Origin of the sequence: Streptomyces sp. NPDC047017, assembly GCF_040644175.1 — a bacterium.
Taxonomy (GTDB): Bacteria; Actinomycetota; Actinomycetes; order Streptomycetales; family Streptomycetaceae; genus Streptomyces.
Window position 1 is genome coordinate 8891 of record NZ_JBEYVW010000010.1, and the last position, 57671, is coordinate 66561.

Sequence of the window (57671 nt, forward strand, 5' to 3'; positions counted from 1 at the left end):
GTACTCAGCCGGAGCCGGGCAGTAGAGGCCGGCCCAGGCCGGGCAGCGGGATTCAGCCGGGACCGGGCGGCGGGTTCAGCCGGAGCCGGGCGGCAGGGGCCGGCCCGGGCCGGGCAGCGGGATTCAGCCGGAGCCGGGCAGTAGAGGCCGGCCCAGGCCGGGCAGCGGGATTCAGCCGGGACCGGGCGGCGGGTTCAGCCGGAGCCGGGCGGCAGGGGTCGGCCCGGGCCGGGCAGCGGGATTCAGCCGGAGCCGGGCAGCAGGGGTCGGCCCGGGCCGGGCAGCGGGATTCAGCCGGAGCCGGGCAGCAGGGGTCGGCCCAGGCCGGGCAGCGGGATTCAGCCGGGACCGGGCGGCGGGGTCAGCCGGAGCCGGGCAGTAGAGGTCGGCCCGGGCCGGGCAGCGGGATTCAGCCGGGACCGGGCAGTAGAGGTCGGCCCGGACCGGGCAGCGGGATTCAGCCGGGACCGGGCGGCGGGGTCAGGGGGTCTGGCAGGTGGGGCACCAGAAGAGGTTGCGGGCGGCCAGGTCGGCGGTGCGGACGCCGGTGCCGCAGATGTGGCAGGGCAGCGCCGCCCGGCGGTAGACGTAGACCTCGCCGCCGTGGTCGTCGACGCGCGGCGGGCGGCCCATCGCCTCGGGCGTGTGCTCGGGGCGGACGGTGTCGATGCGGTTGTCGCGGACGCCGTCGCGCATCAGGGCGACCAGATCGGCCCAGATCGCGTCCCACTCGGCTGCGGTGATGTCCCGGCCCGGGCGGTACGGGTCGACGCGGTGCCGGAAGAGGACCTCGGCGCGGTAGACGTTGCCGACGCCGGCGATGACCTTCTGGTCCATCAGCAGGGCGGCGATCGTGGTGCGGCTGCGGCGGACACGGGCGTAGGCGGCGGCCGGGTCGGCGTCCGGGCGCAGCGGGTCGGGGCCGAGGCGGTCGTGTATCGCCTGCTTCTCGGCGTCGGTGATCAGCGCGCAGGTGGTGGGGCCGCGCAGGTCGACGTACGAGGTGGCGTTCGCGAGGCGGAGGCGGACGGTGTCCGTGGGCGGCGGGGCGGGGGCGTCGCCGAAGGTGACCTTGCCGAAGAGGCCGAGGTGGATGTGGACCCAGTCGCCGGCGCGGAAGCCGAGGAAGAGGTGCTTGCCGTGGGCCTCGGTTCGGGTGAGGGAGGCTCCGCCGAGGACGGTGGCGGCGTCGGAGAACTTGCCCTGGGGGCTGGAGAGGCGGAGGTCTTCCCTGCCCTGGAAGCGGGCGGCGTAGTCCTGGGCGAGTCGGTGGATGGTGTGCCCTTCTGGCACGGTGCGGTGTCCTTTCCTGCCGTGGTCTTCGCCCGCCCGCCCGTCTCGGTAAGGAACAGGGGGGCGCCCGCCCGGGCTTCGCCTCGGACCCCCGGCGGGGACTCCGCCTCCTGCACCCCTGGGGGTGGGTGGGGGTGGACGCCCTGGCATCCGGGAGAAACACCCTGGCCCGGGGGGGGGATGGGTGCCCCGACCTCGGCGGGTGGGCGCCCCAGCCCCCGAAGGGGTGGGTGCCCGGACCTCGGGGGTGGGCGGCAAGCCTGGCTTCGGGGGCGTGAGCCCAGAGTCTGGAGGGACAGGGGCCTGACCCTCCAGGGTGGGTGGGGGGCTGCCCCCCCCACAGTGCGCGGGAGCCCTGGCCCTCGGAGTGCGCGGGAACCCTCACCCCCGGAGTGGCTGGGAGCCCCCGCGCTGAGAAGCGCGAATCCCGGGCCAGGAAGCCGGGGCCCTGGTCTCCGGGAGTGCTACGCGCAGGAGAAGCCCTTGCGCCCCCCTCGTTCCCTGAGCGGGCCCATCGGTCGTTTCCTGCGCGGGGCCACCGGGTTCCGGTGCATCCGTTGTGTCCCCGAGGCATGCCTGCCCGGAGGTGACAGGGGTCCGCCCCGGTCTCTAGTCCTGCTGCTGCGGGTGGTGCGGCGGGATGGGCGGGAGGTCCCCTGTCGTTTCGTAGGCGGACAGCATGTCGATGCGGCGGATGTGGCGTTCGTCGCCGGAGAAGGGGGTGTTGAGGAAGGTCTCGACGAACTTCGTCGCCTCCTCCTCGGAGTGCATGCGCGCGCCCACCGCGACGACGTTGGCGTTGTTGTGCTGCCGGCCGAGGGAGGCGGTCTCCTCGCTCCAGGCGAGGGCGGCCCGTACGCCCTTGACCTTGTTCGCCGCGATCTGCTCGCCGTTGCCGGAGCCGCCGATCACGATGCCGAGGGAGCCGGGGTCGCCCGCCGTGCGCTCGGCGGCGCGCAGGCAGAAGGGCGGGTAGTCGTCCTGGGCGTCGTAGATGTGGGGTCCGCAGTCGACGGGCTCGTGGCCCGCCGCCTTGAGCCATTCGACGAGGTGGTTCTTGAGTTCGAAGCCCGCATGGTCCGAGCCGAGATACACGCGCATGGTCCGAGTGTGACACGGCGGAGCGCGGCCGGGCCGGTCGGGGCCGGGCCCCGCGGGCGGCCGGAACGGGGGGGAAGGAGGAGCGGGAGAAGGAGTGCGAGAAGGAGTGGAAGGAATTGTGCGACACCGGTGAGGAACTCTGGAAACCTCAACGAAACCTCAAGTAACGATTACATTTCGAAGGTTCACGAATTCCTTTGCCTCGGATTCACTGGACCGGCTCGTACACCGCTCGTACGGGGAACCGCTCACCCGGCGTAAAGGAAAACCCTCCATGACCTCGCAGCCGACCCTGCCGAAGGATGGAAACGGCCGGACGGGCCCGGACGGACACAGTTCCGGGCTCCAGGCCGGTCTCAAGAACCGCCACCTCACCATGATCGCCATCGGCGGTGTCATCGGCGCCGGACTCTTCGTCGGCTCCAGTTCCGGTATCGCCACCGCCGGTCCCGGCATCCTCCTGTCCTATGCCCTCGTCGGCACGCTCGTCGTCCTCGTGATGCGCATGCTCGGCGAGATGTCCGCCGCCAACCCGACCTCCGGGTCCTTCTCCGCGCACGCCGACCGCGCGCTCGGCAGCTGGGCCGGGTTCTCCATCGGCTGGCTCTACTGGTTCTTCTGGGTCGTGGTGCTCGCGGTGGAGGCCACCGCAGGCGCCAAGATCCTCTCCGGCTGGGTCCCGGCCGTGCCCCAGTGGGGCTGGGCCCTGATCGTCATGGTGGTGCTGACCGCCACCAACCTGATCTCCGTGGGCTCCTACGGCGAGTTCGAGTTCTGGTTCGCCGGCATCAAGGTCGTGGCGATCGGCGCGTTCATCGTGGTGGGCCTGCTGGCCATCTTCGGCGTGCTGCCCGGCGTCCACGCCGACCAGGCGTCCTTCGGCAACCTCACCGGCCACGGCGGTTTCCTGCCGCACGGACCGGGCTCGATCCTCACCGGTGTGCTGCTCGTCGTCTTCTCGTTCATGGGCAGTGAGATCGCGACGCTGGCGGCCGGCGAGTCCGAGAATCCGCAGCGGGCGGTCACCAAGTCCACCAACAGCATCATCTGGCGCATCGCCGTCTTCTACCTCGGCTCGATCCTGGTCGTCATCTCGCTGATCCCCTGGGACGACAAGGCGATCAGCGACAAGGGCTCCTACGTCGCCGCGCTGGACTCCCTCGGCATCGCGCACGCCGGTCAGATCATGAACTTCATCGTGCTGACCTCGGTGCTGTCCTGCCTCAACTCCGGTCTCTACACCGCCTCCCGGATGGCCTTCTCGCTCGGCGATCGCGGCGACGCGCCCAAGGCGTTCGCGCGGACCACCGGGCGCGGCGTGCCGCGGACCGCGATCGTCGTCTCCGTCGCCTTCGGTTTCGTGGCGGTGTTCTTCAACTACAAGTTCCCGGACTCCGTCTTCCTCTTCCTCGTCAACTCCTCGGGCGCGGTCGCCCTGTTCGTCTGGCTGGTGATCTGCTTCTCGCAGCTGCGCATGCGGAAGATCATCATGCGCGAGGCGCCGGAGAAGCTGGTCGTGCGGATGTGGCTGTACCCCTACCTGACCTGGGCTGCGGCCGCGCTGATCGTCTTCGTCCTCGGCTACATGCTGACCGACACCGAGCACGACGGCCGCGAGACCGTGCTGCTGTCGCTGCTGGTCGCGGCCGTGGTGCTGGTGATCTCCGTGGTCAAGCAGCGGCTCGGCAACGGCCATCGGCCGGTGGACGCCGCCGAGCAGTCAGGACCCGCGGAGAAGGTCTCGGCCGGCTGAGTCCGGACGGATAGCGATAGACAGAGGGATACACGTACGGACGGACGTACGGACGGACGGACGCACATACGTACGGAAGAGGCCCGCGGGGCCGGTCGTCGTCACGACCGGCCCCGCGGGCCTCTTCAACGCCGTGGGCGCGCGCCCGGCGGTCAGCGCCTTCCGGCCAGCTTCCAGGCGGTGGGCAGCGCGCCCATCGCCAGGGCGGCCTTGAGGGCGTCACCGATCAGGAACGGGGTGAGCCCTGCGGCGATCGCGGCGGACGCGCTCATGCCGGTGGCCAGGGCCAGGTAGGGGACGCCGACGGCGTAGACGACCGCCTCGCCCAGGAGCATCGTGCCGGCCGTCCGCCAGGCGTTCCGGTCGGCGCCGCGGCGGGCCAGCGCGCCGACGACGGCGGAGGCGAGCAGCATGCCGAGGACATAGCCGAAGGAGGGGGCGCCGGCGCCCGAGCCGCCCTGCGCGAACCACGGCAGGCCGGCGACGCCCGCGAGCGCGTACAGCGCGAGGGAGAGCAGGCCGCGGCGGGCGCCGAGGGTGGTGCCGACCAGCAGCGCGGCGAAGGTCTGGCCGGTCACCGGCACCGGGGAGCCCGGCACGGGGACGGCGATCTGGGCGGCGAGGCCGGTCAGCGCGGCGCCGCCGAGCACGAGCGCGGCGTCCCGGACACGGGAGGAGGGGATCAGGTCGGCGAGGACCTGGCCGGTGCGGACGGGGGCGGCGGCGGTGCTCATGGGGACTCCGCGGGGTGAGGACGGTGGGAACAGCGTGACGCTATCCCAGCGCGTCACGGCTGATCACCGTCCGCGTTCGACAAAGGCGGGAACGCGCGCTTGGTCGGCTCCGGACAAAGGACACCGGTCACACCCGGCCCGGGGTGACACCGGTCACTGCGGGACAGTGGTGTGGGTGACATGGAGGGGGCGCGTCTGCTCTGTGGCGTCCCGCCGAACGGCCGTTCCCGGAGTTCCGCGCGCCCGCCGCCCGCCGCCCGCCGCTCGCCGCTCGCCACCAAGTGACACCGCGTTCACGTTCGGTGAGTCGGCTGTTCACGTTCGGTGAGTCAGCCGTCCGGATAGTGGGCATCCTCTTCGTGTGAGCGGACGGGCTGCTCACACTGTGGGCATTTCGCCCCTCCCCCCACTGGACGAGCGTGCCCATGCCACACAGCAGTACCACCTCCCCCGCGGCCGCCCCCGAGCAGGCGGGCGAGGCCCCCCTGTCGCACGGCCTGAAGCAGCGGCATCTGTCGATGATCGCCCTCGGCGGGGTGATCGGCGCCGGGCTGTTCGTCGGTTCCGGGGCGGGCATCGCCGCCGCCGGGCCCTCGATCGTCATCGCCTACGCCGTCTCCGGTGTCCTCGTGATGCTGGTGATGCGGATGCTCGGGGAGATGTCGGCCGCGCGTCCCTCGTCGGGTTCGTTCTCGGCGCACGCCGAGCGGGCGTTCGGGCCGTGGGCCGGTTTCACGGCCGGCTGGTCGTTCTGGGTGCTGCTGTGCACGGCGGTGGGCCTGGAGGGCATGGGCGCCGCGAAGATCGTCACGGGCTGGCTGCCGGGGACCCCGGAGTGGCTGTGGGTGGCCCTGTTCATGGTGGTGTTCTGCGGGGCGAACCTGGCCGCGGTGAAGAACTTCGGCGAGTTCGAGTTCTGGTTCGCGGCCCTGAAGGTCGGCGCCATCGGCCTGTTCCTGGTGCTGGGCGTGCTGGCCATCGCGGGAGTGCTGCCCGGCACCGACGCGCCCGGCACCTCGCACCTCGGCGACTTCCTGCCGCACGGCGGCCAGGGCCTGATCATCGGACTGCTCGCCTCCGTCTTCGCCTACGGCGGCCTGGAGACGGTCACCATCGCGGCGGCGGAGTCGCAGGACCCGGTGCGCGGGGTGGCCACCGCGGTGCGCACGGCGATGTGGCGGATCGCGCTGTTCTACATCGGCTCGATGGCGGTCATCGTCACCCTCGTCCCGTGGGACTCGGCGGAGGTCGTCGACAAGGGCCCCTACGTCGCCACGCTGGACCACCTGGGCATCCCGGGAGCCGGCCAGCTGATGAACGTGGTCGTCCTGGTGGCGCTGCTGAGCGCGATGAACGCCAACATCTACGGCTCCTCGCGCATCGCCTACTCACTGGTGGAGCGCGGCCAGGGTCCCAAGGTGCTGGCGAAGGTCTCCGGCGGGGTGCCGCGGATCGCCGTCGCGGTGTCGAGCGTGTTCGGGTTCGGCTGCGTGCTGCTCAGCTACTGGCGGCCCGACGACGTCTTCCCCTGGCTGCTGAACATGATCGGCGCGGTGATCCTGGTGGTCTGGATCTTCATCGCCGCCTCGCAGCTGCGGCTGCGGCGCCGGCTGGAGCGCGAGGCACCGGACCGGCTGGTCGTGCGGATGTGGGCGTTCCCCTGGCTCACCTGGATCGCGCTGGCGGGCATGGCGGCGATCTTCGTACTGATGGCCCGGCAGCCCGACACGCGGGTGCAGCTGTACTCGACGGGCGCCATGGCGCTGGTCCTGGCGGCGGCCGGATACGCCTGGCAGCGCGGACGCGCCCGGAGCTGACGTACGGCAGCCGTCCGGCGATCCGGCACACCGAAGGCCCCCACCTCACCCGTGGGGGCCTTCCTGTTGCCCGCGCCCGGCTTCTTGTTGATAGCTTGTAGTTGCAAGGCTATTGCAATAAGAGGTCGGAGGGGACCTGCATGCCCGTCTACACGCTGCCTGAACTGCCCTACGACTACGCGGCGCTCGCGCCCGTGATCAGCCCCGAGATCATCGAGCTGCACCACGACAAGCACCACGCGGCGTACGTGAAGGGCGCGAACGACACGCTGGAGCAGCTGGCGGAGGCCCGCGACAAGGAGTCGTGGGGCTCGGTCAACGGCCTGGAGAAGAACCTGGCCTTCCATCTCTCCGGGCACATCCTGCACTCGATCTACTGGCAGAACATGACCGGTGACGGCGGCGGCGAGCCGCTGGAGCGCGACGGCGTGGGCGAGCTGGCCGACGCGATCGCCGAGTCCTTCGGCTCCTTCGCCGGCTTCAAGGCCCAGCTGTCCAAGGCCGCGGCCACCACCCAGGGCTCCGGCTGGGGCGTCCTCGCCCACGAACCGCTCAGCGGCCGCCTGGTCGTCGAGCAGGTCTACGACCACCAGGGCAACGTCGGCCAGGGTTCCACCCCGATCCTGGTCTTCGACGCCTGGGAGCACGCCTTCTACCTCCAGTACAAGAACCAGAAGGTCGACTTCATCGACGCCATGTGGCAGGTCGTCAACTGGCAGGACGTCGCCCGGCGCTACGCCGCCGCCAAGGAGCGCGCGAACGTGCTGCTGCTCGCGCCCTGACGGCGCGCGCCCCTGATCGTCCCGCCTCGTGATCGTCTTCTCACCCTTCACGCGGGCGGGCGGAAAGAAGAAGGACCCCCGCGAGGACAGGACTCGCGGGGGTCTTTCCGTGCCGGGCGGGCCGTACTGACGTTCTGCCGTATCGACTTCCTGCCGTCCTACAGGTTGCTGAAGTCCGGGCCGGCCGTGCGGGTCCGCTTGATCTCGTAGAAGCCGGGGACCGAGGCGACGGCGACGGTGCCGTCCCACAGGCGGGCCGCGTCCTCGCCCCGCGGGGCGGGGGTGACGACCGGGCCGAAGAAGGCGATCTGTTCGCCGTCGGCGCCGGGCAGCGCGATGACCGGGGTGCCGACCTCCTGGCCGACCTTGTCGATGCCCTCCTTGTGGGAGGCGCGCAGCTCCGTGTCGTAGGTGTCCTTGTCGATGAACTCGATCAGGCCGGCGGGCAGGCCGGCGTCGTCGAGGGCGGCGGCGATGCTGTCGCGGTTCACCCCGAGGCCCTCGTTGTGGAAGCGGGTGCCGAGCGCGGTGTAGAGCCGGCCGACCACCTCGTCGCCGTGCAGCTGCCGGGCGGCGATCGCCACCCGGACCGGCCCCCAGGTGCGGCCGCCGGGCCGCATGTTCTCGGCGTACTCCGCCGGGAGTTCCTCCAGCCTGTCCTCGTTGAGGACGGCCAGGCTCATCACGTGCCAGCGGACCTCGATGTCACGGACCTTCTCCACTTCCAGGACCCAGCGCGAGGTCATCCAGGCCCAGGGGCACACCGGGTCGAACCAGAAGTCGACGGGGGTCTTGCCGGACGAGGTGGTGCTCTCGGACATGGCGCTCCTCTGCGAAACGTTCTTTCGCGCGTCAACGAGCCGGTCGCCGGTGGCATTCCCCGCTGTCCGCCGTCAGGAGCGCATGGCAGGATCGGTCCTGTTCAGCCGCCATCCACGCGATCACGAGGGAGTGCCGTCCGTGCCCGGTGAGAATCTGTCCCGCGACGAGGCCCGGGAGCGGGCCGCCCTGCTGTCCGTAGACGGGTACGACGTGTTCCTGGACCTCCGGTCCGCCGTCGGCGACGGGAACGGCGAACCGCGCACGTTCCGCTCGGTGACCACCGTCCGCTTCCGCTGCAACGAGCCGGGCGCCACCAGCTTCGCCGACCTGATCGCACCGGGCGTCACCGCCGTCTCCCTCAACGGCAAGGACCTCGACCCCAGCGAGGTCTTCGACGGCTCCCGGGTCCTGCTCGAAGACCTGGCCGCCGACAACGAGCTGGTGGTGGACGCCCAGTGCGCCTACTCGCGCACCGGCGAGGGCCTGCACCGCTTCGTCGACCCGGAGGACGGCGAGGTCTACCTCTACACCCAGTACGAGCCCGCCGACTCTCGCCGTGTGTTCGCCAACTTCGAGCAGCCCGACCTCAAGGCGCCGTTCCGCTTCGAGGTGCGGGCGCCGGAGGGCTGGACGGTGTGGAGCAACGGGACCGGCGAGCGGCAGGACGGGGTGTGGCGGTTCGCGGAGACGAAGCCGATCTCGACGTACATCACCTGTGTGGTGGCCGGGCCGTACCACTACGTCACCGACTCCTACGAGCGCGTGTTCGAGGACGGGACGCGGCTGGAGATCCCGCTGGGCGCCATGTGCCGCAAGGGCCTGGCCCGGCACTTCGACGCCGACGACGTCTTCCTGGTCACCAAGCAGGGCCTGGACTTCTTCCACGACCACTTCGACTACCCGTACCCGTTCGGCAAGTACGACCAGGCGTTCGTGCCCGAGTACAACCTCGGCGCGATGGAGAACCCGGGGCTGGTCACCTTCCGGGAGGAGTACATCTTCCGCGGCAAGGTCACGCAGGCGTCCTACGAGGCGCGGGCCAATGTGATCCTGCACGAGATGGCGCACATGTGGTTCGGCGACCTGGTCACCATGGAGTGGTGGGACGACCTGTGGCTCAAGGAGTCCTTCGCGGACTTCATGGGGGCGTTCTCGCTGGTCGGCGCGACCCGCTTCACGGACGGCTGGATCACCTTCGCCAACCGCCGCAAGGCCTGGGCGTACCGCGCGGACCAGCTGCCCTCCACGCACCCGATCACCGCGGACATCCGCGACCTGCAGGACGCCAAGCTGAACTTCGACGGCATCACCTACGCCAAGGGCGCCAGCGTCCTCAAGCAGCTGGTGGCGTACGTGGGGCGGGACGCCTTCCTGGAGGGCGCCCGCCGCTACTTCAAGCGGCACGCCTACGGCAACACGCGCCTGGGCGACCTGCTGGCGGTCCTGGAGGAGACCGGCGGCCGCGACATGGGCGCCTGGGCGCGGTCCTGGCTGCAGACGGCCGGCGTCAACGCGCTGACCCCGCAGGTGCTGCTGGACGCCGAGGGCCGGATCGCGGAGCTGGCGGTGGTGCAGGAGGCCGCCGAGGACTACCCCGAGCTGCGGCCGCACCGGGTGGCGGTGGGCCTGTACCAGCGCTCGGAGGTCGGGGCGCTGGAGCGGTACGCGCGCGCCGAGGCGGACGTGGACGGCGCGCGGACCGTGGTGGCGGAGCTGGCCGGGCAGGACGCGCCGGAGCTGGTGCTGGTCAACGACGACGACCTGACCTACTGCAAGATCCGCTTCGACGACACGTCGCTGGCCACGCTGCGCGCGCAGCTGGGTGCGCTGACCGACCCGCTGGCCCGCGCGCTGTGCTGGTCGGCGCTGTGGAACCTGACCCGGGACGCGCTGCTGCCGGCCCGCGACTTCATCGATCTGGTGCTGCGGTTCGCGGGCCGGGAGACCGACATCGGCGTGCTCCAGATGCTGCACGCCTGGGCGCGGTCGGCGCTGGCGCACTACGTGGCGCCCGAGCGGCGCCGGACGGCCGGGCGGGTCCTGGCCGAGGGCGCGCTCACCGAGCTGCGGCAGGCCGCGCCGGGCAGCGAGCACCAGCTCGCGTGGGCGCGGTTCTTCGCCGCCGTGGCCGCCGCCCCGGCCGATCTCGACCTGCTGTCGGGGCTGCTCGACGGCACCGAGGAGATCACCGGCCTGGAGGTGGACCAGGAGCTGCGCTGGGCGTTCCTGGAGCCGCTGGCCACGCACGGCATCGCCGACGAGCGGGCGCTGGGCGCCGAACTCGCCCGGGACGACACCGCCTCCGGCAAGCGGCACCAGGTGCGCTGCCTGGCCGCGCGGCCCTCGGCCGAGGTGAAGGCCCGGGCGTGGGCGCAGGTCGTCGAGTCGGACGCGCTGTCCAACGCGCTGGTGGAGGCGACGATCGCGGGCTTCGCCCGGCCCTCGCAGCGGGAGCTGCTCGCGCCGTACGCCGAGCGGTACTTCGCGGCGATCGAGCGGGTGTGGAGCGAGCGGTCCATCCAGATCGGGATGGACGTGGTCCGCGGGCTGTTCCCCTCGCTCCAGGACTCGCCCGGGACGCTGGCCGCGGCGGACGCCTGGCTCGCCGCGCACGAGCAGGCCGCGCCCGCGCTGCGCCGGCTGGTGCTGGAGGAGCGGGACGACCTGGCGCGGGCGCTGCGCGGACAGGCGTGCGACGCGGCGGCCGGCTGAGCCCTGGCTCCGGGCGGATCATCCGACTCCGGCCGCCCCGGTGCTTTGGCCCAGAGCCCTAGCCTTTGACCAGAGCCCTGGCTTTGACCAAAGCTCAGGCGTGGAGTAACCGTTACAGAGTCGCCCGTAACCCCTGGTCCGTGCCCGGCGGACCAGGGGTTTTCGGCATCCGAACACCCGTCCTTTAGGGCGGTCTTGTCCGGATTGTGCGACGCCCTTGTAACAGCGGTTAGCGGGTGGCCCGGGTGCGGGAACCTCCCGGGCATGAACCACGACACCCCGCTCTCCCCCCGCCCCCTGAGCCACCTCGCCGAGACGCACCGCCGGGTCCTGACCGCCGCCGAGCTGCGCGCCCACGGCGTGTCGGCGGCCGAGACGCACGAACAGTGCCGGGCCGGCGGCCCCTGGCAGCAGTTCCTGCCGGGCGTGTACCTGCTGCACCCGGGGCCGCCGACCGGCGAGGAACGGCTGCGGGCGGTCCTCCTGTACGCGGCACGCGGGCCGGCGCCCGAGGCGGTGCCCGGGGTGCCGGCGCAGCCGACCGCGCAGGAGCCGCACCGCCCGGCCGCCGCGGAGGTGATGCTCACCGGCCTGGCCGCGCTCGCCCTGCACGGCTTCGCCGCGGCGCCCGCCCCGCTCGCGCTGGAAAAGATCGACGTGCTGGTGCCGCGGCCGCGCCGGCCGCGCTCGGCGGGCTGCGCGCGGATCGTCCGGGCGGCCGAGCCGCCCGCCCCGGAGACGGTCACCGGCCTGCCGGTGGCCCCGGTGCCGCGCGCCCTGGCGGACGCGGTGGCCCGGCTCACGGACGCGGTCGTGGTGCGGCGGCTGCTGACGGAGGCGGTGCGCGGCGGCCACTGCGAACCGGCCGCGGTCGTCCGCGAGCTGGCCGCCGCCAGGCTGCTGACCCGGCCGCACGTGGTGGACGCGGTGGACTCGCTGCTCGCCGAGGGCCGGGCCGTCGCCGAGGACCGGCTGTACCGGATGGTCCAGGAGTACGGCCTGCCCGACCCGGTGTGGAACGTGGACCTGCGGCTGCCCGGCGGCCCGCACCTGGGCGGCCTGGACGCGTACTGGCCGGACCAGGCGGTCGCCCTGGAGCTGGACACCCGCACCCCGCGCCAGGACCGGCGCGCCGGCCGGGAGGGCGACGACGACGCCCTGCGGGCGCGCTACGCCCACAAGCGCGAGCACCTGGAGCGCCTGGGCATCACCGTCGTCCACCTCACCCCCCGCAAGCTGCGCGAGGCGCTGGAGCAGCAGGCCGCGGTGGTCCGCACCGCCCTGATGGCCGCCACCGACCGCGACCCGGCCGCGTACGTGGTGGTCCTGCCCCGGTAGCGGCGTGCGGTGCCTGTCGAGCCGGCACGGAACCCGGCGCCGGTGCCGCCACCGGTCCCTTCTTCCTCCGTGCCGCTCGCCGGTCCCGGCGTGCCCGACCCCGAGTCGGCCCTCGTCCGCTGAACTGGATCTGCTCACGGTGCCCCAGGTCATGGCCCGCCTCCAACTCGGCCACTCCGCCATCTACGACCTGCTCTGCACCGGCCAGCACGCCCCGATCACCCTCGGCCGCGCCCGCCGCATCCTCGCCCGCGCGCTCCCCGACTTCCTCCGTGTCCGCCTCGAGCAGGAAACCGCTGCCTGATAACCACGACCCCAAGACACCCCCCCCGCCTCCCACCGCACCCGCGCCAACGGCGACGGAACCGTCTACCGGCGCAAGGACAGCCGCTGGGAAGCCGCCGGACACGTCCTCGCCCCCGGCAACACCCGCCGCCGCGTCCGCGTCTACGGCACCACCCGCAAGGAAGCCCTGGCCAAGCTCACCGAGAAGATCGCCGCCAGCAACCGCGGCCTCCCCGCCCCCTCCGCGCTGGGCAGTCTCAGCGCGTACCTGACGTACTGGCTCGATGCCGTCGCCGTTCACCATCTTCGCGAGACCACCCACACCCGCTACATCGCCTGCGTCCACCGCTACCTCATCCCCGGCCTCGGCAAGAAGAAGCTGGCCAAGCTCACGGCCAAGGACGTCCGCACCTGGCTCAACCAGCTCCGCACCACATGCCAGTGCTGTGCGCGCGGCATCGATACGGCCCGTGATGAGCCCCGCTGCTGCGCCGCCGGGCAGTGCTGCCGCAAGCTGCTCTCTCCGCTGACGCTCACCTACATCCATTCCGTACTCAAGTCCGCCCTGGAGCACGCCGTCCGCGAGGAGGAGATCCCTCGCAACGTGGCCCGCAACGTCCGCACCGGCACCCCACGGCCGCGGCGCTTCGAACCCCTCACCGCCGACGAAGCCCGCCAGCTCCTCACCACCGCACACGGTCACCGGTTGCACGCGCTGTTCGAACTCGCCTTCCACACCGGACTCCGCAAGGGCGAACTCCTCGGCCTGCGCTGGAGAGACCTCGACCCCGGCGCAGGCACCGCCGCCATCCGCCGAACCTTGCAGCGCACCAGCACCGGCGGACTCACCACGCTGCCCACCAAGACACGGGCCTCCGAGCGCCGCATCGCCCTCCCCACTCGCTGCCTCCACTCACTGAAGCGCCATCACGAACAGCAGCAGCGCGAGCGCGAGGCCGCAGGCACGGCGTGGCAGGGACAGCAGCCACGTGTTCACCACTGTGCAGGGCCGCCCCATCGACCCGACCAACCTCACCCGGGCCTTCACCACGCTCCTCCGCAAGGCCGGCCTCCGCCGCATCCGCTTCCACGACCTCAGGCACTCCACCGCGACCCTGCTCCTGGAACAGGGCGTCGAACTCGTCGTCATCAAGGAACTCCTCGGCCACGCCCACATCGGCGTCACCGCCACCGTCTACGCCCACGTCCGACTCCGCCTCCAGCGAGACGCCATAGACACCCTCAGCACCGCCCTTGACGGTCCTGTCAGCGACGAGTCGACCCGCCACGACGGCGACGACCCGCCGCTGTGCGGAGCCACCGTCCGCTGACGTTGCCGTCAACTACTGCCGTCACCCACCGCAGAAGCCCCGCCAGGACTCACCTGACGGGGCTTCAACTTTGCTGCTGCTATCCAGCGCGAGGGTTACGGGATCGGGCAGCGAGGCTACACCTCACCCTCCAGCCAACGTTCGAATGGCGCGACCTCCGACAGTTCGGAATTGATTGCCTTCAACCCTCTGGCGAAGTCTTCGGCCAATTTCGAAAGCATCGCGACTAGCTCACTCCGTGCAATGCTCTCGCGCTCTGGGTTTGGAACCCAATTGGTCCGCGAATCGCAGTGAATCGTCACGAGATCCCCGCTTGGGCGGAACGTCAAAGTCCTCTCGATACCTTGCGAGTAGAGGTCCACCTCGACCTCGCGACGGTCGCGCACACCCGCCAGAAGCGACGGGAGCTGCTCCATGAAGGCAGACAAGTCATACGCGACATCGAGCGGCCACTCGTCACTCCCGAAGCCGTCAATGTGAAACCTGCCGCCCCCAGCATCAGAGAGGGCGCTGCACGCCTCCATGACGAGGGTTTCGTAATCGTCACCTGGCTCCAGACTCACTGAAGCAGGAGCCACAGCGCCAGACGGCACGGCCGGATTGAACGACGCAGAGAAGCTCATCTCTCCAGCCTCCTAGTTCGGGCCAATGATCGGGAATCCCGTTTTGTACAGCCCATTCGGACTCGGGACGATGGTAGCTGCCCGCGCTTGGACGATACTCCCATCCGGCATAATCACCTGCCCCAACCCGTCCGGAATGCGCACCGACCTGGGCCCGGCTCCTTCGACATGGAGTCCCTTCAAGAACTCCGCAGCGGCGTCATTGTCCAGCCACTGGCCTTGCTGATTCCCGGTGCTACGAGCGCGATCGGTCAGAGCCTTCGTGTTCTTCGCTCCGGCACCATGAGTCTTAAATGTATGACCCCACGTTTTAACGCTGTTGGAGGCCCAGTTCACGCATCCGTTGCTGTTGTGAACCAGGACCGGTGTCTGCCCCGCCAGCACATAGTACGTGTGCAGGTCGGTGACAGTCAGGTTGTACATATCGGCGCTGCCGACTTGGTGCTTGGCGGCGATGACCCGTGCGTGGGTGTTCGTCGCGGTGTTGAGGATGTGGCCGGGTGTGAGCTGCCCGGCGGGGATCCAGGTGTGGAGGGTGTCGTCCCAGAAGGGGTGGCGGGAGGTGGTGTGGAGGGTCGAGGTGCGGCCGTCAGCGCTGCGGACGGTCAGGTCCACGAGATCGTCGTCGTGGTGCACCAAGTGGGCGGTAACGGTTCTCGAACCCTCGCGCTTCCCGGTTCCGGGGTCGGCGGCCGCCACTTCGTCGCCAGGCTGTACCGAACCGATGGGCTTCGTCTTGCCGTCCTTGAGCAGGACGGGGGTGGCGGGCGAGAAGCTGCAGGCGGCTCCTGCCGCGCCCGTGCCCTCGCCGAAGAACTCCCTGGCCGCCATACCCACCGAAGCGGCGACTCCCAGGGACCCGCCGGCGGCGACTTCGGCCTCGCCGGCGGCCGCGTCCAACACCGCAGGTCCGCAGTACTCGATGGTCACCAGGCAGAGACCGATCCCGAGGATGCCGCCGATGACCTTGTCCGCCGTGGGGTGCTCGGATTCCAGCAGCCCGAGCCCGTCAGCCTCCGCGCAGAAGTCACTGGACGGTCCGAGGGACCCGCACTTGGTTGTGGCCCACATGTGGAGCTGATGGTCGGGGCTGTTGCCGACCATGGGGCCTGCTTCGAATTCGGCGTGGGTGGGGACCCTGACCCCCGCGATCGTCCGCGGATAGGCCCGAGCCGTCTTCACCGGGCGGTAGGAAGCCGCGGGGCCGGAGGTCGCGACATACTTGCCGTGGCTCTTCTCGTAGCAGCCCTCCGTGGTGCAACCGGGGCCGTTGTGCTTGTCCGGGGCCCAGACGCTGTCAGGATTGTGGAAGCTGCAGCCGTCGCAGTACAGCCCTGTGGGGTCGCTGTAGGTGACCGGGTTGTTGCCGGCGTAGCTGTAGCCGTTGAGGCTTTGGGGATCGCTGGGGTTCATCAGCGGGTCGACGCTGATGAACCGGCCCGCGGCGGGGTCGTATTCGCGGGCACCGAGGTGGGTGAGGCCGGTTGCCTTGGTGTCGTCGGTGCCGCCGACGAAGCCCTTGGTCCCGGGCCAGGTGCCCGGCTCGGTGCCGCGGGTGCCGCCGAAGGGCAGGGCACGGCGTTGGGTGAGTTTCTGGGTGCCGGCCTCGACGGCGAGTTGGGCGGTGCTGTGGTGGTCGGCGAGAGTGAAGGAGATGCCGCCGTCATCGCTCTTGACCGCTTGGTTTCCGCCACCGAGGTCGCAGTAGCGGGTGGCCTTCGGAGTGGTGGAGCCCGTGGCCAGGGTTATCTGGGTGGCGCCGAGGTAGAGGGTGGTCTCGGTCGATGTGCGGCCGATGAGGCGGCTGCCGTCGGCGTCGTAAAGGTATTCGGTGGTCTTGCCGGTGCCGCCTTCGGCTGGTTCGGTCACCTTGGCCAGGTGGCCCTCCGCGTCCCATGTGAGGGCCTGGGTGGTGCCACTGAGGGTCCGGGCAGTGGTGTTCCCGGTCTCGTCGTAGCCGTAGGAGTCCTTCGCGGTGCCGGTCGGGCCCGTGGTCGTGACAGAGGACAAGGCGTGCGGACGGGCGCTGCCTGCCGCTGGGTAGGTGTAGGTGCTCTTGGTGTCCTTGGAAACGTCGCCGGTGGTGTCGTGGCGTGTTTCCGTGGCCCGGTTGCCGACCGGATCGTAGGTGTAGGAGTGCCAGTACGGGGCCGGGCCGCCGAGCGCGCTGCCGCTGGGCGTGGTGGCGCAGGTGGCGGCGTTCTGGGTCCAGGCTTCGGTCAGGCGGCGCAGGTGGTCGTAGCGGAAGCACTGGTTGTCGGTGCCGGAGCGGGAGACGTCCGAGACGGACAGGACGTTGCCCGCCTCGTCGTAGCGGTAGGTGCTGCTCTGGTCGACACCGGCGGTGTCCTGGCGGTCCACGCGGGAGTTGGCCAGGCGCTGCGTGCCCCACTCGTAGGTCTGGGTGACCTGGACCTGCTTGGCGCCGGCGGCTGTGCCGTACATCGTGTACTGGAACGGCTTGCCGGTCTTGTAGTAGCTGGTCTCGGCCTTGAAGCCGTCCCCCAGCAGGGAGACGGGCCGCAGCGTCTCCGGGTCGTACGTGAACGACTGGCTGCCGCCCGGCAGCGAACCGGCCGCGGAGTAGCTCACTCCTCCGACCAGCCCGGAGGGCAGGTAGGAGGCGCCGGTCTGATAGGTGCCCTTCAGGGCGCCTTCCCGCTCAGGGACGACCACGGCGGTTCTCACCGGCCGGTAGAGGCGATCGTACTGAGTGACCTTGCTGGTGTAGGCGTTGCCGTTGTCGTAGCGGGTGGACTCGGCCAGTTGGCCCTTGGCCCCGCTGACGGTGTCGTAGGTCCATGAGGCGCGCAGGGTGCCGCCGGCCGAGCCTTCACGCAGTTCGGTCTGGCGGCCGAGGTTGTCGTAGCCGTGCCACAGGGTCGGGGATCCGGGCCTGGCGTCCTTGGTGGTGGCCAGCAGGCCGCGGTCGTCGTAGGTGCTGGTGGTGGTGCCCTTGTCAGGGTCGGTGGACTTCAGCTGGTGGCCCAGCAGGTCGTAGGCGTACGACCAGGTGTTGCCCGCCGGATCGGTGAGCCGGAGCAGTTCACCGCGGGGTGTGTAGGCGTACTTGGTGGTGTCGTAGGCCGCCTCCGGGATGCGGGCGCGGAGCTGGCGCAGTTCCGTGGTCCGGCCGCGGGCGTCGGTGAAGGTGGTGGTGGCGGTGGAGCCGACCGGGGGGATCACCGTGGTCCGGTCGCCACCGTAGATCGTCCGTGTGGTGGCCAGTACCGCTCCGCCGTCGCCGTTGCCGGCGATCTGCCGGGCCTCGGTCCGGCGGCCCGTCCCGTCGTAGGTGTAGCGGTTCTGGGTCTCCACGCTCAGCGCGTCTTCGGGTTTGCTCAGGGTCGTGGAGGGTGCTCCGCTGGTGTAATAGGTCGCGTATTCCGACGCCGTCAGGCCGCGTTCGTCGTAGAGGGTGTCAGCCAGCAGTCGTCCGCCGTCAGGCCCGGGATCCTGAGTCTGGCGAGGGCGCAGGAAGCCGTCGTAGAGGGTGTAGGAAGTGCGTTGGGCGGCGTTGTTGCCCAACGTCCTGGTACCCACCGCGACCGGCTGGTTGCCGGTGACGGTGTAGGTGAACTCGTAGGTCGGGGTCTGACTCGTGGGACGGTCGGCCAGCCAGACCTTGGTGGAGCGGCCGAGGGCGTCGTAGGCGAAGTCGGTGGCGTTGTTGTTGGTGTCGGTCTGCTTCAGCGGCAGGCCTCGCAAGGTGCCCAGGCTGGTGGTCGAGGTCTGGGCCGTGGTCGCGCTGCCCGCCTTGGCCGGGGGTGTGGTCACCGCCATGGTCGTGGCGAAACCCGTGGCCGGGGTGTACACGGTCGTGGTAGTGCGGCCGTCGCCCCGCGGGGTGCGGGTGAGCGCGCCGGTGCCGGTGACGCTCACGTCGGCGGTCAGGTCGGTGCTGGTCAGAGCACGGCCGTAAGCGTCGTAGATGGTACCGGATTCCAGGTAGACCGCGGTGGTGCCGCTGTACTGCTTCAGGACCGCACTGGCTGTCGCGTCGCCCTTGGTGGGGGTCGCGTCATAGGCACCGCCGTCGTAGGCGGTACGAACATCGGACATCACGTCCGCTGGGCGGGCGGCACTCGTGTCGCAGGCCTTGGACACCGTCTCCACCCGCGTGGGCAGAGTCAGGATGTTCACGGTGGTGTTCGCGGCGTAAGAAGTACGGGTGCACGTGTCGTCGGTGGCGGTCCCGGTGTCGCCCCGGTCGTCGACCTGGGTGACGCGCCCGGCCACCGTGTCGAACTCGCTGCTGGTCCGGGTGGTGCGCCACTTCGCACCGGCCCCGTCGTCCAGGGAGGTCCATGACGTGGCGGTCTGCGTCCCGGTGAAGTTGGCGGTGACAGTGCCCCAGCTGCGGGTCTTCTGCGCGGTCTGATGGTGCCAGGGCCGGCTGACCGTCTTGGCCAGGACCTTGCCGCCTGGGCCGGCGTAGCTGACGGTCTTGTAGGCGAAGCCGGCCACCGACTCATGGTCGGTGATCGGATCGCCCTCACCGGAGCCCGGGGTGACGTTCACCGCCTTGGTGCCGCCGTCGGTGTCCTTGCGGTCGCCGTCCATGCCCCGCAGGAAGTAGGTGTCCTGCTGCGACTTCATCGCCGACGCGCCGCCCTGCCCTCCGGTCTGTACGCGTACCTGGCCGTAGCCACGCCACTGCGACCAGGTCTTGGACTTCTCCTTGGTCAGGCCGTCGTCATCGTCGTAGTGCCAGGCCGCGCCGTCCAGGTACTGGTAGCTGGTGACCTGGTCCGGCGCACCGCCGGTACGGTCGGTGGCGGTGACGGAGGCGACGACGTACTTGTTGAACCACTGCCGCTCGGGGTCGTCCGAGGTGCTGCCGCCGATGTACTGCGGGAAGCAGCGCGTGGTGTTGGTCTGCGGGGTCGGCAGCGCGTCGAAGGCGCAGGCGGGGGCGGTGTAGTTGACGTCGGTCTGGCCACCGGACTCGTCGGCGACCGTGGACAGGCGGGCCTTGATGAAGGGCGCGTAGCCGTCACCGGTCTTGTCCAGGCGGTTGGCCAGCTGGGTGTAGGCGAAGGTCGTCTGCGGCAGAGTGACCGCGGGACTCGCGGTGTGGCCGGTGCGTTGAACGGAGTCCAGCAGCAGCTGGTAGTCGGTGTCGGCCTTGCCCCAGCGATGGGTCAGCTGCCAGGAGTCGACGTCCTGGTAGGCGGCACCGCTGTACACCTGGGTGGTCACCTGGCTGAGCCTTTTGCGGGTGAAGAACACCGGGGAGAGGCGGCCCTTGTCGCAGTCCTTGCCCGCGTCGCAGTTCAAGTCCCAGGGCGTGTCGTACCAGTGGGCGGCGTCTTTGCCGATGTCCGCGCAAGTGGTCGAGTCATCGGTCAGGCAGCGCTCGGCGCCGGTGAAACTGACCTTCGCCAGCGCCTTCGTGCCGTACACCGACGAGGACTTCAGCCCGTACTCGATGCGGTCGAGGGTACCGCCGCGCACATAGCGGGTGTTGTCCTTGGCCTTCAGATTACGACCGTAGGAATTGGTCTCCTGGTTGTAGTAGTACGCGATGGCGTTGCCGTGCACGTCTACGGCGTAGTCCAGGTTCCACCGCCAGGCCTGCTGGCACCAGGAGTCCTCGAACGCCGCGGCATGGCAGGGTTCCGCGGTGTCATCACCGAACACCGGAACCGTCCAGGTGGAGTTCGTGGCCGGCTTGCCGTCCGTCCACCCCGGCAGCCGGTTGTAGCCGAAGTAGTACTGGGTACCGTCCGGGTCGGTCAGCCGCCAGTACTCGCCGTCGTTGTCACCATTGCCGCGGCCGCTGGAGGACAGCCGGTCGATCTTGGTGCCGTCGTCGTCCTTCAGCTTCCACGAGTCGGTCCCGTCGGGAACCAGCTCGCCGCCCTTGCCGTTGAACGTGATGAACGCGTTGTCATAACCCCAGCACAGGTCACCCGGCTTGGTGCCGTCGGCGTTCTTCACGTCGTCGTCGGCACACGGCTTGTAACGGCGCTCGATGAACCCCGGCCAGAAGTCGAATCCGTCTCCCACCCAGGACGCCTGGTTGTTGGTGTTGCCGGTGCGTCCGTCAAGGGAGCCCGAAGAGTATGACAGTCCGACTTTCGGGGTCAGGCCGCCCGGGACATCCGGCACCGGCATGCCGTACGACCAACCGAAGTCACCGGTATTGAGGTTCGTACTCCACGTTGCCGACGGCGACAGCGACGTCGCCTTGTAGTCACCGCTCGCGCTGCCCGCGTCCGCCACTGCGGCCAGCACCGTGGGAGCGCCGGCGCCCAGAGTCACGTTCTGCGCGGTCAGGGTCTGCTTCTCGGTGTCGTTGACCGCCGGGACCGGCTTGCTGGTGCGGCACCGGGCCTGATCCGGGGTGGTCAGCACACACGCGGGCAACTCCACCAGGCTCAGCCGGGAAGCGTAGCCACCACCGTAAGCGTCCGCGAAGCCGGAGTAATCGAGCTTGGCCCGCAATCGGTGGGGCCGCGACACCTCCGGAACACCCTGGGACCGCAGGGTGAACATCAAGCCGTCGACGCCTGCGTCCTGAGTGGCCTTTCGGCTGAGGACGCGGGCCTCGACCTTGCCCTCGGCGGCGTCCTTGACGAGACCCGGCGGACTCTCCAGCGACAACGGCACTTCCTCGGCACGGACGGCTGAGGACGCGGAGGCCCTGCCACCGGCAGACGGCAGCTCGACCACCGCCGTCGCCTCCTCGGGCCAGGCCGTGTCCGGGAGGGTCTGCGGAGTGCGCGGGCCTTTCATCAGCGTGCGCGGCTTGGTCTTGACCGCCGAGACGGGTACCGGCTTCTCGGACCGAGGAAGGACGGGAAGTCCCTTCCCGGCATCCGCCGCGACGGCGGACTGGGCCGCCCCCTGCAGGAGAGTGCCGACCATGACCGCGGCCGAGGCCAGCGCGACACGCCGCCGCAGCGTTCTGAGCCGCTTGCTCGATCTGCCGTTCATTCCGTCCTTCGTTCGCTGCGAGCCCGGCCGGCCCTTCTGGGGCGACCGGGGCGGAAGTCGAATGCAGAGCTGTGCTGGGAGTGGGGTGTGTGTCCCGCCACCGGAGGTCAGCCGACGCCCGGCACCTCGGTCGGTACGTCGAACCAGCTGGCGGCCAGCTTCCCGACCTGTTCGTCGGTCAGTGCGCCCTGGAAGGTCCACACGTCGTCGACCAGGCCGGGGAAGTACTCGCCCCAGTTCCCGGCGGTCTTGGCGCGACCGACCTGGAGGGACTTGGTCGCCTTGAAGGCGAGGGTGTTCTCGGCCCAGGAGGCCTGGTCCGTGCAGTTCTCGGTCCCGTCCTCAGCGGCACAGGTGATCTGCTGGAGCGTTCCGTTGACATACAGGCGGGCCTGTTTGGTGAAGCCGTCGTAGACGACGGCCAGGTGGTTCCAGTCCCGCGCGTCGGAGAACTCGCTGTTCGCCGCGCGTACGACCGTTGCGTCCGTACCGTCCTTGTCCGGTATCCCCAGTTCCCAGCGGCCAAGGCCCTGCGGGTTCGCGGCATCCGGTACGAAGCGGACGGTGAAGGCGCTCTGGGTGGAGCCTTCGGCGCTGATCAGCGCGACACCGCCCGGTGGCAGGGCGGCAGCCTGTGCCCAGGCGGCGACGGTATAGCTGGCGCTGGTGTCGACCGGTACGGATGTCGTGGCCGCGTAATCACCGGCGCCGTCCAGTTCCAGGCCGCCGGCGCCGATGAAGGCGGTGCCGGACTTCTTCGCGTCGCCGTACAGCGTGAGCGCGCTGCCCCCCGGTACCGCGTTGAGGGCGTTCGTGGGGCTGGTCCCGGTGGTCTCCTCGAACGTCCAGCGGCTGGTGACCAGTGGGCGCTGCTGGAAGATCTGGCGGGCCTCGTCGTCGCCGACCGGCCGGTCGAAGAGCCGTACGTCGTCGATGCTCCCGGGGAAGTAGTCGCCGTACGTGCCCCTCCAGATGGCACGGCCGACCTGTACGGGCCCCTGGGCCTCCCAGGTCCTGGGCGCCGCGGCGCTGCCCTGCAACTGCCCGTTGACGTACAGGCGGATCTGCTGGGCGTCGGCGTCATGGACCGCCATCAGATGGGTCCACTCGCCGGGCCTGGCGGGCTGTGCGGCCCGCACCAGCTGGTCGTGGATGTTGCCCGCCTCGATGTCCTCCAGCGAGGTGCGCAGGCTCCAGGTGTTCACCCCTGCCTCGTAGGAGAGGTAGAACGGGGTGTAGTAGGTGCCGCTCTGGCTGAGCACGGTGCGGTTGCCGCTCGTGCCTCCTTCCGGCAGCTTCGCCCAGGCGGAAACGGTGTACGAATGTGCCGTGTCGAGGACCGGCAGCTCTGTGGCCGCGTAGCCGCTGCGGCCGTCCAGCTTCAGGGCGCCGCCCGCCACGCCCCTGTCGCCCGGGGTGGCGCCGCCGTGCAGGGTCAGCGGCTGCTCGGGCGCCGTTCCGGCTGTCTCCTGTGTGGTCGCCTCCCCGTCCAGCGGGAAGACGGCCCGGGCCGGTCGTCCGGTCGTGAGTTCCTGGCCCTGGTACAGCTGTCCGGCCTCGGCCGAACTGACCGCCCTGTCGAAGACTCGCAGATCGTCAACGGTGCCGGGGAAGAATGCCTTGTGGACGCCGCTGTAGATGCCGGAGCCCAGCTGGATCCCGCGGCGTGCCTCCCAGGCGGTGGAGTACGCGGTGGCTCCGGCCTGCTTGCCGTTCACGTAGAGCCGCAGTTGCTTGGCCTTGCCGTCGTACACCCCCACCAGATGGGCCCACTCACCGGCCCTGGCGTCTCCCGGCGTCGCTGCCATGGCCCGGGCTATGGCAGCGCCGGCCGTGTCGGCGGTGTACTGGTTGAACACCCAGCGGTCGTAGTCCTTGGAGTAGTACAGCTCGAAGCCGGGAGAGTAATTGCCGGGCTGGGCGGCGATGATCGCCGCGCCGGCCGGCATCCGGTCCAGCCGCGCCCAGACCGCGACGGAGAAGCTGTCCGAGGTGTCCACCACGGTCAGGTCGGAGTCGGCGTACCCTGACGTGCCGTCGAAGTGCAGCCCGGTGCCCTTCCGGCCCTCGGCACCGAGAGCGGCACCACCGTGCAGGCGCACGGTCCGGGGGGTGGTGGTGGACGCGCTGGTGGTGGCACCGGCGGCCTCGTCCAGTTGCCACATCGCCCGCTCCGGCTGGCCGGCCTTCACCCGGAACTGATAGGTCCGCACCTCTGAACCGTTACCCGCCTGGTCGAACGCCTGAGCGGTGACGAAGTTCAGTCCGGGCCTGGCCGGCAGCAGGCGCAGGGACTTGGCCGCGCCCGCGGTGGTCGTGATCTGCTGCGCCGGGCTCGGGTCGGTGTTGAACCCGTAGCGGTAGCGGACCACGTCCGCCGATGAGGAGCCGAGGGAGAAAGTGCCGTAGTGGCCGACCCCGTCGTACCAGGGGTCGTCCGGGTCCTCCGGGTTGGAGGCCGGGTACTCGCCCGAGGAGACCGACGGTGCCTTGGGGACGCTGGTGTCGTAGACGAAGTAGCAACCGGTCGGGTCACCCGTGAATGACCACGGCGAGTACTGGGCCCCGTCATAGCTGCGCACGGACCAGTTGATCTGCTTGTTCTGCGGCACACTGGGCGGCAGGCCGATCGAGAAGCTGGACCCGGACTTCTTGAACGAGGTCAGCGCCGGCGTCCACCGGCTGATCGCTCCCTTGCCGTCCCCCGTGTCCCATGACGCCTGGAACTGCACGGCGACGTTGTCGCCGTCCGGGTCGGTGACGTTGTTCGCGTAGATCCTGCCGAGGGTGCGCACCCGCACGGAATCGTCCGGCTTCTTGCAGGTGCCGCCGTACTCCATCGTCAGCTGCGCCATCCTGACCTGCTGCGGCGGCCGGTTGTACTGGACTCGCAGGTACGCCTTGTCGGAGAAGCGCTTCCAGCCGTAGCGGTCCGTCTCGCTGGACGCCCGCAGCCCGAATGTCATCGTCGCGCTCTTCTTGTCCGCGGCCGCCTGGACCGCCGGCTTGACGTTGAACTCGGCGTCCTTGGCCGCACAGCCGCTGAAGCCGTAGGCGAACGACGCCGACGCCAATTCCTTGATCCAGAAACCCGAGGCGTTCTGGCTGTTCCACGTCGTCGACGAGGAGATGTCCTTGGTCTGCCACAATTCCACCGCCCGGGCAGAGCAGGACGCCGACCAGGTGTTGCGGACCACGAACTCCGCCGACAGGATCGACTTGCCCGCGAACGTCGAGGTGGGGACCTGATAGAAGAGGCGCTTGGTGTCATACGGCTGGCAGTAGTCCCAGCCGCAGTAACCCAGACCGGCGTCCGGCTCGCCGTTGAACTTCCACTGGGGAGAGGACGCCCAGTACTTCGACGCCATCGTCCACGTCGACGCCTTCGGCGTATACCACTGCGGGTCGATATAGACGGGGTAGGTGGTATCGGCGCCCTTCAGCACACCGGCGTCCGGAGTCAGCACCAACTCGTCGCGCTCGGCCGTCACCTCCACGCCCACCGGCGCGAGCTTGCCCGACTCGGCCGCGCCCGGCTCACCGCTCGTGTCCGCCGCCGCCGCATGCGCACCGGCCGCGGCGCCACGCGGCCCCGGGGCGGCAGGTGTCGTCTGCTTCCCCGCGCTCGAGTCCCACATCATCGGCCTCGGCGCCTCGAAGACCGTACCCCCGGCACCTTCGTCGACGGCTTCCAGCCCGCCCGCACCGGTCTCGCGCACCTCCAGTCCCGGCGCCGAGAGCTTCAGCCGCAACTCGGCCAGCTCCTCACTCGCCGCAGCGCCGGCCGACTTCACCACCAGCAGCTGGGTGAAGCCGTCCTCCTGCGCGGTCATCCGCAGATCCACGTCCGGCAGCACCGACGGATACGTCGCCACCGGCCCCTCCAGCCGGGGCTCCGGCAGCGGGGTCGGCCACCTCAGGCTCAGCTCACGCCCGGCACGCCGCATCCGCACCAACGGCACCGTTCCGCCGCCCCCGGAGAACTCCACGTCCACCGTCACGGCCTTGGGCGCCACCATTCCCGCGCCGGTCGCCGCCAGACCGGTGTCCACATGCTTCCAGCCGCCCTCAGCACGGACCCAGACCGGACGCAGGTACTCCCGTGCCTCCACGTGCCCCTCCGGCGTGGCGAACACCTCGCGGCTCTCCGCCCGCTGTGCGGAAACCTCCACCGATTTCCCCGTCCGCCTGGCCTCGGCCAGCGCGTCCGCCTCCGACACACCACCGGCGGACGCGGCGACGCCGGCGCTGCGTGCCGTGGCCGCTGCCGCGGTTACGGCCTCACCGCCCAGGGCGGGAACCGCACCCACGGCCAGCGTCACGCTCAGTAGCGCTCCGACAGCTCTGCCCCCGCCCCGCAATCGGGCCCACATTCCCACCACACCCCACCCACAGCACGCTCACAGTTGTCTTCCGCCACTAAGACGGGTGAGCAAAGGAAAGGTCAATGGTCGGGAAGGAGATCGGCCACTCAGGCACGGAAAGCACCTGTGACGATCAACACGTTTACCAAGAATCGCCAAGATAAAGCAAAGTAATGAGCCTTTCCGGTGCGGGATACGCCGCTCGTCCATTCTGTTCGGACGCACTCACCCGCGAGCAAGCGACAGGTCGCACTGAGTAGCGGCGGCCCCCGCGCGGTCAGTCGCTCCCGGCCGGGGTGTCGGCGGCCGGGAGGGTGGTACGGCCCTGGGCGGGGCGTTCGCGCCACAGGCGCAGGCCCACGTCGACCAGGCCCACCCGGGGCAGGTCGGGCACCGCGTCCAGCGGGTGCCAGGCGGCCATGTCGGTCGAGCCGTTCGTCTCGTGGCGCAGGTCGCCGCCGGTGACGCGGCCCTCGTAGACGACGCGCAGGCCGTGGAAGTCGGCGTGGGTGCCGAGCGGGCGCGGGTAGGTGCGCCGGATGGAGTCGAGGCCGAGCAGGGCGACCGGTTCGACGGTGTAGCCGGTCTCCTCGGCCGCCTCGCGCACGACGGTGTCGTAGGGGTCCTCGCCGTGCTCCATGCCGCCGCCGGGCAGGGTCCACCGGCGCGTCCCGTCGCCCGCGACCCAGCGGGCCAGCAGCATCCGTCCGTCCCGCACCACCACGGCGTAGGCCGCCACCCGCAACTCCTCACGCATGGGGAGACGTTACGGCAGCGGCAGGCCGGCCGGTGGGGAATCGGGCGGAGCCGGGGCGCGGGGCGGCGGGGGCGGGGCGGCCGGCCGGGCGGGCCGGGTGGGCGGCCGGGGCGGGGGCCGGGTCCGGTCGTTGCGTACGTCACATCGCCGTATGCGCCGTCCGGAGGCGGGCAGGCACCGGGCAGCACAGCTTGCGGCCCGGGGGCCTCGGCGGGCGAATTTCTGCAGCTCGGCGCGGGTGCGGACCGCAGGACCGCAACCATGCGCCGGCCGGACGCGTCCCCTGCCCCGGGCACGCGGGGCAAAGAACTGGACACGTGGGCCGGGGTCGGCCGCATCATGGAAATGTCGCGGGCCGAGCACGCACGCACGTACAGCACACGCAGAGGGAGACACCGTGAGGGTCGGAATCGTCGGAGCCACCGGTCAGGTCGGCACGGTCATGCGCAGGATCCTCACGGAACGCGACTTCCCGGTCACGGGCCTGCGCCTGTTCGCCTCGGCCCGCTCGGCGGGGACCGTCGTGGACGGCGTCACCGTGGAGGACGCGGCCACGGCCGACTTCACCGGCCTGGACATCGTGCTGTTCTCGGCGGGCGGCGCGACCTCGAAGGCGCTGGCCGAGAAGGTCGCCGCGCAGGGCGCCGTGGTGATCGACAACTCCTCGGCCTGGCGCCGGGACCCGGACGTGCCGCTGGTGGTGTCCGAGGTGAACCCGCACGCGATCACCGACCGCCCCAAGGGCATCATCGCCAACCCGAACTGCACCACCATGGCCGCGATGCCGGTGCTCAAGCCGCTGCACGCGGAGGCGGGCCTGGAAGCCCTGGTCGTCGCCACCTACCAGGCGGTGTCGGGGTCCGGCCTCGCGGGCGTGGCCGAGCTGCACGGCCAGGCGCAGAAGGTCGTCGCCGACGCCGACCGGCTCACCCACGACGGCGCGGCGGTCGACTTCCCCGAGCCGTCCGTCTACAAGCGCCCGATCGCCTTCAACGTGCTGCCCTTGGCGGGCAACCTCGTCGACGACGGCTCGCACGAGACCGACGAGGAGCAGAAGCTGCGCCACGAGTCGCGCAAGATCCTGGAGATCCCGCAGCTGAAGGTCTCCGGCACCTGTGTGCGCGTGCCGGTCTTCTCCGGCCACTCCCTCCAGGTCAACGCCCGCTTCGCGCGTCCGGTCAGCGTGGAGCGCGCCACCGAGCTGCTGGCCGGCGCGCCCGGTGTGGCCCTCTCCGAGATCCCGACCCCGCTCCAGGCGGCCGGCCAGGACCCCTCCTACGTCGGCCGTATCCGCCGCGACGAGACGGTGGACCACGGCCTGGCCCTGTTCATCTCCAACGACAACCTGCGCAAGGGCGCGGCCCTGAACGCGGTGCAGATCGCGGAGCTGGTGGCGGCTGAGCTGAGCGCGTAGGCCCTTTCGGGCACATCACGCCGCACGGGCGGTCACCGCGGGCCGGTGACCGCCCGTTCGCATCGGCCGCGGCGTGGAAGGATGACCGCACCCACCCATCACGAGGAGATGACCGCGTGCCTGGCACAAACCTGACTCGCGAAGAGGCGCAGCAGCGGGCGAAGCTGCTCACCGTTGACTCGTACGAGATCGATCTCGACCTCTCCGGCGCGCAGGAGGGCGGTACCTACCGGTCCGTGACCACGGTGCGCTTCGACGTCGCCGAGGGAGGCGCCGCGTCCTTCATCGACCTGATCGCCCCGGCCGTCCACGAGGTGACCCTCAACGGCGACGCGCTCGACGCGGCGGAAATCTTCCAGGACTCCCGGATCGCCCTGCCCGGCCTGCTCCAGGGCCGCAACATCCTGCGGGTCGTCGCCGACTGCGCGTACACCAACACCGGTGAGGGCCTGCACCGCTTCGTCGACCCGGTCGACGACCAGGCGTACCTGTACACGCAGTTCGAGGTGCCGGACGCCCGCCGGGTGTTCGCCTCCTTCGAGCAGCCGGACCTGAAGGCCACCTTCCAGTTCACCGTGAAGGCGCCCGAGGGCTGGACCGTCGTGTCCAACTCGCCCACGCCCGAGCCCCAGGACAGCGTCTGGGTGTTCGAGCCGACGCCGCGCATCTCGACGTACATCACCGCGCTGATCGTCGGGCCGTACCACTCGGTGCACAGTGTGTACGAGAAGGACGGGCAGTCCGTGCCGCTGGGCATCTACTGCCGGCCCTCGCTCGCCGAGTTCCTCGACGCGGACGCGATCTTCGAGGTCACCCGGCAGGGCTTCGACTGGTTCCAGGAGAAGTTCGACCACACGTACCCGTTCGCCAAGTACGACCAGCTGTTCGTGCCCGAGTTCAACGCGGGCGCGATGGAGAACGCGGGCGCGGTGACCATCCGCGACCAGTACGTCTTCCGGTCCAAGGTGACCGACGCGGCGTACGAGGTGCGGGCGGAGACCATCCTGCACGAGCTGGCCCACATGTGGTTCGGCGACCTGGTCACCATGGAGTGGTGGAACGACCTGTGGCTGAACGAGTCGTTCGCCACCTACACCTCCATCGCCTGCCAGGCGCACGCCCCCGGCTCGCGCTGGCCGCACTCGTGGACCACCTTCGCCAACTCCATGAAGACCTGGGCGTACCGGCAGGACCAGCTGCCCTCCACCCACCCGATCATGGCGGAGATCAACGACCTGGACGACGTCCTCGTCAACTTCGACGGCATCACCTACGCCAAGGGCGCCAGCGTCCTCAAGCAGCTGGTGGCCTACGTCGGCATGGACGAGTTCTTCCGCGGTGTGCAGGCGTACTTCAAGCGGCACGCCTTCGGCAACACCCGCCTGTCCGACCTGCTGGGCGCGCTGGAGGAGACCTCCGGGCGCGACCTGAAGACCTGGTCGAAGAAGTGGCTGGAGACGGCCGGGATCAACGTCCTGCGCCCGGAGATCGAGACGGACGCCGACGGTGTCGTCACCTCCTTCGCCGTCCGCCAGGAGGCTCCCGCGCTCCCGGCGGGCGCGAAGGGCGAGCCCACGCTGCGCCCGCACCGCATCGCGATCGGCCTGTACGACCTGGACGCGGCCGGCGGCAAGCTGGTGCGCGCCGAGGACGGCCGGATCGAGCTGGACGTGGACGGCGAGCTGACCGCCGTACCGCAGCTGGCCGGGCGGCGCCGCCCCGCGGTCGTCCTGCTCAACGACGACGACCTTTCCTACGCCAAGGTCCGCCTGGACGAGCAGTCGCTGGCGTTCGTCACCGAGCACCTGGGCGACTTCGCGTCCTCGCTGCCGCGCGCGCTGTGCTGGGCCTCGGCCTGGGACATGACCCGCGACGGCGAGCTGGCCACCCGCGACTACCTGTCGCTGGTGCTGTCCGGGATCGGCAAGGAGTCCGACATCGGTGTGGTGCAGTCGCTGCACCGCCAGGTGAAGCTGGCCCTCGACCTGTACGCCGACCCGGCCGCCCGCGACGCCCTGCTGACCCGCTGGACCGACGCCACCCTGGCGCACCTGCGGGCCGCCGAGGCGGGCAGCGACCACCAGCTCGCGTGGGCGCGCGCCTTCGCGGCGACCGCCCGTACGCCCGAGCAGCTCGACCTGCTGAACGCGCTCCTGGAGGGTTCGCAGACGGTCGAGGGCCTGGCCGTGGACACCGAGCTGCGGTGGGCGTTCGTGGAGCGGCTGGCGGCGGTGGGCCGGTTCGACGAGGCGGAGATCGCCGGCGAGTACGAGCGGGACCGGACGGCGGCCGGTGAGCGGCACGCGGCCACCGCCCGCGCCGCCCGTCCCACCGAGGAGGCCAAGGCCGAGGCGTGGGCGTCGGTCGTCGACTCGGACAAGCTGCCCAACGCCGTCCAGGAGGCGGTCATCGCGGGCTTCGTCCAGACCGACCAGCGCGAGCTGCTGGCGCCCTACACCGACCGGTACTTCGAGGTGCTCAAGGCCACCTGGGACTCCCGTTCGCACGAGATGGCCCAGCAGATCGCGGTCGGCCTGTACCCGTCGATCCAGGTCGACGAGGAGACGCTGCGCCGCACCGACGCGTGGCTGACCGCCGCCGGGCCGAACGCCGCCCTGCGCCGCCTCGTCTCGGAGTCCCGCGCGGGCGTCGAGCGCTCGCTGAGGGCCCAGACGGCGGACGCGGCGGCCAAGTGACCGGTCGCCGGGGGCTGACTCGGCTCCGGTAGGGCTTCGGTAGGGCTCCGGTACGACAGCAGGGGCGCCCGGTTCATGGCCGGGCGCCCCTGGTGTGTGTGTGGGGGGGCGTGACCTGTGTGTGTGTGGGGGGGGCGTGGTCTGTGGGCGCGGGTGCGGGTGCGCCGGGCGGGGTCAGGTCCGCGTCTGCCGCGGGTCCGTGAGGGCGGTGGCGGCGGTGCGCAGGGCCGTCAGGACCCGCCGGGGCGCGGGCGCGTCCGCCGCGCCCTTGCGCAGGGCCGCCACCACGTGCCGGTGCGGGCGGTCCTCGGTCAGGGCGCGCATCACCACGCCGTCGCGCCGCCCGGCCGCCATCCGCGGCACGAGGGCCACGCCCATGCCCGCCTCCACCATGGCGAGGATCGCCGTCCACCCGGCCGCCGCGTGCCCCTGGTACGGGCTGAACCCGGCCGCCTCGCAGGCGGTGCGCGTGATGTCCGACCAGGGGCCGCTGCCGCCGAAGATCCACGGTTCGGCGGCGAGGTCCGCGAGCCGCACCCGGTCGGCCGCCGCGAGGGGGTGGCCGGGCGGCAGGGCCACGTCGAGCGGGTCGGCGAGCAGCGGCACCCGGGTGAAGCCGGGGTCGGCCGCGCTCGGGGCGTGCGCCGCCAGCGACAGCGCGAGGTCCACCTCGCCGGCGGCGAGCAGCTCGTACGCCTCCCCCGCCTCCGCCTCCCGCACCCGTACGGTCACTCCCGGATGCGTCGCGCGCAGCGCCCGCACCGCCGGGACGACCAGTGCGGGGACCGCGGTCGAGAAGGCGCCGACCCGTACCTCGCCGGCCTCGCCCTGGACGTGGGCCGCCAACTCGGCGTCGGCGCGCTCCAGTTGCTCGAACACCGCCTCCGCGTGCCGGAGCACGAGCCGGGCCGCGTCGGTGAGCCGGACCCGGCGGCCCTGGGGCTCCAGGAGGGGCACGCCCAGTTGCCGGGCGAGATTGGTGAGCTGCTGGGAGACCGCGGAGGGTGTCATGTGCAGGGCCTCGGCGGCCGCGGTGACGGTGCCCCGCTCGCCCAGGGTGCGCAGGACCCTCAGCTTCCTCAGGTCCCACTCGGCCATGCGGGCACGCTACAGGAGCCTGCCCGGCGGGAGGGGAGGGGCGGGCGTTCTCGCGGGCGCTTCGGCGGGGCGGGCGTTCCTGCGGGGGGGGTGCGGGCGGGCGTTCTCGTGGGCGTTCTCGCGGGGTGCGGGCGGGCGTGGGTGTCAGCGGCGGGAGCCCGCGCCCAGGACGACGCCGCCCAGGATCAGGGCCATGGCCAGCATCCCCGGCCATCCGGTGGTCTCGCCGAGCAGGGCCCAGGACAGCAGGGCGACCAGCACGGGCTGGAGGTAGTAGACGACGCCCGCGCGGGCCGCGCCGATCAGGGCGATGGCCTTGTTCCAGGCGAAGAAGGCGACCGCGGAGGAGGCCACGCCCACGTACAGCAGCGGCCCGACCGTGCCGGGCGTCGGCCGGAAGCCGCCCTGGAGGGCGAGGCTCGCGGCCTCGGCGGGCAGCAGCAGGACGGCGCCGACGAGGAAGGACGTGAACAGGAAGGCGGTGCCGTCCAGTTCGGCGGGGCGGCGGCGGAGCAGGGCGCTGTAGCCCGCGAAGCAGCAGGCGGCGGCGATCATCCACAGGCCGCCGGACGAGAAGCCCGCGCCGCCCCGGGTGCCGAGGGTCAGCAGCAGCACGCCCGCGCACGCCGTCAGCAGTCCCGCGGTGCGCCGCGCGCCGAGCCGCGCCCCGCCCAGCCGTTCGAACACCGCCATCAGGACCGGCGAGGCGGCCATGATCATGCCCATGGTGGCGGCCGGGGTGGTCAGCCCGGCCTGGTTGACGAGGGTGTTGTAGACGGCCACGCCGAGCAGCGAGGCCGGCAGGACGAAGCGGGCGTGCCGGCGGATCAGGTGCCGCTGCCGCCAGGCCCGCCGGGCGCCGAACGGGGCGACGGCCACCAGTGCGATCACCCAGCGCCAGAAGGCGTGCTGCACAGGCGGGACGCTGTCGTGCAGCGCCCGGGAGGTGACGAAGCTGCCGGACCAGACGACCGTGGCGAGCGCGGCGAGGGCGAGGCCGAGCACGGGGGCGGCGGCCTTGCGGGCGGGGGCCGGGGCGGGGGTGGACGGTCCGGGGGCGGACGGTCCGGGGGCGGACGGTTCGGGGGCGGTCGGGGTGGAGTCGGTTGATGGGGAGGCGGTCGGGGTGGAGGCGGTCGGTGTGGTGGTCCTGTTGAGGACGGCGGCCACGGAGGTCCCTTCGATGGTCGGGCGGGCGGATCGGACGGCTCGGACGGATCAGACGGATCGGTCCGCATCCACCGTCGCCGCACGCCACCCGTCACGTCCATCGAATCTTTTCGACGATTTCGTTCAGGAAAACTGAAACGTCCGGGGCTCCCGAGGCCGCGGGTCAGCCCACGTGGGCGGCGAGGGCGGCCGCCACGGCGGCGGGGTCGGCCTCGTCCGCCGCCCAGGCCGCGTACCCGTCGGGGCGCACCAGCAGCGTCGTGCGCCGGCCGCTCGCCCAGCGCGCGGTGGCCAGCCGCGGGGCCCGGCCGGGACCGGCCTCGTACGGCTGAGGCGTCACCAGGACGAACCGGCCGCCGCGCAGCGCCTCGTAGAGCCGGCCGCCGCCGGCGAGGGCGAGGTCCGGGACGCGGGTGCCGACCAGGCGGTGGGAGCCGCGGGGAGCGGCGTACCGGTAGCCGATGCCGGTGATCTGGCCGGTCGCCGCGCGGCGGGCGGGGGCGAGGGTGGTCACGGCGCCGGCGAGCGCGGCGCGCAGGGCCCGGGACCAGGGACGCCCGGCCATCGCGAGGCGCACCAGGCCGCCGCTGCTGCGCAGCACGGACCGGCCGACCGGGTGGCGTTCGGCCTGGTAGGTGTCGAGCAGCGCCCGCGGCGCGTGGCCGGTGACGACCTGGGCGAGCTTCCAGCCGAGGTTCGCCGCGTCCTGGAGGCCGGTGTTCATGCCCTGGCCGCCGGCCGGGGAGTGCACATGGGCGGCGTCACCGGCGAGGAGCACCCGGCCGACGCGGTAGGCGGGCGCCTGCCGTTCGTCGCTGTGGAAGCGGGACAGCCAGCGGGCGTCGTACATGCCGAAGTCGCGGCCGAGGGCGAGCCGGGTGATCTCCCGGACCTCGTCGAGGCCGACGGGCGTGTCGTCGGGCACGTCGTGGCCGCGGTGCCAGCAGATGACCCGGTGGTAGCCGTCGCCGAAGGGTGCGAGGAAGGCGAAGGCGTCCCCGACGGCGTTGACGGTCAGCAGGGTCTCGGGGGGCTCGGCCAGCCGTACGTCCGCGAGCACCACGGAACGGATCACCGAGCGCCCCGGGAACGGCAGCCCCACCGCCTCGCGCACCGCGCTGCGCATCCCGTCCGCACCGACCACGTACGCCGCCCGCAGCGCCTCGGCCGGCGCGCCGCCGTCCCCGCGGACCTGCACCGTCACCCCGTCCGCGTCCTGGGTCAGCCCGGTCACCTCGGTCTCGAAGCGGAAGTCCACCCCGGCCTCGGCCGCGCGCCGCTCCAGTGCCTTCTCCACCTCGTACTGCGGCAGCACGAGGACGTGCGCGAAGCGGGAGGGCAGCGCGGTGAGGTCCAGCTCCAGCCGGCCGAACAGCCGCAGCCGGTCCAGCGGGCGGCCCACCGCCTCCAGTTCGTCGGCGAGGCCGCGGGCGTCGAGCTGCTCCAGGCTGCGGGCGTGCAGGGCGAACGCGCGGGAGAGGTTGCTGATCCGGTGCGGGCGCTTCTCGACGAGGGTGACGGGGACACCGGCGGTGGCGAGGTCACCGGCCAGCAGGAGGCCGGTGGGGCCGGCGCCGACGACGATCACGGGAGCGGGAGCCGGGGTGGGGGCGGGAGTGGAGGTGGGAGCGGGGGTGGTCATGAGGCCTCCTCGAAGCCTGCTCCGGCGGCCAGCGGTTGTTGGCCGACAGCCGTTGGCCAACATCTGTGGGCCAACGTCCGTTGACCAACGTAGACCTGCGGCCCTGGACCGTCAACACTTGTTGGCCTACGCTTGTTGGCATGTCGTCCGCCCCGCCGCCCCCGCCACCACAGCCGACCCCGACTCCGGCCGCTCCCCCGCCGGCGTCCCCTCCCCCGCCCGCGCCCTCCGGCCGCCGCTCGGACGCGACCCGGGCCGCGATCCTCGCCGCCGCGCGGGAGCGTTTCGCGGCCGACGGGTACGAGCGGGCCACCATCCGCGCGATCGCCAAGGACGCGCGGATCGACCCGTCGATGGTGATGCGGTACTACGGCACCAAGGAGGGCCTGTTCGCGGCGGCCGTCACCCTGGACCTGCGCCTGCCCGACCTGACCGCGCTCCCCCGCGAGGAGACCGGCCGAGCGCTGGTCACGCACTTCCTGCGGCTGTGGGAGGACAACGAGGAGCTGACGGCCATCCTGCGGGTCGGTCTGACCAACGACGCCGGGGCGGAGCGGCTGCACTCGGTGTTCCGGGACCAGTTGCTGCCGGTCGCCCGGCTGGTGTGCCCCGACCCCGAGCAGGTCCCGGCCCGGGCCGTGCTGTGCGCCTCGCAACTGCTGGGGCTCGCCCTCACCCGGTACGTACTGCGGCTGCCGGCCGCCGTCGCCCTGCACCACGAGGAGGTCCTGGCCTGGCTGGTGCCCACCGTGCAGCGGTACCTGACCGCGCCCAGCCCCTGACCGGGACCGGCGGACGACGGGGCGGCGGGGCGGCGGGGCGGCGGGGCGGCGGGGCGGCGGCCGGTGTGTCGGGTTTGCCCGGCCGGAAGGGCGTGGGATGTGATCAGGGTCACGTACTTCGTTCTGGTGCGTCTGCGAACGCGCGCACTGGGTAGGGCTGCGGTAATCCACTGGATGCCGTACTCACAAGGAGGCCCCCGTGGCCGCACCGGCACATCTGCTCCTCTCGGCCCTGGCCGACACCGCCCTGCCCAAACCCTTGGCGGAAACGGCCGCCGATTCCGGGCCGTCCGCCATCCCCCGCCCCTACGACTCCCGCCCGGACGCCTCCCTCCTCGACGACCCGCACCTGGACTTCTTCACGGCCGAGGGCACGCACACCGAGGCCCCGCTCACCAGCGAGCCCCCGCTGCCCGACGCGGAGCCGCTGACCAGCGAGCCGCCGCTGGCCGAGGCGGCGCCCCTGACCAGTGAGTCCGCCGCCGACTTCGCCGACCCCGACCCCTGCTGCGCGGAGTCGTAGATGGCGGCGCCACGGCAGGCCGAACCGCCCGATGAGGAACTGGCCCGGCTCGCCGGGCTGCACGGCGTCGCCACCTCCTACAGCCCCTCGCCGGGCCGTATCGTGGCCGCCTCCGCCGTCGCGGTGGTCGCCGCCCTGGCCGCCCTCGACGTGGACGCGAGCACCCCCGGCGCCACCCGCGCCGCGCTCACCGCCCGCGAACGCGCACTGCGGGACCTTCTGCTCCCGCCCACGGTCGTCTGCTGGTACGGCGAAGGCACCCCCGCCCCGCTCGCCCTGCTGCCGCCCGGCACCCGGCTGCACGTGGAGCCGGAACAGCCGGAACAGCAAGCGCAAGGGGAAGAAGGGGAACAGGAGGGAGACGGGCGGCAGGCGGAGAGCCTGCGGGACGTCACCCCCGACACCGTGGACCGCCTCCCCCCGGGCGTCCACCGGCTGACCGCCGCCGCCCCCGACGGGCGTACCGCCCGGGCCCATCTGATCGTCGCCCCGTCCCGGCTGCCCACGCCGCCCGGCCGCTCCTACGGGCTGCTCGTGCAGCTCTACTCGCTCCTGTCCCGGCGTTCCTGGGGCATGGGCGACCTCGGGGACCTCGCCGAGCTGACCGGCTGGGCCGGGCGTGCGCTCGGCGCCGGGTTCGTGCAGGTCAACCCGTTGCACGCGGCGGTGCCCGGCGCGCCCACCGACCCCTCTCCCTACCGGCCCTCCTCGCGCCGCTTCCCCGACCCCGTCCATCTGCGGGTGGAGGACATCCCCGAGTACCCGTACATCGCCGATGGCGCGGACGGCACGGACGGCACGGACGGCACGGACGGCACGGACGGCACGGACCGCGCGCTCGTCGCGGACCTGCTGGAGCGCGCCGGACGGCTGCGCGCCGACGTGCTCGGCGCGGCCGCGCTGATCGACCGGGACGCGGTGTGGGAACTGAAGCGGCGGGCGCTGGAAGCGGTGTGCCGGGTCCCGCTCGGCCCCGGCCGGCGCGCCGCCCACGCGGCCTTCCTCGCCCGCGAGGGCCGGGCCCTGGAGGACCACGCCACGTGGTACGCGCTGGCCGAGGTGCACGGCGCCGACTGGAGCCGGTGGCCCGCACAGCTGCGCGACCCGCGCTCGCCCGGCACCGCCCGGGCCCGCGCCGAGCTGGCCGACCGGGTCGCGTTCCACCGCCGGCTGGCCTGGCTCACCGACGAGCAGCTCACCGCCGCCCAGCGGACCGCGCGCGAGGCGGGCATGCCCATCGGGGTGGTGCACGATCTCGCGGTCGGCGTGCATCCCGGCGGCGCCGACGCCTGGGCCCAGCAGGACCACTTCGCGGCCGGGATGTCGGTCGGCGCGCCGCCGGACGCGTTCAACGCGCGCGGCCAGGACTGGGGGCTGCCCCCGTGGCGCCCGGACCGGCTGGCCGCCTCCGGGTACGCGCCCTTCCGCCGGCTGCTGCGCGCGCTGTTCGGGTACGCCGGCGCGCTGCGCATCGACCACGTCATGGGCCTGTTCCGGCTCTGGTGGGTGCCGCAGGGCCGGCCGCCCACGGAGGGCACGTACGTGCGCTACGACGCCGAGGCCATGCTCGCGGTCCTGGTCCTGGAGGCGTCCCGGGCGGGGTCGGTGGTGATCGGCGAGGATCTCGGCACCGTCGAGCCCGGGGTGCGCGAGGCGCTGGACCGGCGCGGGGTGCTCGGCACCTCGGTGCTGTGGTTCGAGCGGGACTGGGCAGGCGACGGCCGCCCGCTGCCGCCCGAGCGCTGGCGCGCCGACTGCCTGGCCACCGCCACCACCCACGACCTGCCGTCCACCGCGGCCCGGCTCACCGGCGAGCACGTCGAGCTGCGCCACCGCCTCGGCCTGCTCACCCGCCCCCTGGAGGAGGAGCGCGCCGACGCCGCGCGGGACGCGGCCGAGTGGCTGGCCGTGCTGCGGGAACGGGGCCTGCTGCGGGAGGCGGCCCACGCGGGGACCGGCCCGGAAGGCGGTCCGGAAAGCGGTCCGGAAGACGGTCCGGAAACCGGCTCGACAGGCGGCTCGGAAACCGGCCAGGAAACCGGTGCCGAAGCCGCCATCGAGGCCGGTGTCCAGGCCGTGCACCGCTTCCTGCTGCGCACCCCCGCCCGCATGGTCGGCCTCTGGCTGCCCGACACGGTGGGCGACCGCCGCCCGCAGAACCTCCCGGGCACCTGGGACCAGTACCCGAACTGGCGGCTCCCGGTCGCCGACGCCGCCGGCCGCCCGCTGAGCCTGGAGGAACTGGCGGCCTCGCCCCGGCTGCGCGCGCTGACGGACGTACTGCGGGCGGGGACGGCGCCCGGCGGGGCGGCGGACGCGTCGGCCGGGGCGGAGGGCTGAGCGCCGGGGCGCGCGGGCGGGCGCGGTGTCCTCATACAGCACCCCGGACGCGCGCCTCGTTCCGGCGTTCGCTACTTTTGCAGCGTGGACAACAAGAACGCCCTGCGCGCCGGCGCCCTGGCCGCCGGTACGACGCTGATGATGCTGCTGATGTCGTCTCCCGCGCTCGCGCTGACCCGCGACGACGGCGACGACCCCGGCCCGGGCCTGGGCGTCGCCCAGACGCTGGGCTACTTCGTCGGTATCCCGCTCCTGCTGTTCCTGGTCATCGCCGGCCTGGTGATGGTGCTGGACCGGTCCCCCAAGCAGCAGCGGGTCACGGGCCGCGCCGTGGAGACCAGGGCCAAGGCCGAGGCCGAGACCAAGGTCTGAGCGAAGCCGGGCCGGGCCGCCGCGGCCGCCCCGCCCCGCCGCGCGCACGCCGAGGGCGCCCACCGCGCCGCATGGACACACGTACAGCCGTACGTGTACGTCCGTGCCGCGCGGTGGGCGCCCTCCGTGCCGTACGGGGCCGGGAACCCCGCCAGACCTGTCGGTCCCCCCGGTTGTGTCAGCCCCGTCAGGCCGAGATGCCGTCGATCCGGGCCAGGGCGTCGTCCGCGCCGTAGGGCTGGAGGTAGGGCAGCCAGCGCGGGTCCCGGTGGCCGGTGCCGATGATGCGCCAGGCCAGGCCGGTGGGCGGCGCGGGCTTGTGGCGCAGCCGCCAGCCCAGCTCGACGAGGTGGCGGTCGGCCTTGACGTGGTTGCAGCGGCGGCAGGAGGCCACCACGTTGTCCCAGGCGTGCTGGCCGCCGCGGGAGCGCGGGACGACGTGGTCGACGCTGGTGGCGACGCCACCGCAGTACATGCACCGGCCGCCGTCGCGGGCGAAGAGCGCCCGCCTGGTCAGGGGCACGGGCCCCCGGTAGGGGACCCGGACGAAACGCTTGAGCCGGACCACGCTGGGTGCGGGGACGGTGACGGTGGCGCTGTGCAGATGGGCGCCGGACTCCTCCAGGCAGACCGCCTTGTTCTCCAGCACGAGGACGAGCGCGCGGCGGAGCGGTACGACGCCGAGGGGCTCGTACGACGCGTTGAGGACCAGGACATGCGGCACGGGGGCCTCCTTGTACGCCGGCGGCGCGTGGCTCGCGCCGGGACGATCTGCAGTCAGTCTCCCCTCATGCCTGGTGGACGCGCCACCATGTCCCGGTAACGGGCCGGGAGTGTTTTCGACCACACCGGATACGTCCCCGCGGCGGCGGCCGCTCCACACGGCCTGATCAGAGGCGGGTGGGCACGGTTCGGGCGCCGTACCTCCCCGGGACTTCACGCCGGTCCGCACACCGTGCCCCGTTAGTGTGGTGGGTCCGCCCCTCCGGTGACCTCTTCGTGACCTGGACGACATCGCCGCTCGGCCGGAGGACGGACGCACCTGGAGGTTCCTGTCGTGTCCCTGCTCGCCGCCCTGACGGCCGCCGGCCCGTCGCCGTCGCCGGTCCCCTCGGAGTCGCCGACCGTGTCGGTGCCCTCGCTCCAGGACGCCCAGGAGAGCGCGAACCAGGCCGCGAGCTGGGTGGAGCAGAACTGGTCCACCTGGCTGGCGATCGGCCTGCGCGTGGTGCTGGTCGTGTTCATCGCGCTGGTGCTGCGGGTCGCGGTGCGGCGGGCGATCACCAAGCTCATCGACCGGATGAACCGCACCGCGCAGCAGGGGGGCGGCACGGCGCTGGGCGGGCTGCTGGTCAACGCGGAGCGGCGGCGGCAGCGTTCGTCGGCGATCGGCTCGGTGCTGCGCTCGGTGGCGAGCTTCCTGATCATGGGTACGGCCGCGCTGATGGTGCTGGCCACCTTCCAGATCAACCTCGCCCCGCTGCTGGCCTCCGCCGGAGTGGCGGGCGTGGCGGTCGGTTTCGGCGCCCGCAATCTGGTCACGGACTTCCTCTCCGGGGTGTTCATGATCCTGGAGGACCAGTACGGCGTCGGGGACACGATCGACGCGGGGGTGGCCTCCGGCGAGGTCATCGAGGTCGGGCTGCGGGTGACCAAGCTGCGCGGCGACAGCGGTGAGATCTGGTACGTCCGCAACGGCGAGGTCAAGCGGATCGGCAACCTCTCCCAGGGCTGGGCGACGGCCGGGGTGGACGTGACGGTCAGGGCGAGCGAGGACCTGGACAAGCTCAAGGCCACGCTGACCGAGGTGGCCGAGAAGATGAGCAAGGAAGAGCCCTGGAACGAGCTGCTGTGGAGCCCCATCGACGTGCTGGGCCTGGACAGCGTGCTGATCGACTCCATGGTGGTCCGGCTCTCCGCCAAGACGATGCCGGGCAAGTCGACGGCGGTCGAGCGGGAGCTGCGCTGGCGCGTCAAGCGGGCCTTCGACGCGGCCGACATCCGCATCGTGGGCGGCGCGACGGCCCCGGCGGACGAGGAGGCCCCCGACCCGATGGCCACGGTCGCCGCCCCCTCGGTCTTCGCCAACCCCGCCTCCCCGCAGACCGACGCGGCGACCGCGATACCGCCGCAGCAGGGGCCTGCCGGGAAGTAGGGGCACCGGCAGGGAGAAAACGGTTCAGCACACTCGTTCGAGTGACAGCGGTGGCGTTCCGGCGCGGCACGCCACCGGCGTCGCCGATCGTTCTGCCGGGGCACCCGGCGCGGGCTTAGCCTGGCATCAGTGCGACAAGGAGAACGAGCGATGAGCGCCGAACCGATCATGGAGCCGGTGATGACGCAGGTGGACCCCATCGACCTGTTGATCGCGTTCGAAGAGGCAGCGGCACCGATGCCGATTCGGGTGGAGTACATCGAGGAGACGGGCATCTTGCCGCCTCAACCCGAACACCAGCACAACGCCGGCGCCTTCAAGCTCGCCGTCCAGTTCAACGCCGCGGGCTTCGAGCTGGCCGGTATGTGCAACGGCTACCGAGCCGCTCATCAGGACGGCCGGACCATGGCCCTCGTCATTCCTGACTTCTACGTCCTGCACCGCGGGCCGACTGAACTGGACGAGACGTACAGGAGGGCCAACAAGGGCTGGTACCCCATCGACATGATCGCCCTGGTCGGTGAGGTCACCTCCACCAACCACGAGACCGACACAGGCCCCAAGTACCGGACGTACGCCGCCGTGGGCATCCCCCTCTATGTGCTGATCGATCGACACGCCTTGACGGCCCACTGCTACTCGGAGCCGGTCCTCCCGGGTGACAAGCCGACCGAGGCCTACTACGCCACCGACACCAAGGCCGACCTCGGCGACCCCCTCCCCCTCCCCGCCCCGTACCCCGCCCTGGACACGACCCCCTTCCTCAAGGACTGACGGACTGACAGTCCCGGCGCTCTTGACGCCCCCTTCACCCCGGGCTTAAGTTCCTGCCACTCGGACAGGAAACTTTCCTAACAGTGATCTCCGCGGGGAGGCGACACGCATGGCCGGGACCGCCGGGACTCCGGGGACCCCGCGCGTTCTGCGCGCCATGAACGACCGGGCCGCCCTCGATCTGCTGCTGGAGCACGGGCCGCTGTCGCGTACCCGGATCGGCAGGCTGACGGGGCTGTCCAAGCCGACCGCCTCGCAGTTGCTGGCCCGGCTCGAAGCCGCCGGGCTGGTGCTGGCCACGGGGACCAGCGAGGGACGGCCCGGCCCGAACGCGCAGCTCTACGCCGTGAACCCGGCCGCGGCGCACGTGGCGGGACTCGACGTCACCCCGCACCGCATCCACGCCGCCGTCGCCGACCTCACCGGCCGGACGGTCGGCCGGTACGAGCTGCCGACGCCGGGCAGGCACCCGGCCCAGCCCGTCGTGCGGCAGGTCACCGAGGCGCTGGACGGCGCGGTGCAGGCGGCCGGGCTCGCCCGGGACGACGTGCGCCGGCTGGTCATCGCCACCCCGGGCGCCTTCGACCCCGGCACCGGGCGGCTGCGTTACGCCTCCCACCTGCCCGGCTGGCACTCCCCTGCGGTCCTCGGCGAACTGGCCGCCGCGCTGCCGATGCCGGTGGAGTACGAGAACGACGTCAACCTCGTGGCCGTCGCCGAGCAGCGCCTCGGCGCGGCCCGCGGCCACCGGGACTTCGTGCTGCTGTGGAACCAGGAGGGCCTGGGCGCCGCCCTGGTGCTGGGCGGCCGGCTGCACCGCGGCTGGACCGGCGGCGCCGGGGAGGTCGGCTTCCTGCCGGTGCCCGGGGCGCCCCTGGTGCGCCAGGTGACCAAGGCCGACAGCGGCGGCTACCAGGAGCTGGCCGGCTCCCAGGCGGTGCCCGAACTGGCCCGCGAGCTGGGCATCGAGGACGTGCCCGGCGGGCCGTACGCCGAGGTCGCCGCCGCGCTCGTGGCCCGCGCCGCCGACCACGCCCAGGGCCCCTACCGCGCGCTGCTGACGGCGTACGCGACCCGGCTCGCCACCGGTCTGGCCTCCCTGGTCTCCGTCCTCGACCCCGAACTCGTGGTCCTCAGCGGCTCCGCGCTGACCGCGGGCGGCGAGGTGCTGCGCGGCCTGGTCCAGGCGGAGCTGGCGGAACTGGCCGCCTCCCGGCCGCGGTTGGTGGTCGGTGACGTCCGCGAGCACCCGGTGCTGCGCGGCGCGCTGGAGAGCGCCCTCGCCGCCACCCGCGACGAGGTCTTCGACACGTCCCGCTGAGCCGACGGCACTTCCCCTCCTCCTTCGCCACGACGTTCCCCAAGAAGGGCTGACCGATATGAAACTCACCGTGGTCGGGGGCGGCTCGACCTACACCCCCGAACTCATCGACGGCTTCGCCCGGCTCAGGGACACCCTCCCGGTCGAGGAACTGGTCCTGGTCGACCCGGCGGCCGACCGGCTCGACCTGGTCGGCGGCCTGGCCCGGCGGATCTTCGCCAGGCAGGGCCACCCCGGCCGGATCGTCACCACCTGCGACCTGGACGCGGGCGTGGCGGACGCGGACGCCGTCCTGCTCCAGCTCCGCGTCGGCGGGCAGGCCGCCCGGCAGCAGGACGAGACCTGGCCGCTGGAGTGCGGGTGCGTCGGGCAGGAGACGACCGGCGCCGGCGGCCTCGCCAAGGCGCTGCGCACGGTCCCGGTGGTCCTGGACATCGCCGAACGGGTCCGCCGGGCCAGCCCCGGGGCCTGGATCATCGACTTCACCAACCCGGTCGGCATCGTCACCCGCGCCCTGCTCCAGGCCGGGCACCGGGCGGTCGGGCTGTGCAACGTGGCGATCGGCCTGCAGCGGAAGTTCGCGGGGCTGCTGGGCGTGGCCCCCCACGAGGTGCATCTGGACCATGTGGGCCTCAACCACCTCACCTGGGAGACGGGGGTGCGGCTCGGCGGCCCGCAGGGCGCGGACGTACTGCCCCGGCTGCTGGCCGAGCACGGCGACGCCGTCGCCGCCGACCTGCGCCTGCCCCGCCCGCTCCTGGACCGCCTCGGCGTGGTGCCCTCGTACTACCTGCGCTACTTCTACGCGCACGACGCGGTGGTGGAGGAACTGCGCACCAAGCCGTCCCGCGCCGCCGAGGTGGCCGCCATGGAACGCGAGCTGCTGGAGCTGTACGGGGACCCGGCGCTGGACGAGAAGCCGGCCCTGCTCGCCCGGCGCGGCGGCGCCTACTACTCGGAGGCGGCCGTGGACCTCGCCGCCGCCCTGCTCGGCGGCGGGGGCAGCCCGTATCAGGTGGTGAACACCCGCAACCGGGGCACGCTGCCCTTCCTGCCGGACGACGCGGTGATCGAGGTGCAGGCGGCGGTGGGCGCCGAGGGCCCGGCCCCGCTGCCCGTCGCCCCCCTGGACCCGCTGTACGCGGGCCTGGTGGCGCAGGTGACGGCGTACGAGGAGCTGGCCCTGGACGCGGCCCTGCGCGGTGGCCGCGACCGGGTCTTCCGTGCCCTGCTCGCACACCCCCTGATCGGCCAGTACGCGTACGCCGAGACCCTCACCGACCGGCTGGTCGCACACAACCGGGAGCACCTCGCGTGGGCCTGACCGCGAGCGTCCTCGCCATCGACGCGGGCAACAGCAAGACCGATGTCGCGGTCGTGGCGGCGGACGGCACCGTCCTCGCCACGGCCCGCGGCGGCGGGTTCCGGCCGCCGGCCGTGGGCGTGGAGAGGGCCGTGGACGCCCTGGCGGACGCCGTCGGGCGGGCCTTCGCGGCGGCCGGGACGACCTCGGCGGACCATGTCGCCGCCTGCCTGGCCAACGCCGATCTCCCGGTGGAGGAGGAGCGGTTGGCGGCGGCCCTGCACGCGCGCGCGTGGGGCACGGCGGTGGAGGTCCGCAACGACACGTTCGCGGTCCTGCGCGCGGGCGTGGCCGAGCCCCGGGGCGTGGCGGTGGTCTGCGGTGCCGGCATCAACTGCGTGGGGATGCGGCCGGACGGCCGCACCGCCCGCTTCCCGGCGATCGGCCGGATCTCCGGTGACTGGGGCGGCGGCTGGGGCCTGGCGGAGGAGGCGCTGTGGTACGCCGCCCGCGCGGAGGACGGCCGCGGCGAGCCCACCGCGCTGGCCCGCACGCTGCCCGGCCACTTCGGCCTGGACTCCATGTACGCGCTGATCGAGGCGCTGCACCTGGGGCACGTCGGCTCGGACCGGCGGCACGAGCTGACGCCGGTGCTGTTCGCGACGGCGACCGCGGGCGACACGATCGCCCGTGCGCTGGTGGACCGCCTGGCGGAGGAGGTGGTGGCCATGGCGGCGGTCGCCCTGGCCCGCCTGGACCTGCTCGGCGAGGAGACCCCCGTGGTCCTGGGCGGCAGCGTGCTGGCCGCCCGGCACCCGCAGTTGGACGGCGCGCTGCGCGACCGCCTGGCCGCCCGGGCCCCGAAGGCGGTCCCGCGGGTGGTGACGGCGCGCCCGGTGCTGGGCGCGGCCCTGCTCGGCCTGGACCGCGCCGGGGCCCCGGCTGCGGCGCGGGAGCGGGTGCGGGCCCACTTCGCGTCCGCCGGGCGCTGAACCGGCCCGGCCGGCCGGGCAATCGGCCCCGCGACGAAACCGAACCGGTCTGCCTCGCGTGTACATGGGTAAGGGGTGGTGCGGGTCGTCCTCGTGTGCGCCGGCGGCGCCCCCATCGTGATCGACCATGTCCGGACCTGTGATCGACCGTGATCGGACCAAGATCCGGTGAAGGCCGGTGCGCGGGCCGGTCCCGGCAGGGATACTTGCGGCGACGGATGACCACGGGGGAGGTCGGCAGTGACACACTCGCCGAACAGCAGCGAGGCGCCGCCGCACCCCGGCACGCCCGCGCGGCCGGCGGTGCCGCCGCAGTCCGGCCCGCCCGGCCACCCGCCCGCGACCGCTCCCGCCGGGCCCGCGGCCCCGCGCCGCACCGCGTTCGCCGAGGGCGCGGACCGGCTGCGCGCCGCGGCCACCACGGAGCCCGGCCGGCTCCGCGTGATCGGCGCCGTACTGGCCCTGCTCGTCCTGGCGTTCGGCGCCGTGGCCGCCTGGCAGACCTCCGACCGGGCCGCGGCCGCCGACGACGTCCTGCACAGCAGCCAGCCCCTCAGCTCCGACGCCGCCGACATCTACCGCTCCCTCGCCGACGCCAACACCATGGCGACCAGCGGCTACCTGGCGGGACTCCAGGAGTCGGACGCCACCCGCGAGCGCTACGAGGCGGACGTGCGCACGGCCGCCGCCGGCCTCGTCGAGGCCGCCGCCAACTCCTCCCCCACCTCGTCCTCCGCGGCCACCATCACCAGGCTGAACGAGCTGCTGCCGCGCTACAAGGGCCTGGTGGAGTCCGCGCGCGCCAACAACCGCCAGGGCTTCCCGGTCGGCGGCGCCTATCTGCGCACCGCCAACACCACGATGCAGGAGCAGATGCTCCCGGCCGCCGAGGACCTGTACCAGAAGGAGAACCAGCGGCTGCGCGCGGACTACGGGCACGCCACCCCCTACCCGTGGGCGGCGATCGCGCTCGGCGTCCTCGCCCTGGCCGCCCTGGCCTGGGCCCAGCACCGCACCTACCGCCGCACCCACCGGGTGCTGAACCACGGCCTGGTGGCCGCCACCGCCGCGACGGCGGCCGTGGTGCTGTGGCTGGTCGTCGGCCACAGCCTCGCCCGGTCCGGCCTGGACGGCTCCTACGACCACGGGGTGCGCTCGCTGAACGTGCTGCACGACGCCCGGATCGCCTCCCTCAAGGCCCGCAGCGACGAGAACCTGACCCTGGTCAGCCGCGGCGCGGAGACCAAGACCCTCCAGGACGGCACGGTCATGGACGCCTACGACTGGGCGTACGACCAGGAGATCGACGACCTCGGCAAGACCCTCGGCCAGGCCGGCTCGCTGGCCGACGACGACGCCGGGAAGGCGCCGGTGCGGGTGGCGGGCGCGGCCCTGAAGGAGTGGACGTCCCGGCACGCGCTGGCCCGGCAGGCCAACGACTCCGGCGACTACCAGAAGGCCCGCGACCAGGTCATCGGCACCGGCACGGACCAGGCGCGGTCCACCGGCGCCTGCTTCGACAGCGTCGACGCCTCGCTCGCCTCCGCGCTCACGCACGAGACGGACGAGTTCCGGCGGGCCGCGCGCGAGGGGCGCGGCGCGCTGACCGGGCTGCCGGCCGGGTCCGCGGTGCTCGCCCTGCTCGGCGCGGCCGGCGCCCTGCTGGGCATCGGCCGCAGGTTGTCGGAGTACCGGTGAGAGGGAACGTGACAGGGGTGAGAGGGGGCGTGAGGATGCGAGTGCGGCGGCTGCGGGCCGGCCTGCGGGGCTGGGGCGGCGTGGGAGCGATGGCGGTCGTCTGCGCCCTGGCGCTGGCGTTCGTCCTGGTGCTGCTGCCGCACACCCGGGCGCACGGCGGTCCCGCCCAGGCCACGGGCGGCGTACGCACCGCGCAGGGCGTGCAGGCCAGGGCGGGCGCCTGCGAGGACAGCGAGGTCCAGAACCAGAGCCTGGCCCCGTCGGCCGCCGGCGGCCCCACCGTCGCCGCCATCAAGGCGCGCGGCTATCTGTCGGTCGGCGTCGACCAGAACAGCTACCGCTGGGGCTACCTCAACCCGAACAACGCCTCGGGCGCGCTGGAGGGCTTCGACATCGACGTCGCCCACCGCATCGCGAAGGACCTCCTCGGCGACCCGGACAAGGTCCAGTTCCGGGCCATCCCCACCAACGAGCGGATCCCCGCGGTCCGCAGCGGCCGGGTCGACATGGTGGTGCGCACCATGACCATCACCTGCGACCGGCTGGGCCAGGTCGCGTTCTCCGCGCCGTACTTCCTCACCGGCCAGCAGGTGCTCGCCCCGCGCACCTCGGCGATCACCGGCTACGACCGCTCGCTCGCCGGGAAGAAGGTCTGCTCGGCGACCGGTTCCACGGCCTACGACCACCTGAGCGCCGACAAGAAGGACGGCACCCTGCCGGCCTCCACCGACATCTCCACCACCGTCCCCAACCAGCTGGACTGCCTGGTGCGGCTGCAACTGGGCGAGGTGGACGCGGTGGTGACCGACGGCGCGCTCGCCGCCAGCCAGGCCGCGCAGGACCCGGCGGTCCAGCTGAAGGGCGGCACCTTCACCAAGGAGTACTACGGCGTGGCGATGAAGCTGGGCGCCGACGACCTGGTCCGCCAGGTCAACCGCATACTGGACGACTACCGCAAGGACGGGGGCTGGAAGGCGTCGTACGACAAGTGGCTCTCCCCCACGCTGGGTAAGGACTCACCGTCGGCGACCCCGCCGACCCCCGGCTACAGGTGACCGGCGGCCCCCAGGGGGCACCGGACGCAGGGTGAGGCACCGCCGGCCGGCGACGGAGCGGCGGGACACGAAGAGCAGCGAGAGGTGATCGATGGGCGGCACGGACCCCGCCGGGCCGGTACTGGACCGGGACGAGGTGGACCGTGCGCTGGCGCGGCTGGGCCAGGAGCACGAGGCGATCGAGACCTCGCTGCTGGCCCTGCAGGACCACGCGGGCCGCAGGCTCCTGGAGGGCGCCGAGCTGACCGGTCTCACCCGGGAGCGCTGGGCGGCGGCGGAGGCGTCGATCACGCTGCTGTGGGCGTACTTCGACGCGTACACCGGCGCGCTGCGCACCGCCCGGGAGATCCGCGCCCGGCGCCGCTGGTCCAGCCGCGAGGACCTGGCGGAGCTGACGGAGCTGCTGCGCGGCGAGCCGGTGACGGTGCCCGGCGCCGCGGCCGCCGGGGCGGCCGGGGCGGTCGCCGGTCCGGGCCGGCTCAGCGACCGCTTCTCGCTGGCCGCGCTGGTGGACCGGATGAACGAGCTGTACGCGAGCAGCCTGGATCTGGTGGTCGCCGCCGACGCGGTGTGGTCGGCGCTGCCCGCCCGCATCGACCTGCTCGCCGCCGAGTTGCAGCGCACGCGCCGGCTCGCGCACTCGGTGGGCGTGCGCCCCGGTGAGCATCCGGCCGGTGACGACCTGGAGGGCATCACGCGCACCCTGACGCGCCTGCGCGAGCAGGTGGTCTGCGACCCGCTGGCCTTCTGGACGCCCGCGCAGGGCAGTTCGGCGCCGGGCGGCGGCCGGCCGGACACCACGGTCTACGACCGGGAGGCGCGGGCCCTGGAGGAGGTGCGCCGGGAGATCGACGCCGTGCTCGGGGTGCGGCAGGACGCCGAGCAGCGGCTGATCAAGCTGCGCGACCTGCTCTCCCGCGCGGACCGCACGCTGGCCGAGGCGCGCACCGCGCGCGGCGAGGTGCTGGCGAAGATCGCCGCCACCGAGGTGCCGGTGGTCAGCGGCCCGCCGACCGTGCTCCAGGAGCAGCTGGCGACGGCCGCCGAGTACCGCAGGCAGGCCCAGTGGCACCGGCTCTCCCCGCTCCTTGAGTCCCTGGAGGAGAAGGCGGAGGACGAACTGCTGCGCGCCCGCGAGTCGTTGACGGCGGTCACCGCGCCGCTGGCGGTCCGCGCCGAGCTGCGCGGCCGGCTGGACGCGTACCGGGCGAAGGTGGCCCGGCACGGCCTGGCGGAGGACCCGCTGCTGGTGGAGCGGTACGACGCGGCGCGCCGGATGCTGTGGAGCGCGCCCTGCGACCTGCGGGTGGCCGGGCAGGCGGTGCTGCGCTACCAGCAGGCGGCGGCCGAACTGCTGGGCGGCGCGCGGGTGCCGCGGCAGGGCGGCCCGCGCGACGGTGACGGTAAGGGGGAGTCATGAGCCAGGCGGGGCAGAGCTGCCAGCGCCCGGGCTGCGGCGGCGCCTACGAGGACGTCGGCGGCGGCGAGCTGTACTGCGACACCTGCGGCCTGGCGCCCGTGGTGTCGGCGACCGGCCTGGTGGGCTCGGCGGCCACCGGGGTCACCGGCGGCGGGAGTGCGCGCGGCTCGGCGGGCAGCGCGAGTTCGGGCTCCAACGCCCGCAGCGCGCGTACGTCGTCGCAGTCGTCGAAGTCGCGCCGCTCGGTGTCGGGGCGGCTGTCCCGCTCGCTGTCGGGCCGGTCGACCAGCCGATCGGTGTCGGTGCGCAGTTCGGGTTCGGCGGCGGGCTCCACCGGGCGCGGCCGGCTGGGGGCCGGCCTGGTGCAGGTGCCGCAGGTGCCGCGGCCGGACCCGCGGGCGATGACGCAGGACGACCCGGAGGTGCCCGAGCGCAAGCGGTTCTGCTCGCGCGCGGACTGCGGGGCGCCGGTGGGCCGCGCCCGCGGCGAGCGGCCGGGGCGCACGGAGGGCTTCTGCACCAAGTGCGGCCACCCGTACTCGTTCGTGCCCAAGCTGAAGGCCGGGGACGTCGTGCACGGCCAGTACGAGGTGGTGGGCTGCCTGGCGCACGGTGGCCTGGGCTGGGTGTACCTCGCCGTGGACCGGGCCGTGTCCGACCGGTGGGTGGTGCTCAAGGGCCTGCTGGACACCGGCGACCAGGACGCGATGGCGGCGGCGATCTCCGAGCGGCGCTTCCTCGCGGAGATCGAGCACGCCAACATCGTGCGGATCTACAACTTCGTCGAGCACCTCGACCAGCGCACCGGCTCCCTCGACGGCTACATAGTGATGGAGTACGTCGGCGGCAAGTCGCTCAAGGAGATCGCCAACTCCCGGCGCGGCGCGGACGGCAGGCGCGACCCGCTGCCCGTGGAGCAGGCGTGCGCGTACGGCATCGAGGCGCTGGAGGCGCTCGGCCACCTGCACAGCCGCAACCTGCTGTACTGCGACTTCAAGGTCGACAACGCGATCCAGACCGAGGACGAGCTGAAGCTGATCGACATGGGCGCGGTGCGCCGCATGGACGACGACGAGTCGGCGATCTACGGCACCGTCGGCTACCAGGCGCCCGAGGTCGCCGAGAGCGGCCCCTCGGTCGCCAGCGACCTGTACACGGTGGGCCGTACGCTCGCGGTGCTCACCTTCGACTTCCAGGGCTACACGAACGTCTACGTGGACTGCCTGCCCGACCCGGACACCATCGAGGTGTTCCGCCGCTACGAGTCCTTCTACCGGCTGCTGGTGCGCGCCACCGACCCGGACCCGGCCCGCCGGTTCGCCTCCGCGCAGGAGATGGCCGAGCAGCTGACCGGGGTGCTGCGGGAGGTCGTCTCGCTGCAGAGCGGCCGGGCCCGGCCGGCCCTGTCGACGCTGTTCGGGCCGGAACTGCGGGTCACCGACACCGAGTTGTTCCCGCCCCTTGAGGGGGACGTGTCCCGCCTCGGGGCGCGCGCGGCCCGCGCCCGCAGGTCCCCGGCCGCCGGCCCGGCGCCCGCGCTCCCGGCCCCGGCCGAGGGGCCGGCCGCCCTGGTGGGGCCGGTGGACGCGGGGGCCGCCGCCCTCGCCCTGCCGGTGCCGCAGGTCGACCCGGCCGACCCGCACGCCGGGTTCCTGGCGGGCCTGCTGACGTCCGCGCCCGGCGAGCTGGCGGCCGCGCTGGCCGCCGTGCCCGCGCCGTCCGCCGAGACCCGGCTGCGCCAGGTCCGCGCCCATCTGGAGACCGGTGAGCCGGGCCCGGCGCTCGGGGTGCTGCGCGCCCTGGAGGAGCAGTACGCCGACGACTGGCGGGTCATCTGGTACCGGGGCCTGGTGTCCCTGGTCACCGCCGACCACGAGGAGGCGGCGCTCGCCTTCGACGCGCTCTACGACGCCTTCCCCGGCGAGATCGCGCCGAAGCTGGCGCTGGGCCTGTGCGCGGAGGTCCTCGGCCAGCTCGACAACGCCGCCGAGTACTACCGCCTGGTCTGGTCCACCGACCCGAGCCATGTGAGCGCCGCGTTCGGCCTGGCCCGGGTCCGGCTCGCCGCGGGCGACCGGCGCGGCGCCGTCCGTACCCTGGAGTCGGTGCCGGAGTCCTCCGTGCACTGCACGGCGGCCCGGGTGGCGGCGGTGCGGGCGCGGCTGCGGCACCGGACGGCGAGCGCCGCCGACACGCCGTTCGAGGAGGATCTGGCGGCCGCCGCCGGGCAGGTGGAGGCGTTGCGGGCGCACGGCCTCGACCCGGCGCGGCGCGAGCAGTTGTCGGCGGAAGTACTCGGGTGCGCGCTGGACTGGATACTCTCCGGGGGACGGGCCGGCGCCCCGGCCGCCGGGCGGGTGCTGCTCGGCAGCGACCTGGACGAGCGGGGACTCCGCTTCGGCCTGGAGCGTTCGTACCGCACGCTGGCCCGGCTGGCGCCCGGCGGCGAGGAGAGGATCGACCTGGTGGAACGTGCCAACCGTTACCGCCCCCGGACATGGGTGTAGTTGATGTCGCAGATGCCCCAGCAGGCCGCCCTGTCGAACTGCCCGAGCTGCGCGGAGCCGCTCGAATCGGGTGACCGTTTCTGCGGCGCCTGCGGATACGACCTGTCCGCGGCCGCCGCCTCGTCGCCCGACGCCCCGGCGCTCCCCCTGCACGACGGCGCGGTGCCCCGCCCGTCCGCGCCGCCCGAGGGCGGCGCCCAGGGTGCCGTGTGGCCGCACGCCTCCGCGCCGGACGGCTCCGGCGGGCCCGCGCGCCCGCAGCGCGCCACGGATGTGCCGGGCACGGACTCGGGCGGTTCGGCGCTGCCCACGCACGAGCCGCCGGGCGCGGGCGTACGGCTGGACCGGCCGGCGCAGCCCGAGGAGTACCCGTTGCAGGCACCGGACCCGTCGCAGGCACCGGACCCGTCGCAGACGCCTGGCCCGATGCAGACGCCTGGTCCGATGCAGACGCCTGGTCCGATGCAGACGCCTGGTCCGATGCAGACGCCGGGCCCGCAGCGGGCCGCGGACGGCGCCGCGGGCGACGGGGCGGCCGCGGTGTGCGTGGCCTGCCGGGCGGGCCGCGTGGACGGCGACGGCTACTGCGAGAACTGCGGGCACGCCCAGCCCCGCGAACGCGACCATGTGGAACGGGAGTCGGGCCCGCTGGCCGCGGTCAGCGACCGGGGCCTGCGCCACCACCGCAACGAGGACGCGTTCGCGATGGGCGACGCGCCGCTGCCCGACGGCTCGCCCGCGCGGGTGGCCATCGTCTGCGACGGCGTGTCCTCCGCGACCCGCCCCGACGAGGCGTCGCTCGCCGCGTCCCGGGCCGCGACCGACTCCCTGCTGGCCGCCCTGCCCCAGGGCACCCACCCGCGCCAGGCCATGCACGACGCGATCGTGGCCGCCGCGCGGGCGGTGGACGCGCTGGCCGAGGAGCCCGCCACGGCCCGCGAGCACTCCCCGCACCAGAACGCGCCGGCGTGCACGCTGGTCGGCGCGGTGGTCACCGCCGGGCTGCTGGTGGTCGGCTGGGTCGGCGACAGCCGCGCCTACTGGGTGCCGGACGACCGCGCCACGCCCGCGGCCCGGCTCACCGAGGACGACTCCTGGGCCGCGCAGATGGTGGCCGCGGGCCTGATGACCGAGGCGCAGGCGTACGCCGACGAGCGCGCCCACGCCATCACCGGCTGGCTCGGCGCCGACGCCTACGAACTGGAGCCGCACACCGCGTCGTTCAAGCCGGACCGGCCCGGAGTGGTCGTGGTGTGCACGGACGGACTGTGGAACTACGCCGAGACGGCGGAGGAGATGGCCGGGGTGCTGCCCCCCGACGCCGCGGCCCGGCCGCTGCACGCCGCCCGGGTGCTGGTCGGGCACGCGCTGGACGGCGGGGGCCACGACAACGTAACAGTGGCCCTGCTGCCGTTCCCGGCCCCGCCGCAGGGGGCAGGATCCGCCTGATAACACGCGAGCCGGGCGGGACGACGGGCGAGCCCGGCCGCGCGGACCTCGTGCGCAGGCAGCGACGGGGAGACCAGAAGGGGGGTCTGGGAAGGCATGGCCAATTTCTCGAAGTCCAGCGTGCCGCGGTTCTCGATGGACGTGTACCAGAACGAGTACCTGCCCGAGGGCGGCCGTGAGGTCAACGCCATCGTCACGGTGACGGCGACCGGCGGCGGCACGATCGGCGGCGCGGTCACCGCCCCGGGGGCGCACGGGCCGGGCGGGGGGCCGTCCGCCGCGGTGGTGATCATGGTCGACTGCTCGGGTTCGATGGACTACCCGCCGGCCAAGATGCGCAACGCCCGCGAGGCCACGGCCGCCGCGATCGCCACCCTGCGCGACGGGACGCGCTTCGCCGTGGTCGCCGGGACGCATGTGGCCAAGGAGGTCTATCCGGGCGGCGGCCGGCTCGCCGTCGCCGACGCGGGCACCCGCGAGGAGGCCCGCACGGCACTGCGCCGGCTCGGCGCGGGCGGCGGCACCGCCATCGGCACCTGGCTGCGGCTGGCCGACCGGCTGCTCGCCGCCGAGGAGGTGGCCATCCGGCACGGCGTCCTGCTCACCGACGGCCGCAACGAGCACGAGGCGCCGGAGGACCTGCGGCGGACGCTGGAGGAGTGCGCGGGCCGTTTCACCTGTGACGCCCGGGGCGTGGGCACCGACTGGGAAGTGAAAGAAGTCACAGGGATCGCCTCGGCGCTGCTCGGCACCGCCGACATCGTCGCCGATCCGGCAGGGCTGGCCGCCGACTTCACCGGGATGATGGAGAAGGCGATGGGCAAGGAGGTCGCCGATGTCGCCCTGCGGATCTGGACGCCGGTCGGCACGACCATCCGGTACGTCAAGCAAGTCGCCCCGAACGTGGTCGAGCTGACCGGCCGGCGCACCGAGGCGGGCCCGCGCGCCGGGGACTACCCGACCGGCTCGTGGGGCGACGAGTCCCGCGACTACCACCTGTGCGTCGAGGTGCCCGCCGCGCACCTGGGCCAGGAGATGCTGGCCGCGCGGGTCTCGCTGGTGGTGCCGCAACCGGACGGCAGCGCGCACCATCTCGGCGCGCAGGGGCTCGTACGGGCCGTGTGGACCGACGACATGGCCGCCTCCACCGCCATCAACGCGCAGGTCGCCCACTACACCGGCCAGGCCGAACTGGCCCGCGCCATCCAGCAGGGCCTGGATCTACGCAAAGCGGGCGATCTGGACGGAGCGACGGCCCGGCTGGGGCGGGCGGTCCAGCTCGCGAGCGCCTCGGGCAACGCCGATACGGCCAAACTGCTCGCCAAGGTGGTGGACGTGGTCGACGCCGCGACAGGTACTGTGCGACTGAAGGCGAAGGTCGAGGAGGCGGACGAGATGACGCTCGAAACGCGCTCCACCAAGACTGTTCGTGTAAAGAAGTGACGCAGGACAACAGCCCAGGACAGCGAGCCCGGCCCCTCGGGGTGGGAGAAATCCGGTCGTGACGGCCGGAAAAGGAGAGGGGGAAGCGCCGACATGCCGACCTGCCCGAACGGACACCAGTCGGGTTCCGAGGACTGGTGCGAGGTCTGCGGTCACCGCATGGCCGGTGCCGTACCGCCGCCTCCCCCGCCCCCGCCGCCGCCCGTCGGCGGCTACGGCTTCCCGCCGGCCCCGGGACCGGGCGGTCCCGGCGGCCCGAGTGGCCCCGGCGGTCCGGGGGGCCCGGGTGCTCCTGGTCATGGTGGTCAGGGTGCCGGTGGCCAAGGTGGCGGTCCGGGCGGTTCCGGCGGCTTCGGGGCGCCCGGCGGTCCCGGCGGTCCGGGGGGTCCGGGGGGCTTCGGCGCTCCCGGGGGCCCTGGCGCGCCCGGTGGGCCCGGTGGGCGCCCGCACCTGGCGGCCGTGCCGAACGCCGAGCCGCAGCTGTGCCCGCAGTGCCGCACGCCCCGCGAGGGCGGCGCGCCCTTCTGCGAGGAGTGCCGGTGGAACTTCCTGACGAACACGGCCACCTCGTACACCCCGGCCGCACCGCGCCCACCGGCCGGCGGCCCCGGTTCCGGTACGGGCCCGCGTTTCCCGCAGGCGCCCGCGCCGTCCTTCGGCGGCGGTGACTCCTTCGACTACCAGGGCTCCCGGCCCTCCCAGGTCAACCGGCCCGCCGAGCCGATCCCGCCGGGCCCCCCGTTCGGCACCGATCCGCAGGGACGCCCCGGCGGTCCGGGTGGCCCTGGTGGTCCCAACGGTCCTGGCGGTCCGGGTGCGTCCGGTGGCCCGGGCGGTCCCGGTGGCCCGGGCGGTCCCGGCCCCTCCGGCTTCGGCGGCGACCAGGGCGGCTTCGGCGGCCCCCGCCCCACCGGACCGGGCACACCCCAAGGCCCCGGCGGCCCCCACGGCCAGAGCGGCCCCGGTGGACAAGGCGGACCGGGTGGCCCCGGCCCCTCGGGCTTCGGCCCCGACTTCTCCCGGCCCGTGCCCCCGCCGCCCGGACCCACGCCGCACGGCGGCCCCGGCGCGCCCGGAGGCCCCGGTACGCAGGGCGGCCCCGGCCCCCAGGGCGGTCCCGCGCAGGCCTTCCACCAGCCCGGTCCGCCGGCCCCGCCGCCGTTCCCGCAGGAGACGGGCCGGCCGCAGGCCGGAGGTCCGTCCTTCGGCGGCGGTGACGACGACTGGGTGCTCTCCCCGCCGTCGTCCGCGGGTCCGGGCGGCGCTCCGGCGGGCCCCGGCGGTCCCGGTGGCCCGGGTGCCGGTCAGGGCGGTCAGGGCGGCGGCTACGGCTACCCCCGGCCCGGCGCGACGCAGGCCCCGTCCGGGCCTCCGTTCCCGCAGCAGCCCCAGCAGCCCCAGCAGCCGGCGACCTGGACGGCGACGATCGGTCCGGACCGCGAGTACTTCATGGCGATGATGCACCGCTCCGGTCCCGAGGCCGCGGGCCTGAACCTGCCCGCGTACTCGCCCGAGCAGCAGCGCACGCTCGGCGGCCACCAGATCACCATCGGCCGCCGCAGGCACTCCACCGGCGACACCCCCGACATCGACCTGTCGGTGCCGCCGGAGGACCCGGGCGTCTCGCACCAGCACGCGATGCTGGTCCAGCAGCCCGACGGCGGCTGGGCGGTCGTCGACCAGAACTCGACCAACGGCACCACGGTCAACGGCTCCGAGGAGCCGATCCAGCCGTTCGTGCCGGTGCCGCTGCGGGACGGCGACCGGGTGCACGTCGGCGCGTGGACGACGATCACGATCCGGCGCGGCTAGCCGCGCCGTGAAAGGCGGCCTGGCAGGCGAACGGCGGACTCGTCGGTTCGTGCGGCCAGGCCGCCGCGGCCGGCGGCCACTTCACGATCCGGGATGTCCGCGCTTGCCGGCATGGAAGCGTGCCTTCTTCTGGCGATTCCCGCAGGTGTTCATGTCACACCATTTCCGGGTGCGGCTTCTGCTGGTGTCGAAGAAGGCCGCTCGGCAGGTGGGCGATGAGCACAGGGCCAACGTCCCGTCCCGTTCGCCCGAGATGACACTGATCGCGTCGGCGGCGATGACACCCAGGGCATCCTCCACGCCGGAAGCCGAGCCGAGTCGCCATTGCCGGGTGCCCTCGGGCGTCAGGACAGCCGCGGCCCGGCCCTGAGTGCTGCGGTCATTGATGACCTGGACAGCGGCCTCCGGGAGAGGGTCCCGGCGCGCGGCCGCCGTCGCGGCGGCGTGGATCGATTCCCTCAGCTCCCACGCGCGTTCGAGCTGGGCGGGAGTGCAGGACTCCACGGCGAGGCCGCTCACCGCCAGCCAGTCGACGAGTCGGGCCGGGGTGGGGATGCGCTCCACCGCGTCGCCATGACGCTCCGACAGAGTCCCCGTGAAGCTGGTCGCCAGCACCTTGCCGAGGCGGAAGTCGGGGAACCGGGCACTCATGGAACCACCTTAGCCGGTTGTACGCCGGCACCGGCCCGTGTTAGAACCGTCTTAGCCGGTTCCGAGAGATCCCGGGCCGGTTCCACCGCCGACCAGGAGGTCTCATGAACCGTCAAGCCGGCGACGTACAGGCATGCGAAGTCCACGCGACCGACGCCGACCTCGACGACCTGCGCGCGCGACTGGCCGCGGCACGGCTGCCGGAAGCCGAGACGGTCCACCGCGCCGCGCCCGGTCCTGACCGCTGGGACCAGGGCGTTCCGCTCGCCGACCTCGTGGACCTCGTGGACTACTGGCGCACCGGGTACGACTGGCGCCCGTTCGAGGCGCGCCTCAACCGGATCGGCCAGTTCCGCACGACCATCGACGGCCTGGGAATCCACTTCCTGCACCGCCGGTC

At 72.8% G+C, this 57671-nt stretch carries 38 protein-coding genes and 1 pseudogene (1 of these 39 cut by a window edge); 26 read left to right on the plus strand and 13 right to left on the minus strand.

Annotated elements, in window-relative coordinates; genetic code table 11:
* Window positions 1-480: 480 nt before the first annotated feature.
* Entirely contained in the window at window positions 481-1293 is an 813-nt protein-coding gene (locus tag ABZ858_RS18265) for a DNA-formamidopyrimidine glycosylase family protein (RefSeq protein WP_361378907.1), read from the minus strand.
* Between the two features lie 609 nt (window positions 1294-1902).
* Window positions 1903-2394: a ribose-5-phosphate isomerase gene (locus ABZ858_RS18270; protein ID WP_361378910.1), complete on the minus strand. Its 492-nt coding sequence runs from the start codon at window positions 2392-2394 to the stop codon at window positions 1903-1905.
* Window positions 2395-2668: 274 nt separating this feature from the next.
* Here ABZ858_RS18270 and ABZ858_RS18275 point away from each other — a divergent pair, with 274 nt between their 5' ends.
* Window positions 2669-4147, plus strand: coding sequence for an amino acid permease (locus ABZ858_RS18275; protein ID WP_361378913.1), 1479 nt, complete (start codon window positions 2669-2671; stop codon window positions 4145-4147).
* Window positions 4148-4299: 152 nt separating this feature from the next.
* Here ABZ858_RS18275 and ABZ858_RS18280 read toward each other — a convergent pair whose 3' ends face one another.
* Window positions 4300-4881 (minus strand): biotin transporter BioY, encoded by a 582-nt coding sequence (locus ABZ858_RS18280; protein ID WP_361378916.1) that lies wholly within the window; start codon window positions 4879-4881, stop codon window positions 4300-4302.
* Between the two features lie 425 nt (window positions 4882-5306).
* Between ABZ858_RS18280 and ABZ858_RS18285 the strand changes: the two genes are divergently transcribed.
* Together ABZ858_RS18285 and ABZ858_RS18290 are read left to right on the plus strand one after the other, a co-directional pair.
* On the plus strand, window positions 5307-6698 hold the full coding sequence (locus ABZ858_RS18285) for an amino acid permease (protein WP_361378919.1): 1392 nt from the start codon (window positions 5307-5309) through the stop codon (window positions 6696-6698).
* 140 nt (window positions 6699-6838) lie between these two features.
* Entirely contained in the window at window positions 6839-7480 is a 642-nt protein-coding gene (locus ABZ858_RS18290; protein ID WP_361378922.1) for a superoxide dismutase, read from the plus strand.
* A gap of 158 nt (window positions 7481-7638) precedes the next feature.
* Here the strand turns inward: ABZ858_RS18290 and ABZ858_RS18295 are convergent, their stop codons facing one another.
* On the minus strand, window positions 7639-8301 hold the full coding sequence (locus tag ABZ858_RS18295; protein ID WP_361378925.1) for a DsbA family protein: 663 nt from the start codon (window positions 8299-8301) through the stop codon (window positions 7639-7641).
* 139 nt (window positions 8302-8440) lie between these two features.
* Here ABZ858_RS18295 and pepN (ABZ858_RS18300) point away from each other — a divergent pair, with 139 nt between their 5' ends.
* The 4 genes and pseudogenes from pepN (ABZ858_RS18300) to ABZ858_RS18315 all read left to right on the plus strand — a co-directional run.
* Complete coding sequence (pepN, locus tag ABZ858_RS18300; protein WP_361379529.1) at window positions 8441-11014, plus strand: aminopeptidase N; 2574 nt, start codon at window positions 8441-8443, stop codon at window positions 11012-11014.
* A gap of 264 nt (window positions 11015-11278) precedes the next feature.
* Window positions 11279-12352 carry a hypothetical protein gene (locus ABZ858_RS18305; protein WP_361378928.1) on the plus strand — a complete coding sequence of 358 codons (1074 nt, stop codon included), beginning with the start codon at window positions 11279-11281 and terminating at the stop codon, window positions 12350-12352.
* Window positions 12353-12503: 151 nt separating this feature from the next.
* Complete coding sequence (locus tag ABZ858_RS18310) at window positions 12504-12656, plus strand: DNA-binding protein (protein WP_361378931.1); 153 nt, start codon at window positions 12504-12506, stop codon at window positions 12654-12656.
* A 9-nt stretch (window positions 12657-12665) separates the two neighbouring features.
* Window positions 12666-13968, plus strand: a pseudogene (locus ABZ858_RS18315) (site-specific integrase); the annotation flags it as partial.
* Between the two features lie 116 nt (window positions 13969-14084).
* On the opposite strand, the gene ABZ858_RS18320 reads toward ABZ858_RS18315, so the two are convergent.
* The 4 genes from ABZ858_RS18320 to ABZ858_RS18335 all read right to left on the minus strand — a co-directional run bounded on the left by ABZ858_RS18320 (window position 14085) and on the right by ABZ858_RS18335 (window position 26654).
* Window positions 14085-14591 (minus strand): hypothetical protein, encoded by a 507-nt coding sequence (locus ABZ858_RS18320; RefSeq protein ID WP_361378934.1) that lies wholly within the window; start codon window positions 14589-14591, stop codon window positions 14085-14087.
* A 12-nt stretch (window positions 14592-14603) separates the two neighbouring features.
* Window positions 14604-21533, minus strand: a complete 6930-nt coding sequence (locus tag ABZ858_RS18325) for an RHS repeat-associated core domain-containing protein (RefSeq protein WP_361378937.1) — start codon at window positions 21531-21533, stop codon at window positions 14604-14606.
* A 107-nt stretch (window positions 21534-21640) separates the two neighbouring features.
* Window positions 21641-25705, minus strand: coding sequence for a LamG-like jellyroll fold domain-containing protein (locus ABZ858_RS18330; RefSeq protein ID WP_361378940.1), 4065 nt, complete (start codon window positions 25703-25705; stop codon window positions 21641-21643).
* A 469-nt stretch (window positions 25706-26174) separates the two neighbouring features.
* The gene (locus tag ABZ858_RS18335) at window positions 26175-26654 is read right to left on the minus strand and encodes an NUDIX hydrolase (RefSeq protein WP_361378943.1); all 480 of its coding nucleotides are present in this window, start codon (window positions 26652-26654) and stop codon (window positions 26175-26177) included.
* A gap of 397 nt (window positions 26655-27051) precedes the next feature.
* Here ABZ858_RS18335 and ABZ858_RS18340 point away from each other — a divergent pair, with 397 nt between their 5' ends.
* Window positions 27052-28068: an aspartate-semialdehyde dehydrogenase gene (locus ABZ858_RS18340; RefSeq protein ID WP_361378946.1), complete on the plus strand. Its 1017-nt coding sequence runs from the start codon at window positions 27052-27054 to the stop codon at window positions 28066-28068.
* 116 nt (window positions 28069-28184) lie between these two features.
* On the plus strand, window positions 28185-30764 hold the full coding sequence (gene pepN / locus ABZ858_RS18345; RefSeq protein WP_361378949.1) for an aminopeptidase N: 2580 nt from the start codon (window positions 28185-28187) through the stop codon (window positions 30762-30764).
* A gap of 174 nt (window positions 30765-30938) precedes the next feature.
* Here the strand turns inward: pepN (ABZ858_RS18345) and ABZ858_RS18350 are convergent, their stop codons facing one another.
* From ABZ858_RS18350 to ABZ858_RS18360, 3 genes are all read right to left on the minus strand, one after another.
* Entirely contained in the window at window positions 30939-31862 is a 924-nt protein-coding gene (locus ABZ858_RS18350; RefSeq protein ID WP_361378952.1) for a LysR family transcriptional regulator, read from the minus strand.
* A gap of 144 nt (window positions 31863-32006) precedes the next feature.
* Window positions 32007-32867 (minus strand): DMT family transporter, encoded by an 861-nt coding sequence (locus tag ABZ858_RS18355; protein WP_361379532.1) that lies wholly within the window; start codon window positions 32865-32867, stop codon window positions 32007-32009.
* A gap of 328 nt (window positions 32868-33195) precedes the next feature.
* A complete protein-coding gene (locus ABZ858_RS18360) occupies window positions 33196-34674 on the minus strand; it encodes an FAD-dependent monooxygenase (RefSeq protein ID WP_361378956.1) in 1479 nt (492 codons plus the stop codon).
* A gap of 140 nt (window positions 34675-34814) precedes the next feature.
* On the opposite strand from ABZ858_RS18360, the gene ABZ858_RS18365 reads away from it, so the two are divergent.
* From ABZ858_RS18365 to ABZ858_RS18380, 4 genes are all read left to right on the plus strand, one after another.
* The gene (locus ABZ858_RS18365) at window positions 34815-35456 is read left to right on the plus strand and encodes a TetR family transcriptional regulator (protein WP_361378959.1); all 642 of its coding nucleotides are present in this window, start codon (window positions 34815-34817) and stop codon (window positions 35454-35456) included.
* Window positions 35457-35655: 199 nt separating this feature from the next.
* On the plus strand, window positions 35656-35979 hold the full coding sequence (locus tag ABZ858_RS18370; protein ID WP_361379575.1) for a hypothetical protein: 324 nt from the start codon (window positions 35656-35658) through the stop codon (window positions 35977-35979).
* Window positions 35980-38319: a 4-alpha-glucanotransferase gene (malQ, locus tag ABZ858_RS18375; RefSeq protein ID WP_361378962.1), complete on the plus strand. Its 2340-nt coding sequence runs from the start codon at window positions 35980-35982 to the stop codon at window positions 38317-38319.
* A gap of 84 nt (window positions 38320-38403) precedes the next feature.
* Complete coding sequence (locus ABZ858_RS18380) at window positions 38404-38691, plus strand: hypothetical protein (protein ID WP_361378965.1); 288 nt, start codon at window positions 38404-38406, stop codon at window positions 38689-38691.
* Window positions 38692-38878: 187 nt separating this feature from the next.
* Here the strand turns inward: ABZ858_RS18380 and ABZ858_RS18385 are convergent, their stop codons facing one another.
* Window positions 38879-39415: an HNH endonuclease gene (locus tag ABZ858_RS18385; RefSeq protein WP_361378968.1), complete on the minus strand. Its 537-nt coding sequence runs from the start codon at window positions 39413-39415 to the stop codon at window positions 38879-38881.
* Window positions 39416-39748: 333 nt separating this feature from the next.
* Here ABZ858_RS18385 and ABZ858_RS18390 point away from each other — a divergent pair, with 333 nt between their 5' ends.
* From ABZ858_RS18390 to ABZ858_RS18445, 12 genes are all read left to right on the plus strand, one after another.
* On the plus strand, window positions 39749-40846 hold the full coding sequence (locus ABZ858_RS18390; RefSeq protein WP_361378971.1) for a mechanosensitive ion channel family protein: 1098 nt from the start codon (window positions 39749-39751) through the stop codon (window positions 40844-40846).
* A 150-nt stretch (window positions 40847-40996) separates the two neighbouring features.
* Complete coding sequence (locus ABZ858_RS18395; RefSeq protein WP_361378974.1) at window positions 40997-41620, plus strand: Uma2 family endonuclease; 624 nt, start codon at window positions 40997-40999, stop codon at window positions 41618-41620.
* A gap of 109 nt (window positions 41621-41729) precedes the next feature.
* Window positions 41730-42941 carry an ROK family transcriptional regulator gene (locus ABZ858_RS18400; protein WP_361378977.1) on the plus strand — a complete coding sequence of 404 codons (1212 nt, stop codon included), beginning with the start codon at window positions 41730-41732 and terminating at the stop codon, window positions 42939-42941.
* 58 nt (window positions 42942-42999) lie between these two features.
* On the plus strand, window positions 43000-44265 hold the full coding sequence (locus tag ABZ858_RS18405; protein WP_361378980.1) for a 6-phospho-beta-glucosidase: 1266 nt from the start codon (window positions 43000-43002) through the stop codon (window positions 44263-44265).
* The gene (locus ABZ858_RS18410; protein WP_361378983.1) at window positions 44256-45236 is read left to right on the plus strand and encodes a BadF/BadG/BcrA/BcrD ATPase family protein; all 981 of its coding nucleotides are present in this window, start codon (window positions 44256-44258) and stop codon (window positions 45234-45236) included. Before ABZ858_RS18405 ends, ABZ858_RS18410 begins: the two co-directional genes overlap by 10 nt.
* A 240-nt stretch (window positions 45237-45476) precedes the next feature.
* Window positions 45477-46934, plus strand: a complete 1458-nt coding sequence (locus ABZ858_RS18415; protein ID WP_361378986.1) for a hypothetical protein — start codon at window positions 45477-45479, stop codon at window positions 46932-46934.
* A gap of 35 nt (window positions 46935-46969) precedes the next feature.
* Window positions 46970-47989 carry a glutamate ABC transporter substrate-binding protein gene (locus ABZ858_RS18420; RefSeq protein WP_361379535.1) on the plus strand — a complete coding sequence of 340 codons (1020 nt, stop codon included), beginning with the start codon at window positions 46970-46972 and terminating at the stop codon, window positions 47987-47989.
* A gap of 91 nt (window positions 47990-48080) precedes the next feature.
* Window positions 48081-49409, plus strand: a complete 1329-nt coding sequence (locus tag ABZ858_RS18425) for a hypothetical protein (protein WP_361378989.1) — start codon at window positions 48081-48083, stop codon at window positions 49407-49409.
* Window positions 49406-51916: a tetratricopeptide repeat protein gene (locus ABZ858_RS18430; RefSeq protein WP_361378992.1), complete on the plus strand. Its 2511-nt coding sequence runs from the start codon at window positions 49406-49408 to the stop codon at window positions 51914-51916. The genes ABZ858_RS18425 and ABZ858_RS18430 overlap by 4 nt, the downstream gene beginning before the upstream one ends.
* Before the next feature lie 3 nt (window positions 51917-51919).
* A complete protein-coding gene (locus ABZ858_RS18435) occupies window positions 51920-53365 on the plus strand; it encodes a protein phosphatase 2C domain-containing protein (protein WP_361378995.1) in 1446 nt (481 codons plus the stop codon).
* A 96-nt stretch (window positions 53366-53461) separates the two neighbouring features.
* Window positions 53462-54808, plus strand: coding sequence for a VWA domain-containing protein (locus tag ABZ858_RS18440; RefSeq protein WP_361378998.1), 1347 nt, complete (start codon window positions 53462-53464; stop codon window positions 54806-54808).
* A gap of 93 nt (window positions 54809-54901) precedes the next feature.
* Complete coding sequence (locus ABZ858_RS18445) at window positions 54902-56620, plus strand: FHA domain-containing protein (RefSeq protein WP_361379001.1); 1719 nt, start codon at window positions 54902-54904, stop codon at window positions 56618-56620.
* 81 nt (window positions 56621-56701) lie between these two features.
* Here the strand turns inward: ABZ858_RS18445 and ABZ858_RS18450 are convergent, their stop codons facing one another.
* Window positions 56702-57271 (minus strand): CGNR zinc finger domain-containing protein, encoded by a 570-nt coding sequence (locus ABZ858_RS18450; RefSeq protein ID WP_361379004.1) that lies wholly within the window; start codon window positions 57269-57271, stop codon window positions 56702-56704.
* 104 nt (window positions 57272-57375) lie between these two features.
* Between ABZ858_RS18450 and ABZ858_RS18455 the strand changes: the two genes are divergently transcribed.
* Window positions 57376-57671, plus strand: partial view of an epoxide hydrolase gene (locus ABZ858_RS18455; protein WP_361379007.1) — the 5' portion only. It continues 886 nt past the right edge of the window; the window shows 296 of its 1182 coding nt (coding positions 1-296); it begins with the start codon at window positions 57376-57378; its stop codon lies beyond the right edge, outside the window.

Bases quoted from the DNA above. Each gene is read 5' to 3' on its own strand.
- ABZ858_RS18400 (WP_361378977.1), top strand. From the start codon at position 41,730: ATGGCCGGGACCGCCGGGACTCCGGGGACCCCGCGCGTTCTGCGCGCC.
- ABZ858_RS18280 (WP_361378916.1), bottom strand. From the start codon at position 4,881: ATGAGCACCGCCGCCGCCCCCGTCCGCACCGGCCAGGTCCTCGCCGAC.
- ABZ858_RS18285 (WP_361378919.1), top strand. From the start codon at position 5,307: ATGCCACACAGCAGTACCACCTCCCCCGCGGCCGCCCCCGAGCAGGCG.
- ABZ858_RS18320 (WP_361378934.1), bottom strand. From the start codon at position 14,591: ATGAGCTTCTCTGCGTCGTTCAATCCGGCCGTGCCGTCTGGCGCTGTG.
- ABZ858_RS18275 (WP_361378913.1), top strand. From the start codon at position 2,669: ATGACCTCGCAGCCGACCCTGCCGAAGGATGGAAACGGCCGGACGGGC.
- ABZ858_RS18270 (WP_361378910.1), bottom strand. From the start codon at position 2,394: ATGCGCGTGTATCTCGGCTCGGACCATGCGGGCTTCGAACTCAAGAAC.
- ABZ858_RS18445 (WP_361379001.1), top strand. From the start codon at position 54,902: ATGCCGACCTGCCCGAACGGACACCAGTCGGGTTCCGAGGACTGGTGC.
- ABZ858_RS18335 (WP_361378943.1), bottom strand. From the start codon at position 26,654: ATGCGTGAGGAGTTGCGGGTGGCGGCCTACGCCGTGGTGGTGCGGGAC.
- ABZ858_RS18450 (WP_361379004.1), bottom strand. From the start codon at position 57,271: ATGAGTGCCCGGTTCCCCGACTTCCGCCTCGGCAAGGTGCTGGCGACC.
- ABZ858_RS18325 (WP_361378937.1), bottom strand. From the start codon at position 21,533: ATGAACGGCAGATCGAGCAAGCGGCTCAGAACGCTGCGGCGGCGTGTC.
- ABZ858_RS18420 (WP_361379535.1), top strand. From the start codon at position 46,970: ATGCGAGTGCGGCGGCTGCGGGCCGGCCTGCGGGGCTGGGGCGGCGTG.
- ABZ858_RS18435 (WP_361378995.1), top strand. From the start codon at position 51,920: ATGTCGCAGATGCCCCAGCAGGCCGCCCTGTCGAACTGCCCGAGCTGC.
- ABZ858_RS18310 (WP_361378931.1), top strand. From the start codon at position 12,504: ATGGCCCGCCTCCAACTCGGCCACTCCGCCATCTACGACCTGCTCTGC.
- ABZ858_RS18405 (WP_361378980.1), top strand. From the start codon at position 43,000: ATGAAACTCACCGTGGTCGGGGGCGGCTCGACCTACACCCCCGAACTC.
- ABZ858_RS18295 (WP_361378925.1), bottom strand. From the start codon at position 8,301: ATGTCCGAGAGCACCACCTCGTCCGGCAAGACCCCCGTCGACTTCTGG.
- ABZ858_RS18395 (WP_361378974.1), top strand. From the start codon at position 40,997: ATGAGCGCCGAACCGATCATGGAGCCGGTGATGACGCAGGTGGACCCC.
- ABZ858_RS18440 (WP_361378998.1), top strand. From the start codon at position 53,462: ATGGCCAATTTCTCGAAGTCCAGCGTGCCGCGGTTCTCGATGGACGTG.
- ABZ858_RS18430 (WP_361378992.1), top strand. From the start codon at position 49,406: ATGAGCCAGGCGGGGCAGAGCTGCCAGCGCCCGGGCTGCGGCGGCGCC.
- ABZ858_RS18425 (WP_361378989.1), top strand. From the start codon at position 48,081: ATGGGCGGCACGGACCCCGCCGGGCCGGTACTGGACCGGGACGAGGTG.
- ABZ858_RS18360 (WP_361378956.1), bottom strand. From the start codon at position 34,674: ATGACCACCCCCGCTCCCACCTCCACTCCCGCCCCCACCCCGGCTCCC.
- malQ (WP_361378962.1), top strand. From the start codon at position 35,980: ATGGCGGCGCCACGGCAGGCCGAACCGCCCGATGAGGAACTGGCCCGG.
- ABZ858_RS18290 (WP_361378922.1), top strand. From the start codon at position 6,839: ATGCCCGTCTACACGCTGCCTGAACTGCCCTACGACTACGCGGCGCTC.
- ABZ858_RS18305 (WP_361378928.1), top strand. From the start codon at position 11,279: ATGAACCACGACACCCCGCTCTCCCCCCGCCCCCTGAGCCACCTCGCC.
- ABZ858_RS18350 (WP_361378952.1), bottom strand. From the start codon at position 31,862: ATGGCCGAGTGGGACCTGAGGAAGCTGAGGGTCCTGCGCACCCTGGGC.
- ABZ858_RS18365 (WP_361378959.1), top strand. From the start codon at position 34,815: ATGTCGTCCGCCCCGCCGCCCCCGCCACCACAGCCGACCCCGACTCCG.